We start from the raw sequence: 57,671 nt of genomic DNA, 5'->3' as shown, positions 1-57,671 counted from the left end.
TTAAAGAAGTTATATTAAAGGAATATAAAAATTGGACTCAGGAACCTTTAAAGCTACTGGATGAGGAATCCTCTAAAATGGATTTCTCTTTGGAAACTAATAGAGGTCCAGTTTATTTAAGCGACTTTTATTTTACCCCAAATGTATCTACTCAGCAGAATGAAGAGGGTGAGACAGTTCACATTCTAACATTAAGTGCTGAAACTTCCAACGGAAAAATCACTCAAAAATATAGCATCACTGATGGTAGTTATGTGGTTGAAAAGAGTTTTGCAATAGAGCGCTTTTCCGGAGTATTTACTTCCAACGCGGTTCAGTTTAGCTGGGAAGATCAGGTAAGAGCACATGAAAGAGACTTGGCTGAGTCCAGAAGAAAAACGCAAGTCAATTATTACACCTCTGCTGGGTCTTACGAAAACCTAGGTGTGAGCGATGATGCAGAAGCCGAGGCAGTTGCTGAACCTGTAAAATGGATTGGTTTTAGCCAACGATTTTTCACTGCAGGAATCATTGCAGACAAGGAGTTTCAGAATGTCAATTTAAATCAAAGCACTCCTTCTGACAGCCTTTTCGTGAGAAATATGGGGGCTAATTTTAGCCTACCACTGGAGAATGGAACCACTTCTTTCAGTTATTATTTCGGACCAGATCAATACAAAACACTCAAGCGAGTAACCGATGGCTTTGAGAAAAACGTAGACATGGGCTACTTTTTTGTAAGCTGGGTGAATAAATACATCATCGTTAATCTTTTCGAATTTCTGGAGAAGTTCTTTGACAACTATGGTGTGATTATCATTCTAATCGTATTGCTCATCAAACTAGCCCTATCGCCACTTACCTATAAATCTTATATAGGAATGGCCAAAATGAGGGTGATCAAACCGGAAATTGATGAATTAAAGGAGAAATACGGAGATGATCCAACTAAAATGCAACAAGAGCAAATGAAGCTTTTCTCGAAATTGGGGGTAAGTCCAATTTCAGGATGTCTTCCGCTTTTGCTTCAAATGCCTTTCCTATTTGCGATGTTCTTCTTCTTCCCAAATGCAATCGAATTAAGGCAAGAGTCTTTCCTTTGGGCTAAAGATTTATCAACCTACGATGAGTTCATCAAGCTGCCATTCACCATTCCGTTTTATGGATCCCATGTCAGTTTGTTTACATTGTTGATGACAGTTTCTCAAATTGTTTATACGCACTTCAACAATCAATTGACTACGGCAACTGGCCCGATGAAAAACTTGGGATATATCATGCCTGTCATGTTTATGTTCATCCTGAACTCCTACCCTGCCGGATTGAGTTTCTACTATTTTGTATCAAACGTGGTAACCTTTGGACAGCAAGCCTTGATCAAGCTATTTGTAGACGATGAAAAAATCCGTCAGAAAGTAGAAGAGAACAAGGTGAAAAATGCCAACAAGAAAAAATCTAAATTTCAGCAGAAATTGGAAGAAGCTATGAAGGCAGCAGATAGCAACAGAAAGAAATAAGATTGGGCCTTCGGGCCCTTTTTTTATATATTGGAAAATGGCAAGATTGAGAAAATCAGTTTTGATCTGAGCCAAAAGAAATACATTCAGTAAAGAAAATTTAACAGGCAAAAACCAAGGACTTATTCCAATAATTAAATCTTTGTAAATCTGAAGATTAGCTCCACAATTATTAAGGTTTAAAAATAGATAATGACATCAATTGTCACAGGGCTTTAATTAAAAAAAGCAATAGACAAGGATAAATAAGACTGGAATTTGCTTAATATTGAGATTAAATTTTAAACTAAACCATGGGAAAAATTATTGCTATTGCCAATCAGAAGGGAGGAGTTGGAAAAACCACCACTGCCATGAATTTGGCTGCCAGTTTAGCGGTGCTGGAGCATAAGACCCTGGTCATCGACGCAGATCCGCAGGCAAATACTACCTCAGGCTTAGGACATGATCCTAAATCCATCAGTACTAGTATCTACGAATGCATGGTGGATGGAATCGATGTAAAGGAAATCATCATCAAGACAGAGATTGAAAACCTGGACTTGGTTCCTTCTCATATTGATTTGGTCGGAGCTGAAGTAGAAATGATCAATATGGACAACAGGGAAGAAAAAATGAAGCACGTCATTTCTTCGCTGAAAGATCTCTATGATTACATCATTATTGACTGTTCTCCTTCCTTGGGATTGATTACTATCAATGCATTAACTGCCGCAAACTCCGTGATCATTCCTGTGCAATGTGAATATTTCGCATTGGAAGGATTGGGGAAATTATTGAATACCATTAAAATCATCCAAACCCGACTCAATCCGGATTTGGAAATAGAAGGTATACTGCTTACCATGTACGATATGAGGTTGAGACTTTCCAACCAAGTGGTTGAAGAAGTTAGATTGCACTTTAAAAACATGGTTTTTGAAACAATCATCCCTCGAAACGTTAGACTTTCCGAGGCTCCAAGTTTTGGAATGCCTGCCATAGCGTTTGACGCTGATGGTAAGGGAGCAGTCGCATATTTAAATCTGGCCAGCGAAATCGCAGAAAAAAACGGCCTACAAAAAGTAAGTTAATCCATGGCTGATCAAAAACCCAATAGAAAAAAAACTGTCCTCGGAAGGGGTTTAGGAGCTTTGCTTGAAGACAGCCCTGCCAAAAATAAATCCGAGGAAATATTACCAGAAGTAATCAAAACAGGGATTTTTGAAATTCCTTTGGATCAGATTCAAGTTAATCCATATCAGCCTAGAACTTATTTTGATAAGGAGGCTTTAGCGGAATTGGCAGAATCCATCAAAATTCAAGGTATCATTCAGCCTATCACAGTTCGTAAACTGGATCAGGACGAATACCAGCTTATTTCCGGAGAAAGAAGATTTCAGGCTTCCAAAATTGCAGGTCTTGAAAGGGTTCCAGCCTATGTGAGAACAGCCAATGATCAGCAAATGCTGGAAATGGCTTTGATTGAAAACATTCAGCGGGAAAATCTAAATGCTCTTGAAATTGCTCATTCCTACCAGAGACTATTGGCAGAATGTGACCTCAAACAAGAACAACTTGGAGAGAGAGTAGGTAAAAACCGAACCACAGTAAATAATTACCTTCGACTTCTAAAATTACCGCCTACGATTCAGGCTGCTATCAGAGATCAACAAATCTCCATGGGACATGCCCGAGCCCTCATCAATATTGAAGATGTGGACAAGCAACTGGCTATTTTCAAAAAGACAGTTGACGAGGAGCTTAGCGTAAGAAAAGTAGAAGCTCTGGTAAAAGCTTTGAACGAGGGAAAACCAGAGAAAAAAGAGAGCTCTAATCTAGATCCGGTTCGTAAATACGAACTCAATAAGATACAGCAGAGATTGGCTTCCCATTTTGGAACCAAAGTAAATCTCAAAACCAATGAAAAAAACAAAGGGGAAATCAAGATTCCTTTTTCCTCTGCTTCCGATCTGAATAGGATTCTGGAAATATTGGAAATAATTTGACCGTGAAAAGTCCTGCTTTTTTTTCACCAACAAAATTCAAATACCCATGGATCATCCTGGGTCTTTTGCTTTTTAGTGCCTTGTCTTTTCAGCCTCTCTGTGCCCAGAATCAAGGTCAACCTGAGGAGCAAAATCAGCGGGATAATGACAGACCGAATTTTTCTTCTCTTCCAAAAAACCCTAGAAAAGCAACCATACTTTCGGCTGTGCTTCCGGGCGCTGGACAGGTTTATAATGGAAAGGCTTGGAAAGTACCTATTTTATACGCTGGCTTTATAACAGATATTTATTTCATAAACTTTAACAACAAGCGGTATCAGGTTTTCCGTCAAGCTTTGTTTAATTTGGACGACGGTGAACCAAATATCTTCCCCAATCTGAACCGACAAGCCTTGGTTAGAAATGTGGATTATTGGAGAAGTAACAGAGATATGACCATCTTATTATTGGGAGCTATTTATGCACTGAATATTATAGATGCAAATGTGGATGCTCATTTATCAGGTTTTGATATCTCAGATGATCTGGCCCTGGGAATAGAGCCGCATTTTGAAACCTTTTCTGCCCAAAATCAATCCTTGGGCATAACCTTAAAGTTAAAATTCAAATAATGAACATATTATTACTAGGATATGGTAAAATGGGACAGCTCATCGGAGAAATAGCTGAATCCAGAGGCCATAACCTCGCAGGAAAGATAAACATTGATAACCGAGAAGACCTTGATCAGCTCAACTCCTCTAACGTGGATGTTGCTATAGAATTCAGTCAACCTGAAGCTGCTGTTGAAAATATCAAATGGTGTCTTGAAAAAGGAATTCCTATTGTATCAGGCACTACAGGTTGGTTATCTCAAAAGCCTGACATCGAAGCAATGACCAAAGAAAAAAACGGCACCTTTTTCTATGCTTCCAATTTCAGTATTGGTGTCAATGTGTTTTTCAAGGTAAATGAATTCTTAGCAAAGCTGATGAATGAAACCTCTGGCTATAAAGCCAGCATAGAGGAAATTCATCATACCGCTAAAAAAGATGCTCCTTCAGGAACTGCAATTACCTTGGCAGAAGGGATATTAAACAATAACAGCAGTCTAAAAGACTGGTATTTATTGGAAGGAAATGGAGAAAAGGAAAATGAATTACCTATCGTCTCCAAACGAATTGACCCTGCTCCCGGGACACATATTATCAGATATCAGTCCGAGATAGATGACATTGAAATTAGCCATACTGCCCATAGCAGACAAGGGTTTGCCCTTGGTGCGATTTTGGTTGCAGAATGGATTAAGGATAAAAAAGGAGTACTTTCCATGAACGACTTTCTGTCTTTTTGAACAAATGAAAAATGAGTACTAAAAAACAAAAGAAATCAGCTGCCCGAGAATGGGTAGACGCCTTGGTATTTGCAGTAGTTGCAGCAAGCTTAATACGCTGGTTATTACTGGAACCTTTTACTATTCCTACCGCTTCGATGGAAAAATCCCTACTAGTTGGTGATTTTCTTTTCGTAAGTAAAATGCACTATGGAACCCGAATTCCTAAAACTCCTTTGCAAGTTCCACTAACACATCAGAAAATTTGGGGAACTGAAATCCCATCTTATTCTGATGCCATTCAGCTCCCCTATTATAGATTACCAGGCTTCTCTGAGGTAAAAAGAAATGACGTTGTAGTTTTTAATTATCCGGTAGAATTTCAATATCCGAATGATTTAAAAACCAATTATATCAAAAGAGCTGTGGGTGTTCCCGGTGATGTAATAGAAGTTAAAAACGGCGATTTATATGTGAATGGTGAGCCTGGAATGCATCCGGAAGAGATGCAATATTCTTATGATGTCATCACGAACAGACCATTGAATCAGGACTTTTTCAATGATTATGGAATTAACCCTGACAGTTACTGGGCTTACACAGATGGTGCAGGATATGTAGTTCATGCTACCGATGTAGTCATTGAAAGACTTAAATCGTCTCCGGTGATAACCAGTGTTACCAAACGAATCAGAGGCATTGGTGCTGAAAGAGGGATTTTCCCAGACGAAACCAAGCTTGCTTGGAACAGAGATCAATTTGGCCCTTTAACCATTCCAGGAGAGGGAATGACCATGGAAATGACTCCAGATAATGTGATTCGCTACGGTTCAACCATCAAAAATTACGAAGGATTGGATCAGGTGGAAATCAGGGGCGAACAATTATTTATTGATGGAAAGCCTGTAGACTCCTACACTTTCACCCAAAACTATTACTTCATGATGGGAGATAATAGACATGATTCTTTGGACTCTAGATACTGGGGATTCACTCCGGAGGATCATGTGGTCGGCAAAGCTTGGTTCTTGTGGCTATCCCTAGATCAATTTGAATCCATGTTCAATAAGATCAGATGGAGCAGAATTTTCAAAGGAATTGATTAAAGATCAAAACCATCAAAAAAGCCTCGGGATTTAGATTTCGAGGCTTTTTTGTTGGAATTGGAGATTAGAGACGAGTTGAAAGATATAGGAATTACAAACAGCAATGAAGACTCTATCCTCATTAAACTTTAAAAATATTGAACATCGAACATCGAATGGTGAATAGCAAAGTATTTCTGGGCAGAGTAGACTTAATTCTAATTCGAGACCTTTTAAGCGAGCTTGTAGATGAACAGTGCCTGCAAGCCGAAAGAGGGAAAGGTGAACTGTTATTGCTTTTTACTCAATTCCACAATTACTCAGTTACTCAATAACCAAATACATTCTCCTCACCAATTGATAGGTCTGATCCCTTTGGAATTCAAATACTCATTAGCTTTGGAGAAATGACCACAACCCAAAAACCCACGATGAGCCGAAAGGGGACTTGGATGTGGAGCTTTTAGAATCAAATGCTTATCAGAGTCAATCAACAGCTCCTTTTTTTGAGCATAGGCTCCCCAAAGTAGAAAAACCACATGCTCCTTTTGATCGCTGATTGCTTGAATCACTGAATCGGTAAATTCCTCCCATCCTTTTTTCTGATGAGAGCCTGCTTGATTCGCCCTTACAGTTAAAGTGGCATTCAGTAAAAACACTCCTTGTTTTGCCCACCTGGACAAATCTCCATTAGCTGGCATATCTTTCCCTAAGTCAGCTTTGATTTCTTTGAAAATATTCAAAAGACTTGGTGGAAAAGGAATACCTGGCTTCACGGAAAATGAAAGACCATGAGCCTGACCTTCTCCATGATAAGGGTCTTGTCCTAAAATCACCACTTTAACTTGATCAAAAGGACAGTAGTCAAATGCATTAAAAATTTCTTTCCCTGGAGGATAAACCTTGGAGGAAGAATACTCGTCTTTTACAAACTGAACTAGCTCATGAAAATAGGCTTGCTGAAAGACAGGGGTTAAAATTTCTTTCCAGCTTGTTTCAATTTTTACATCCATTAGTAATTTTATTGATATTCAAAGAGTTCATTGTATATTTGCTAACTTTTAAAGGCTATAATAATGGTAACTGCAACCACCAACGGAATAGAAGTAAGTGTTGAAGTAACATACCAGGCTGAATTCTCCAGCCCGCTTCAGCATCATTATGTTTTTACTTACAAAGTAACCATTCAAAACAAAAGCGCACAAACCGTCCAATTGTTAAGAAGAAGGTGGGAAATTTCTGATGCAGCTGAAAACACCAAAATCGTAGAAGGAGAAGGAGTAGTTGGTCAACAGCCGACCCTTGAGCCAGGTGAAAGTCATTCTTACGTTTCCGGATGCAATTTAAAGTCCGGTTTGGGAAAAATGAAGGGCGTTTATACCATGCAGAAACTTTTTGATGGAAAAATCCTGGAAGTTGCAGTTCCCGAATTTCAAATGATTGCCAATATTTTCCACAATTAATTTTGTATAGGAAGGTATTTCCACTCCTCGCATATTTCCGATACTGGTTAACAAAAGAAGAGAAGCACTCTCTTCAAAGTCCCGCTGTATTTCAAATTTATACCGGTTTAAAAAGCTTTGTTCAAGGAAGAAAACAGCAGGATCTTGATTTAGAAGACTTACGTAAAGAATTTCTTAGCAGTAAATCATTAGTTCCTGTACTGGATCTAGGTGCCGGATCCAAAAAAGTAAATGGAAAGACCAGACCTATTTCAGAAGTAACTAGGTATTCAACAAGTTCCAGAAAGTTCAACCAGCTCTATCAATACTTTGTAAATTTGACTCCCGCTAAAAAAGTGTTGGAACTAGGAACATGCATGGGTATCAATACCCGATATTTAAGCCGAATCTGCAAAGGAGATGTTTTTACATTTGAAGGGTCAGAAGACTTATTAAATGTGGCTTTTGAGAGAGAAAAGCCCCAAAACCTGCATACCATTTTAGGGGATATAGCTCTAACCCTACCTGAGTTTTTGAAAGAACATACTCCTATTGATTTTGCATTAATAGATGCCAATCATACTTATGAGGGAACCATCAATTCATACAATTTAATCAGTCAACATTTACAAGCTTCAAGTATTGTCGCAGTGGCTGATATCTATTGGTCACCGGAAATGCGGTCCGCCTGGGAAGAAATCAAAAGCCGAAAAGAAGTGACACTTAGTCTGGACTTTTATGAATGCGGAATTTTGATTTTCAATTATCCCGGTAAAAAATCCCACTACGTACTCTCCTACTGAGCTGACAGATTGATGAAAATCTCAGTTCCTCTTCTTGGAGCAATGGAATTAATGCAAAGCTCCAGTTTGTGAATTTTAAAGTATTTTGAAAACAGCGATTGGTATTCCTCCAGACTTCCACCAAAAGGAGGTCCTTGTTTTGAAAATTGCACTCCAAATAACAGACCTACCAAACGGCCACTAGGCTGAAGTAATTCGAGCATCTTTTGGCAATATGCCTCTCTAAGTGCTGGATCCAAAGCACAAAAGAAAGTCTGTTCCACTATCAAATCATATTTTCCTTGATGCTGAAAAAAATCTTGGTGGAAAATTTGAGCTTGGGGAAAATTAGGGTGATTTGTGCTAAATTTTGTTAATGGATCTTTTGAAATATCCAGAATATGTGTGCCCACAAAGCCCTGATCCCATGCATACGCGGCCTCGTAGGCATTTCCTGCACCAGGAATCAGTATACGGCAATTTTTATTCTGAATTTGGTCTAAATATTGTACTATCGGGGTAGATGGATAACCGATGTCCCAGCCGGTGTAGCCTTGTCTATATCGCTCTGTCCAAAAGTCTTCATCTAATTTAATCATCATACAGCCCTATTAAGTCAAACACATGAACAGCAATTTTGAAAAAGAATCTAGCCAAAAAAAGGATCAGGGAAAAAATATTATCATTATAGTCCTTGTTCTCTTGGTCATCATCAGTGGAATTAAATTATACACTGACTATGTAGACCGAACTAAAAAGACGGAGGAGATCCTTCTTCTCTCCACCGAAAACAATGAGTTAAATCAAAGATTGGACTCAGTCACTTACCAACTAAATCTCAGAATTCAGGAAATTGAAAAACTGGGAGGAGATATCGCTGCCTTAGAGCAAGTGAGAGATCAGTTGATTGCAGAAAGAAACTCGGTTAGGCAGAGAAGTGCCAATGAGATCGCTGCTTTGAATAAGAAAATCAACAGCTACTCCGGCTTACTTGAACAGAAGGATCAGGAAATTTTGGAACTGCGAGCGATGAATCAGCAGCTTTATGCAGAAAACCAAGATCTAAAAACTACTCAGGCACAGATAGAGGAAGAAGTAGCCCAGCTCAATATCCAAAAGGAGAATCTGCAAGCAAAGGTCAATGTGGCTTCCATGCTGAAAGCTGAAAACATCGAAATTGCTGCTGTTAATTCCAGAGGAAAAGAGCGCGTAGAGACTACCAAAGATTTTAGAAATCGTCAGATTGAGAAGATCAAGGTAAGTTTCAATTTGGCAGACAATAAGGTAGCTGAAAAAGGCCCTAGAAACGTTTACGTTCAAATCATGGCTCCTAATTCCCAGCCAATCTTTGACGTAGCCAAAGGATCCGGAACTTTCCGTGTCAATGGTGCAGAGCAGTTTTACACGGTGAAGCAGGATATCCTATTTGAAAACTCTGGCGAAACCTTAACATTCTTCTACGAAAAGGGATCAGATTACACTTCTGGCGATCATGAAGTAAGGATATTCGTGGATAATTACTTAGTAGGTTCCAAGACTTTCAGCGTCAAATAAGAGAACTTATTTCAACTTAAGCCTCTTCTTTTCAGGAGAGGCTTTTTTTATGCCATCATGCTATTTTAGAATAGATATTCATTTGGATAACAGAAGTTTTTAACCTACTTTTGCGGTCTGTTTATTCAAATTCCTTAAACACATTAAAAAAATGTTCCAAAGAAATTACGAGACGGTATTCATTTTAACTCCCGTTTTGTCTGATGTTCAGATGAAGGATACTGTCGACAAGTTTGTGAACTTGTTAAAAGAAGAGGGGGCAGATGTAATCAATGTGGAGAACTGGGGTCTGAAGAAAATGGCTTATACCATTGACAAGAAGACAACAGGGTTCTATGTATTAGTTGAGTTCACGGCTGATCCAACTATCATCCGCAAGTTTGAACTTGAGTTCAGACGTGATGAGAAAGTAATGAGATTCCTTACTACTGTTTTGGACAAGCATGCTATTGTTTATGCCGAAAGAAGAAGAAAAGGAGAGTTTAACAAAAAATCAGAAGCTAAGGAGGAGCAAGCCTAATGACACTATTCAACGAGCCAATCAACAGAGGCGAAATCAAGAAAAAGTATTGCCGATTCAAGAAGCACGGCATCAAGTACATCGACTACAAGGATCCTAATTTCTTGTTGAAGTTTGTAAATGAGCAAGGAAAAATCCTTCCTAGAAGACTGACTGGTAACTCTGCAAAATATCAGAGAAAAGTAGCTCAAGCAGTTAAGAAAGCAAGACATTTGGCTTTGTTGCCATTCGTAACCGATGGTTTGAAATAATTCGGTCTTGTATCGTCCAACCAATAAAGATCATTACAAATGGAAATCATATTAAAAACAGACATCAAAGGTCTTGGCTATAAAAATGATTTGGTAAGTGTAAAGCCTGGATACGGCCGAAACTACCTAATCCCTCAAGGCTTCGCGGTACTAGCTACCGGTTCGAACAAGAAAATCCTTGCTGAAAACATAAAGCAGGCAGCTCACAAAGCTGAAAAGATCAAAACTGAAGCTGAGAATATCGCAGCTAAACTTGCTGAAGTAACTTTGGAGATCAAAGCGAAAATCGGTGAGTCAGGAAAAATCTTCGGTAAAGTAACTACTTTACAGATTGCTGACGCTTTGTCTAGCCAAGGATTCGACATCGACAGAAAGAAAATCTCTATCAATACTCCAGTAGACGGAGCAGGAGAATTCACTGCAGAGGTTGATCTTCACAGAGAAGTTAAAACTGACGTTAAATTTGTAGTAGTAGCTGAATAAGCAATACTCAGAAAATAGAAAAGCTCGCCAATTGGCGAGCTTTTTTTGTTTGGATTAGTTTAGAAATTTTTCCAAATCCTCCACTAGTTTCTTAGAGACAGCACGGCTGTTTTTCTCTCTTACTTCTTTGAAAAGTTCTACAGCCTTCTGGCTCTTTTCAATCAAACCAACTGGATTCTGATCATACTTGTAGCTATTCCAGCACCAAGATAATTCAGCAGCCAAAGAATCACCGATCTTTAACTTCTCCAGTTTGCTAACCGTTTCGATCACGGTTTTTTCCATCTTTTCTGTTTGCATGGTTTAATAAGGTTTGTGTTTTCTTAAAATTTGAAACAAATCACGGTATTTATTTTAAAATTAACAAAATAAGTATCGAAAATTTAACACAATCACAATTTTCAATCGATTTCGAGATATATTTTTCAATCGATTTTTCCCAAAAGCGCCCAATAAATCCTCCGCATTTCAAAAAATTTCCTCCTGTTATTCAGCACCTTTGGAATAAAGCCAAAATTCTTCCGAAAGGGATTTGGAAAAAAAAGAATGGAATTCTACCTTTGTGACACTTTAAGGAAAGCAGAAGCGTTTTCCACCTAAATTGACCCATGGTGTAACTGGCAACACGTCTGATTTTGGTTCAGAAGAGTCTAGGTTCGAGCCCTAGTGGGTCAACAAAAAAGCCTCATTTCGAAAGATTTGAGGCTTTTTTGATTTTTATAGCTGAAACTATTGAGTCAATAGGCGTAACCTGAAAGCATTCATAGCATTTCTCCCCAACTGTTCAGTAAGCCTATAATTGGCGATTGCTCCGACACCTGCTCCTATCAAAGGGATCAATTGAGCTAATTTGGCCAGATCTATATAATCGCGGTAATCTAACTGGAAGGTCTTCCAGTCAAACTCATCCATGCTTGCTGGTAAGGATTCCTTATAGGATTCCCAGTTTTCTATCAGCTCTATCAGATTATTTTTTCTTTGCTGACTGGAAAAAGTTAACTGGAAAACATAAAGCAAAAACAATCGCTCCTGATACTCTTTAGTATTCACTCCGTAAAGTGCCGCTATATCGAAGAGCATTTTCATTTTAATAGTCAGGAATGCGGGGAAATCAGCGAAGCCCATGAGTATTCCTCCCGCACCTGTTACAGCACCTTCCACCGAGGCTGTATTTCTATACCATTTGATTCTATTTCGCACCTTAAATTCCCTCACCTTAAATGGCATATTTTCTTCAGGTCTAGGTACAATCCAAGAGGATCCTGTTGAAACAGCCTTAACCATATTTTCAATAGCTGAGGTGATAGCCTTGTGCACTTTTTCAGGAATCCAATCATTTATTTTCTTCTGAACTCCATGCGTCATCTTACTTCCCAGCGAAGGAGGCTTCTTCATTTGAAACAGCCAAGAACCAACCTCAGCTTGTATGTACTGATCATAATTATCCATGCAAACTTTTCATACCAATTCATGTTATTCAAGGTATCAATTCCAAAACAATCATCCCATGATCAAGCCAGTTTATTTACTTATTTTAAGCCTGATTGGAGCTCTTTATTTCGGTAATGAAACCAAACCAGCTCAAGACCCTTTCAGCTCCATCACACTTTGCCATAATCCCTCGGATGATATGGCGCAATTCATTGATGCTCCTGGGTTCCTTTCTTTTCATCCTTCTCCTAATGCAATAAATTTCGATGGAGCTGGGGATATGATCAGCTTTCCAACTCCAGATGGAGAAGATGCCAATGCATACTTCATTCCTGCTGAAAACCCTTCAGATCAATGGCTATTCGTGTACCAAGAATGGTGGGGACTGAACGATCATATCAAAAAAGAAGCAGATAAATTCTATGCTGATTTAGGAAAGTCAGTCAATGTACTGGCATTGGATATGTACGATGGAAAAGTGACCAGTAATCCCCAAGAGGCTGGTCAATTCATGCGAAATGTGAAAGAAGAAAGGCTACAAAACATTGTAAAAGGGGCTTTGATGCATGCAGGTGAAAATGCTGAAATAGCAAATGTAGGCTGGTGCTTCGGAGGAAGTTGGTCTTTGAAGTCCGCACTTTTGACAGGCTCTCAAAATATTGGATCCGTCATGTATTACGGCATGCCTGTCAGAGATGTGGAAACATTGAAAACACTTAACTCAGATGTGCTGGGACTATTTGCCACAGAAGAATATATATCCAAGGAAATCATAGAAGACTTTGCTTCAAAAATGCAGCAGGCAGACAAGAAGTTGACTTACAAAATCTTTCCGGCAGTTCATGGCTTTTCAAACCCAAGCAATCCAAAATATGATCCCGAAGCAAGTAAAGAAGCTTATGAAATGGCTATTACTTACTTGAAAAACAAATTTCAGCGATAATTGAAATGAAAGAATAGGCAGAGTTAAGCAACACTTTGCCTATTCTTCATCAAAACCCGGTCTGATAAACTGATCCAAGTTCGGAAACTCCTTCTCCAATAACTTTCTGCTTTTTTCCAGAAGCGCCAAGATTTCCACGATTCTATCTTGATCCTCTTGCATCTGATTTAACAAATGGATCCATGCCTGCATGCTTCTTTCTATTGCGATTTTGGTGATTTTTGCTGTTCCATTATAGGATTTTTCTGACTCTGGATACTCATCCCAAAAATCTTCCTGTTTCTCCTTGAGTGCTCTGCTACTTTTTACATGGATAAAAAACAAGTACCAATGTATCACCTCTACAGCCTCACTTAAGGCAATGACTTTATCTTCAGCTTCAGAAATAGTAATCAGGCCTAACTCCCCTTTTTCCTCCAGCTTAGAAATAAATGCTTTGAAGCTATCCGATTCCAACCAGGCTCTAGCCGTTTTCAGATAGCTATTAGTTACTTGATACAGGGCTTCCTCCCCAACTTTATACTCTTCTTCTTCCTCCTCTTCCAAGGGTATTTCCTCTTCTATTTCATCCAAATTTATTCCGAATTCTTCAGCTGTATTTTTGAGTAAATCAATTGTTTCTTGAAAACATTGAGAAAGATTCTCCCAAAACTCCTCAGGTTCGGAATTGCTCGTGTTTTCTGTTTTTTCATAGACTCTACAGCGGGAAGTAAAAGAGCAACGTTCACACCATCGATCACACCAATTATAAATGCCAGGTATAAAATTCGAATCCATCTCTTAATTTTTTCTTTTAAGATAAAAAATGAATTTCAAAAAATAAGGCCATACCGAAAATCGATATGGCCTTCTTAAGAATTTTTAGATTAATTACTTGTATAGCCCGTTGAAAAGCATCTTAAATGTTCCATGGGATTGAGCTCTGAAAGTAATCTCAGGACCGAAAGCATAGAGCTTCCCTTTCCCGATTTTAGCTTCAAATGCTGTCACTCCATTTTTCAGGTAGGATTGACCCCAAGCCCAACCACTTCTTAGTGGTTCTTCTTCTCCAAACCAAGCAATAGCTTTTACTCCTTGGTTTGCCGCTTCAGGATCCAATCTGAAGACAGGAGACCTATTAAACATGATGTAGGACTTCTCTCCCATTCCATAATTGATCGGCTGGCTATTATCCACATGCATTTCCAAGACAGAACCCGGGATGTAATATTTTTCCCCTGATAGAGGAGTTTCCTTCCCATCTGATCCCATCTCTACCAAGGCATCAGAAACCGGAAGACCGAGATGAAAAGCCAATTCCGTAGCTGAACCTACAGTCAAGACTTCTCCTCCGTTTTCCAAGAAAGCTTTAATCTGTGGTAAGGATTTTTCAGCTGAGAAATTCCCAAGCATGTGGTGGTATTGAGGGTCAATTTCAGAAGAATCCGGCTGAGATCTTCCACCACCTCTGCTTCCTACAGAAGGTATGCCCGGACCGATAAACAATAACACATCATACTTGTCTTTAAGATTGCCCTGATCAATTTCAAGAGGGAAGACTTGCTTGTAATCAAAATGGAATTGCTCCAACATCCATCTCACCCAACCGGAAGGCATTGAACCCCCATAATAATCGTATAGCCCAATTCTAGCAGGCTTGATTTCTGTCGCTCCTTTAGGCATGGACGCTGGCTTGGCATAGACTCCATATTCTTGAGCTGCTTTTTCCAACATCTTTTTACCTGATGAACCTACATAAAAGGATCCCGCAGGCAAACCATTTACTTCTTGCTGAGTTCTGTACACTTTTACTTTTGCCTTCAGTAAATCATTGACTGCCATGAATGCATTATTCCCTCTGATATCGATTAGATAACCAGATCCATTTGCCAGCGGCTTGGCTGGTGGGGTCTGAATTTGTCCGTAAGGGACTTGCTCAAATGGCCCATCAAAGTCTTGCATGATCCTATCAATTTCCGAACCCATCTGAAATGCCAATGTCCAACCAGCAGCATCATAAGGCCTAATTGGAGGACCTCCAGGATACAGGAAGTCATTTGGATGATCTTGTGGTTCAAACATATCTAAGACATGCGGTCTAAAGGCCTGATCCGTCTTTACAACATAAGAGCCTACAGGGTAGGATTTCCCATTTACTGAAAAATCAGCAGTTGCCTTTTCGACTCTTATTCCTGATTTAATCAATGCATTTAAAAACTTGATGGCAGTAGGAAAATCGGCCTGGTCTGCCGGAAGAATATAGCCATAAGGATCTTTTCGGGCAGGATCCTGGTACACCTGCTCATAAAATTCAACTGGCAAGCCGGATCTCCAACCTGTAGGCCTTTTTGCTTTGCCTTCTTTTCTGGCTTTTTCAAAAGCGTCTTCTATGGCCTGTGCGTTTTTTGGATATAAAGTCCAAGTATCTTTTTGACCTTTCTCGATTGATCTTCTGCCCATCAGATAAATGTTTCTCAAAAGTTCATCACCATGTCTAACAGCGTGATTTAGAATCGCATAATTCAAGGACACTGAATACTCTATGGAAGACTTAAAATGCCATTCTCTAGGAGTGATTGGGTAAGGTGTTCCATTATTTGGAATTAGCCTTTCCGGCACCAGAGGAACCTCAGATGGTGTAGGATTTCCAATAATTTCGGTCAAAATACCAATTTGATTATGATAATAAGGAGTAGTTCTTAAGCCGCCATTCCACCAAGTAGAGAACACTGATCCATCCAATCTGGTATATCCGGGTCTATCTTCTTGATGCAGGCGATTAATCATAGCAGCCCCCACAGCATCCAAGCTGGTGATAATTAGCGGATCAAAAACATGGTTGAAAGGATCTCGGTAAGGTGGTCCTGCTACGACTGTCCCTGCAGGACCTGACTGATGGTGATTGTAAATAATTTGAGGAATCCATTCCACATATTGCTGAAGTGACATATTAGTCGCCTCAGACATATTATTCATGTAAAAATCACGGTTATTGTCATGCCCTACATATTTTTGATAAAGAACCGGAATGTTCTGATCTCTTTTTGTTGGGTCTTCTTTTCTCATATACCAATCCGACATGATTTCCATTCCATCAGGGTTGGCATGTACCAAAAGAATAATCACTTCATCCAAAATTTTGAGAGTTTCCTCATCATTTCTGGATGCTAGTTCATAGAGCGTTTGAATTAATTGATGGGGGCCCACCACCTCATTGGCATGAAGTCCACCATCGATCCAAACCACGGGCTTACCTTCTGAGATTAATGCTTCAGCTTCCTCTCTAGTAATTTCAGCATGAGCAAGTTTTTGAGAAATTTCTTTATACCTGGCAAGCTGAGGAAAATTCTTTGGGGCTGTAACAATAAGCATGGGTTGCTCTCTGCCAAATTCCGTTTTTCCAATACTTGTCATTTGCACTCGATCAGAGGCATCTGCTACTTTTTTAAAATAGGCTTCTGTTTGGCTGAAATTTGCCAATTTGTAATCGTCCCCGATTTCAAAGCCAAAATGTGATTTGGGAGTTGGGACCTGCTGGGCATGAACTTGAATGATCAAGAATGAAAACAGCAGACCCCAAAGGGTAATTTTACTTCTCATAAATTTCAGATTGGTGGACAATGTATTTTGCTCTAAAATAAGATTAAAAAGAGAGCTACTCAGGAGAAAGTCGCTCATTCGTCTAATTTTTACAGGATCGGAGTTTAAGAGAGATTACCTTCCGCCCCACTTATCAAAATAATATTCGGATTAAAGCTATCCCAACTTCCCAACCCATCAAAAATTATTACTTTTGCAATGAAATCCTTATCAAAACTTCCTCCTTAAAACCAAGACTTCATGATATCTGAGGTAAAAATATTTGCAGGGTCCAACACTCAAAATCTCGCTGAAAAAATCGCTAAGAATTATGGTAAAAAACTGGGTGACATCACGCTCTCCAAGTTTAGTGATGGGGAAATGTCCCCAAGCTTTAATGAGTCAATCCGAGGTTGTACCGTCTTTGTCATCCAAAGCACCACACCTCCGAGCGATAATATCCTAGAGCTTTGCTTGATGATAGACGCTGCCAAAAGAGCAAGTGCTTACAAGGTGGTAGCAGTGATCCCTTACTTCGGGTATGCAAGGCAAGACAGAAAAGATAGGCCAAGAGTTTCTATTGCTGCCAAGTTGATTGCAAATATGCTTACCTCGGCTGGAGCTGACAGAATTGTGACTTGCGATCTGCATGCTGGTCAAATTCAGGGATTTTTTGATATACCATTGGATCATTTGAATGGATCAGCTATCTTTGCACCCTATTTGAGCATGCTCAACCTTCCGGATATGATTTTCGCAGCTCCGGATATGGGCGGTGTAGCCAGAGCAAGGGCTTATGCCAAGCATTTTGAAGTAGAAATGGTAGTCTGTGATAAGCACAGAAAAAGAGCCAACGAGATTGCCTCTATGCAGGTAATCGGGGATGTAGAAGGAAAGGATGTGATTTTGGTAGATGATTTGGTTGATACAGCGGGAACGCTTTGTAAGGCCGGAGAAATCATCATGGCGAAAGGAGCTAAATCTGTTAGAGCCATTGTAACACATGGTGTCCTGTCAGGAAAAGCTTATGAAAACATCGAGAATTCTGTTTTGGATGAATTGGTAATCACTGATACCATTCCTTTGAAGCAAAAATCATCCAAAATCAGAGTACTGACAGTAGCAGACCTATTCGCCAAAGCAATTCATGCAGTGACAGGGAATACTTCCATCAGTTCTTTATTTATCTAAGAACCAATTTTAAATAAAATACATATGAAAACGATTGAGATTATAGGGTTTAAAAGAGCAAATCTCGACAATCAAAGTTTGAATGAGATCAGAGAATCCGGTAACGTACCTTGTGTGGTTTACGGACCAGGTATCCCTGAGCAAATTCACTTCTACAGTCCGATTATCCTTTTCCGTGACTTGATTTACACTCCGGAAGTTCACTTGGTAGAGTTAAATATCGAAGGTACTATCGTAAAGGCAGTATTGAAAGATGCTCAATTCCACCCAGTAAGTGATGCATTGCTTCACGTAGACTTCATGGCTTACACTGAAGACAGAGATATCAAATTTGAAATCCCTGTGAAAGTTGTAGGAAGCTCTCCAGGCTTAGCAAAAGGGGGTAAATTGGAAATGAAAACCAGATCTTTGAAAGTAAAAGGTTTGGCAAACAACTTCCCTGATTTCATTGAAGTTGATATTTCCAACTTGGATCTTGGAAAATCATTCAAAGTGAGTGAATTGAAGCCAGAAGGATTTGAAATCCTTACTAGCCCAAATGTTTCTGTAGTTACCATCGGTATCCCAAGAGCATTGAGAGGCAAGAAAGGCGAAGAATAATTCATAGAGCATTTCTTAAAATCCTGCCCTCAAAGGCAGGATTTTTTATTTTTAAGCCAAATTTGAATCATGAAATATCTAATAGTAGGCTTGGGCAACATAGGGCCTGAATATGAGCTGACTCGACATAATATTGGATTTCTGACAATAGATCGACTGGCAGATCAATACGATGCCAAATGGGAAAGTGGCAGGTTGGCATTTAAGTCCGAATTCAAATACAAGGGACGAACAATCCATCTTATCAAACCCACTACTTACATGAATCTCAGTGGTAAGGCTGTAAATTATTGGATGAAGGAGCTCTCAATTCCCAAAGAAAATATTCTGGTCTTAGTTGATGAGGTAGCCATCCCTTTTGGAAAACTCAGAATGCGAGCAAAAGGAAGTGCCGCAGGTCATAATGGTTTGAAAAATATTGAAGCTTTGACCGGAGGACAGGATTATCCTAGGCTTAGAATGGGGATAGGTGACGATTTCCCGAAAGGACGTCAGGTTGACTATGTGTTAGGCAAATTCAAGCAGGAGGAATTTGATCACCTTCCGGAAATCATGGATAAGGCCATTGACATGGTTTTGGGTTTTTGTACTATTGGAATAGCCCAAACTATGACTCAGTATAATGATTGATTTTTTTATTTGGATTTGAATCCCTTACGCTATTTATTTGTAGCACTTCAGGCAACTGATTTATAAAGAAGAGGCGAGAGACTAGGCTCTGAGACCCTCTGGCAACCATCCGGTTTAGATAAAGGAAAGGTGCCAAATCCTACCCGATGCGGGAACTATAAATTGGCATTAACTCATCCTTATTCCTTTTTAGTTCGAATCTGACTCGGGTAGATCTATCGGTTTACTGAATAACCTTAAATCTATTTAGACTATGAGTCAACATTTCGAGACCAATTCCATCAGGATCAACCCCTCCAAGTCCAATCAAAAGGAACATTCCTCTCCTATTTATTTGACTTCAAGCTTTACTTTCGATTCTGCAGAAGAAGCAAGAGCAACATTTGCAGACGAAATTGAGGGCAATATTTACTCCAGATATGCCAATCCCAATTCCTCTGACTTGATTGAAAAAGTCTGCGCTGCTGAAGGCACGGAAGATGGAATAGCAACCGCTTCCGGGATGGCAGCCATGTTTGGAAGTATAGCATCACTTTTACAGCAAGGCGATCATGTATTAGCTGCCCGATCTCTTTTTGGGTCAACCCACCAGTTATTGACGAGGGTGTTCCCGAAATGGGGAATTACCTCTACCTATGGAGATATCTCGGACTATTTAAATTGGGAAAAGCTTGTACAACCTAATACCAAAATGCTATTCATAGAAACTCCATCCAATCCAGGACTAGAGATTATTGACTTGGAGTGGGCTGGAAATTTTGCTAAAGCACATAATCTGATTTTGGTTGTCGACAATTGTTTTGCAACTCCCTATCTGCAACAGCCAGCCAAGTGGGGGGCACATATTGTTACGCATTCAGCTACGAAGTATATAGATGGACAAGGAAGGGTTTTGGGAGGCTTAATACTTGGCACACAGGAATTAATCAAGGAGGTTCAGTTTTTCACGCGTCACACTGGACCAGCCATATCTCCTTTCAATGCCTGGATACTATCCAAAAGCATGGAAACATTGGGAGTTAGAATGGATAGACATTGCAGCAATGCGCTAAAAGTTGCTGAATACTTTGAAGGTAATTCTCAACTCAATGCGGTCAAATATCCATTTTTAAAATCCCATCCTCAATATGATTTGGCCGTAAAGCAAATGAGTCAGGGAGGAGGTATCATCACTTTAGACTTAAAAGGAGGGGTAGAAAGAGCCCAAAGCTTTATCGATGAACTGAAAATGATTTCTGTTACTGCCAATTTGGGAGACAGTAGAAGCATCATCACCCACCCTGCATCTACCACCCACAGCAAGCTTTCGGAGGAGGAGAGAGAAAGAGTGGGAATTAGCAATGGATTGATTCGCCTTTCTGTTGGATTAGAGCATTATGAAGACATTATTGCTGATGTAGAAAGAGCCTTGGATCTTAGTAGAAAGTAAAAATAAAAAGGTTGTCTCTCGACAACCTTTTTACATATCTACCAGGTTGTATGTTTGAGTTTAGGAAAAGCACGTATTACATCTGAAAGACTTATTTGACCTATTAACCTTCCATCCTTCAAAACAGGAAATCTTCTAATTTTTAGTTCTAAAAATTTTCCTGCAGCATCAAATAATGATAAATCAGGAGTTAGGGTAATCACATCTCGGGTCATATACTCACTTACCTTTCCGGGAAACCCAGGGGTATTGGTATATTTTCCTTTGATTATTTCCCGAAGACAATCGACCTCAGAAATAATCCCAACCAAACCTCCAGACTCATCGACCACAGGCGCTCCGGAAATTTTTTTCTTAGTCAAAACTTCCATTACCTTATCTATAGTGTCATTCGGCCCGAATGTCACAAGGTTGGTACTCATATGATCTTTTACCAAAATTTGATGAATAGGAGACTTCTTTGGTTCTACTTCCCTTACTCCTTGAAAACTTTTTACCATAGTCGAAAGAATTTTAGATGAACTAATAAGATACTGAAATTTAATGAATTTTAAAACTCAGTATTGATAAAAAGATATATTACAATTTATTATTCCGCTATTAATGTTTATCGCATTATATTATTTTTCAACAATAAAATTGGGGTCCATTTTTTATTGGCAGTGGTATACAAATCATCAAAATCAAATGTTCCAGCCAAAATATCCAAATCTCCATCTTGATCAATATCTCCACTGGATACCACCAAAAGGTTCGCTTTAAAATCAAGTTGAGTTGTGTACGGCTTAAATTTCATTCCTCCATTATTTTGGAAATAAACCAAATCCTGTCTTGGTTCTTGGGCTTTATCTGGAAAAAATGAAATAGCAACAATATCTAAATCTCCATCTTGATCAAAATCGGCAACTTCAACGCCGCTAGCTCCATACATGGGATAAAACCATTCTTCAGAGAATTGATAATCGCCTTGATTAACAAAAATTCTCAAGCCATGGTAGTTTTTTAAAATTGGAGAAAGGTCTGCATTATCACCATTAACTAAAATAATATCTAGTAAACCATCCCCATTAATATCCTTCAATTTAAAATCGCTACTTCCAAAAGCTGGCTGAAATCGTAGGATCTCTTTTTCTTGAAAGTTAGCCTTTCCATCATTTTCCCATAAATAAATTCCCTCTTGAGCTTGAGTCATTAAGCCAATAATATCCAAGTCTCCATCCTTATCGTAATCTAAAATATAGGTTTTCCTAGCACCCGGAAGGGCCTTCAGTATTATTTCTGTTTGCTCATTTCCTTCAGAGATATAGGCACTCAACTTTCCCAGATGATCGCCAAACTGAGCAATTACCTGGTCTTCTATGCCATCTGCATTTAGATCACCAACACTTATATGAACAGGCCTGATCAACTGTTGATGAAGATCTTCCGAGGTCCAGTTTTGTCTAGATTTCTTGAATTTCTTGAAGGTTCCAAGTGAATCATTGGCAGGATCCATTAAACCCATGGATAAAAGTTCAAAACTCTCATTTCCTTCTGAAATAATTGATACTGGAGCAACAGGTGTATCTATTGAGTCAAGAATCAAAGGCTGTCCATTCAGATCCAATTGGAATAATTTTTTAAATCTGTGTCCTAACCAAATTTTCCCAGAAGACTCTACTTCCAACATTGTGGCAAGGTTTGAAAATATAAATTCAAAAACAGGCAATGATTCTTCAAATCCAGGTATTCCTTTTTGAGGTATTTCCTTTTTTAGTTGGGGCAAAGGCGATTCTGGAGCCTCTTTCAAGTAGTACTCCTTCAATTTATTCCAATCCTTTTCTTTGATTAGCGGGATTTTGGAATAGATGCCATCTGGAATACCTCTATCTTGAGGTAAGGTTATCCCAAAATCTTCCTCCAAATAAAGCCCCATCCGCATCCTCATATCCGGAAGCACGCTGTTTTCCCAAGTAGCTTTATCCAACACCTCTGGTTCAGGTTTTAGATGGCAATTGCCGCAATAGACTTCAGCAAGTTGCTTTCCATCCAACTTTAAGTCCATTTGTGAAAGCTGATAAAGAGTTGGAATTGGTTGCTTTCGCTCTGAAATAGGATCACAAGATGAACCTATAGCTAGTACTGCAAAAAGAAGTAAGGTAATCCTCATGAGGCAAATGCTTTCAAGAAACTCTGAACTTTAGCAGCGTCAATTCCTAAATGCTCGAAGAATGAATTTTCGTCAGGAGAAAACTTTACTTCTGAGTTTGTAAACTGATTTTCGGATCTCACTTTAACCTTACATGAAGCATGGATTTCCTTGAAATTTTCAAAAGATTGAAGCTCTTTCACATGTGCTGGTTCTGAGCCTCCCCCAGGCATTATGATGATTCGATTTCCAGCCTTTTCGAGCATTTGCTTGATGGTATTTATACCCTCTGAAACCGAATTTTTTGTACCTGAAGTAAGAATTCTGGCAAATCCACATTCCACTATATCCTCCAAGCTTTCTAATGGATTTTTACTGACATCAATTGCTCTATGAAAGGTACAAGGTTTACCAACTGCTGATTTCAAAAGTGTTTTACATGCTGCTTTATCAACTTCGCCATTTGGCTTAAGTGCTCCAAAAACAAATCCGTCTGCTCCCATTTCTCCCAATATTTGAATATCTCTCTTCATCACCTCCAACTCTCCTTTGCTATAACAAAAATCCCCACCTCTTGGTCGAATCATTACAAAAATTGGGATTTGAACCTTTTCTTTCAAAACCTTCAATATACCTGCTGAAGGTGTCTCCCCTCCTTCCAAGAAGCTACCACACAACTCCAATCTATGAACTCCAAAATCAGCTGCATCTAAAGCAGATCTCAAATTGAAAACGGGCGCTTCTAAAATATACTGATCCATACTAATAATGACTTTTTGAGTCAATCAAGATATTTTCTTGAGTAGTTCCCTTGGCAAAATTGAAACCTGGATGAACTGCATAAGCTCCGATCTGCCCTTCCTTATTGATAGCAAGAAACCCAGCCTGAATATCCTTGATGTCCTTTTTATTTTTGGCTATCAATCTTCTGACAGCTTCCTCACATGCTTCTTGAGGAGTTCTTCCTTGCCGCATCAGCTCCACAATCAGAAAACTCCCACAAATTCTGATAATCGATTCTCCTAATCCGGTAGCAGTAGCTGCTCCCACTTCATCGTCTACATAAAGACCCGCACCGATTATAGGACTATCCCCCACTCTGCCATGCATTTTATAAGCCAGCCCACTGGTTGTACAACTTCCCGCCAGCTTACCTGAGGCATCCATACCTATCATTCCAATAGTATCGTGATTTTCTATATTGATCACCGGCTTGTATTGGCTGGTCTTTTTCCACTCCTCATAGGCTCTTGTGGCTTTGGGACTTAAAATCTCTTTTTCTATCGGGAAACCTTCAGCAATAGCAAACTGCCTAGCACCCTCACCAGCCAACATTACATGTGGCGTCTTTTCCATCACTGCTCTAGCCAAACTAATAGGATGCTTAACCTGCCGTACAAATGCAACAGAACCACAAGAACCGTCACCTTTCATAATGGACGCATCTAAAGTGGTAATCCCTTCTCTATCAGGTAAACCCTGGAGTCCAACAGATAAATTATCAAGATCCAACTCTGTGTCTTTTACGCCTGCTTCTACTGCATCTACTATACTCCCTGACTCTTGAAGTTTCTTCAAAGCGGCCTCATTGGCAGGTAAGCCATGATTCCAAGTTGACAAAATCAAAGGCTTCTCTCCATTTACTAATCCTTGTTTTTTTTGAGTAAAGGCTTGAGAAACTCCAGGTATAAAAATAGCAGAACCTAAAAGGGATTGCTTGATAAATTTTCTTCTTTGGGACATTAGGCTTAATTTAGGTTTTGGGGTTTAAAATCTAATTCAAATCCCTAAATAAGCCTTTTTTCGCACAAATCCTTATAAAATTCCATGAGACCCTATATCCTAAAAGAAGCAAATTGGAAAGCTCTAAAGACACATCGATTTGACCTTGCTGTTCTCCCTTGGGGAGCCACCGAGGCTCATAATTACCATATGCCTTATGGCACAGATGTGTACGAAGCAGATGCAATAGGCGAAGAAGCAGGAAAAAAAGCTTGGGAAAAAGGTGGCAATGTTGTGATTCTCCCCACCATTCCATTTGGGGTCAATACAGGTCAGTCTGATATTTATTTGGACATGAATCTAAATCCAAGCACTCAGTTTGCCATTTTGAAGGATTTGATTGAAGTATTGAATCGACAAGGCACAAAAAAGCTCCTTATTCTCAACAGTCATGGGGGAAATGACTTTAAAACTGCACTTAGGGAACTGGGTCTCCAATATCCAGACATGATGCTCTTTACCTGCAATTGGTTTCAGGCTTTAGACAAAACTCAATACTTCGAAGAAAGTGGGGATCATGCGGATGAAATGGAGACCGCATTGATTATGCATTTGCATCCTGAATTAGTATTGCCGCTTGAAGAAGCTGGAGATGGAAAAGAAAAGAAATCCGTAATAGCCGGAGTCAGGGAAAAATGGGCGTGGGCAGAAAGAAAATGGTCTCAGGTAACTGAGGATACTGGAATTGGGAATCCAAAAAAAGCCTCCCCTGAAAAAGGAAGGCGCTATTTTGAGGACGTTACAGACAAAGTTGCGGAGTTAATTTTGGACATTTGCTCTGTCAACTCCAATGAACTCTATCGCTAATTAATCTAAAACAGATAAGTCAAAGTCTTTTACTGCTCCAGTATAGTCTACTACTTTAAGGGATTTAAGGCCTTTAGGAAGAATAATTTCTCTGGAAGATTGGGATAAAAACCCAGAGCCATGATTTACTTCTATGCGTTGGGTTTTCCCATTTTCAAGTTCAACCAAAATAGCTGATACTTCCTGACTAGGCTCAATAGACTGAGATTCTTGATTTTTGCCACGAAACACCTTCAATTCTCCTCTATTTTGAGAAGCAATGTATAGTGGGCTTCCATTAACGGAGCTTAGTTTGACCAATGCCTTAGCATCTCCCGGCACTATGAAACCACTCTTATCCGACTTGGCTGGAGTGAAACCACCTTTACCATCTCCTAATAATACCAAGCCATTCAGGGCATCCAACCTTCCAATAAAGATTTCATTCCCAAAATCATTTCCGACCAGGAGTATGTCCAAGTAACCATCTTGATTTATATCTTCGGCCAAAATACCATTTACAGGAGCTAGTTGAGCTAAACTTGGCAATTCATGAATTTTAAACTTTCCATTACCTAGATTTTCCACATAAGAGGATCGATCATAATTTCCTGTCAAAATCAAGGCATCTTTTCTTTCTTCTTCAGAAAAAAGAGTTTGCTCAGTACTCAAAGCATATAGCTTATATCTCTCAAATTTCCTTCTGAATAGAGTACTTTGTCCGTACAGATCATCCCAAAAATGACTTGGGAAAGATTCATATGCTCCTTGCCTATTTTTATACCAAGCAAAAGTTACAGGATCTACACTTCCATTTTTATCAAAGTCTTTGGCATATATTTTCACCGGCCTTTCGAAGGTTGGATGAAAATGATTATTTGCTCCAAGATTCCCCACCACGAAATCCATATCTCCATCTTGGTCAAAATCACCTGACTGAATGGAATTCCACCAACCTAGATGATTTTCCAATCCCGTTTCAACTTTTTTAAGTTGGGATCCATCATTTTTAAATAATGTAATCGGCATCAATTCACCAACTACTATCAAATCCATCAATCCATCACTATCCACATCAGACCAGATTGCATCTGTAACCATTCCTACCGTCCTTAATTCCGGTGCAATTTGATCAGTCACATCTTCCAAAATTCCCTGATTATTCTGCAACAGATAACTATTCTCAGGATAAGGATATTGTGCAATAGGAGTTCGGCCACCAACGAAAAGGTCGATAAACCCATCCTGATTAAAATCAGCGGCCCTAACAGTACTGCCACTGGCTTTGATCGCGTTAAAATTCTTATCGAGGGAGAAATTACCAGCTCCATCGTTGAGATAGACCCTATCCGTGTATTCTGCAGAATTGGTTGGAAATTCATTACTACCGCTGACTAGGTATAAATCCAAATCTCCATCATTATCCAAGTCTATTAATAAAACCCCCATTTCTTCGAAATTTGGATTTTCTCCCGGTAATAAATCTCTTTGAGAGAAAGTGCCATTTGCACTCTGTAAGAATACTTGAGGATGGAATCCGGAGGAAGAACCAATAATCAAATCTTCCATTAAGTCCCCATTGATATCCCCTACAGCCAAGGCCGGTCCATATTGAGTTAACTTATGAGGAAGAGTTCTCTGGACATTGAAATCTATTTTATCATTTTCTTGATGAACATAAATAAGCCCAATATTTTCAGAAACCTCTTCAAATAAGGAGTCCTCAGAGCTTTCATCAAGAATTGCCAATTGGTTGGGTCCTTGATTTGCTGTTTTGTATGAAACCTCGACTTTGGAATTTACTTCAGGAGATGACAATTCATTTACTTTTCCATCAGACCAAATAACCTTTAGGCTTGTGATACTTTGGCCGGCTGGAATTCCAAAATGTAAAACCTCCTCGATGGAAGACATATAGCCCCTGATAACTTGTTGCTCCTGGAAAAGCTGATTGCCATCCAATAAGCTAACAATGACCTTACTGCCTAATCCTTGGGAGTTTTGAACAGGGCCTTGAAGTTTGACTCTTAAATACCCGCCTTTTTCTTTTTTCTCATTCAGTTTGTTTTCAAAAACAAAAGCTGGATCATTGATATTATTGATTACGTAATCCAAGTCTCCATCTAAGTCCAAGTCCACCAATGCTGCTCCATTGGAAAAAGATGGTTTGTCCAAACCCCAATCCTTCCCAGAATCTTTGAAAGTCAGATCTCCTTGATTTTTGAAAGCATAGTTAGGGATTTTAACAATCGGAATTGAATCCAGAAGTTGCCGGACGGTAGCAATACTCCCCACGTCAGCCCGATAATTTGCAAAGTCCTTATCAGTGATGTCCCTTGGAAAACCGTTAGTCACCAATAAATCTCTTTGTCCATCATTATCTACATCTCCAAATAAAGGGGACCAAGACCAGTCTGTTTGATAAATCCCTGCATACATCCCAATTTCACTAAATGGGGCTTTTTCTCCATTATTGAGATGTAGCATATTTCGCACATGCTGATATTCATAATCCCATTGTTCATTGCTGATATACACCTGGTAAGAGTTCTTACCTATCGTAGTCTTTTTCCTATAATTATCCTCTCCCAGCATGTCTAAGGTGATCAAGTCAGGTTTGAGATCATTATTAAAATCTGCAATATCTGATCCCATTGAAAACTGGCTTTGATGTTTTAGCTTTTGAGAAGATTGGTTTGAAAAAGTCCCATCCTGATTATTGATATATAGGATATCATTAGTCACATAATCATTAGAAACATGAATGTCCGGCCAACCATCATTATTGAGGTCAGCGATTAAAAGTCCTAGACCGAAACCTTCAATGGTGATACCAGCTTCAAGAGTAACATCGGTAAAGGTTCCATCTCCATTATTTCTATAAAAAGCATCATTATTGATAGCAGAACCATCAGTAATTTTTTCTCTATAATTAGAAGGAATGATTTTGCTTTGCTCATTATTCAAGACATATAAGTCCAGATCACCGTCCAAATCATAGTCGATAAACGCAGCTCCCATGCCATTACCAGCATCAGCAATACCATAGCTTTCTGCCATTTCTTTGAAAGTGATTTGCCCTTCTGAATTTTTTCCTTGGTTGACAAAAAGTAGGTTGTTTCGTTCTCCCGGTCCTGTTTTCATGGCAGAAACAACATAGATGTCCATCCATCCGTCGCCATTGATATCAACCACGGCTGAGCCCGTACACCAAAAGTTTGCTGCTTCGATTCCTGCCAAAGCAGATACGTCTTCAAACTTGAAATCTCCCTGATTGAGGTATAATTTATTGGAAACCTGATTTCCTGTAAAAAATAAATCTGGGTATCCATTTTGATCAAAATCCGCAACTGCTACACCTCCACCATTGAAAATATATTCGTCTGTTAATATGTTGAATGAATCGGTTTCTATAATCTCATTATTAAATGAAATTCCGGTTGATTCTGGTGATTTTAATTCAAATAAGGTATCGGACTTTTTGCAGGAAAGGAGTAAAATTCCTCCAAATAAAGCCAAATAAAAGGATAGGTTCTTCATAGGTAAATTGGGTGAATGAGTCAGCTATGAAATTAGCATATCTCTGGAAAGTCTCGAAATAAAAAAGGGCTTTTAACAAACAAAGGACAAAAAAAAGAAGGCCCGAAGGCCTTCTTAATTATTATAGTTTCCAGAAAATTAGAAACCAGGGTTCTGAATAAGTATATCAGATCCTACCAAGTCAATTTGATCTTGAGGAATTGGTACCAAACGGAATTTGTCGGTGAACTTAGCTCCACCTAGAGCTCCAGTAAGGATAGTTCCATCCAAAGCTAGGTAGAAATCAAGCTCTGCCTGAACTGTATTCCATCTAACCAAATCATAGAATCTATGACCTTCCATACCCAACTCAAGCATACGCTCCATGCGAACAGCTCTTCTTGCAACGCTTGCGTCAGTCCAAGGAGCAGTGTAAGTAGATACTACATAATTAGCAGCCATAGTACCATCAGCTCTCATCAACTTAGAGTTCATTGCTCTTGTACGAACTCTATTAACTTTAGCTCTAGCGCTTTCCAAAGCACCTGTTTCGATATCAGCTTCTGCAGACATCAATAACACATCAGCAAATCTGATGATCATGAAGTTGATACCAGTATATCCTGGAGTCCAAGAAGAGTTATCTTGGAAAGAACCTTGCTCAGATCTCTCATAAACATACTTTTTAGGAGAATAAGGTCCGCCATTTGGTTGATTTCTAATCCAAGCAGCACCTGGATGATCTTGCCAATCCAAATAAGGGATTCCTCTTCTACCTACTGTATGATCAAGTCTTGGATCAAGGTTTCCAGTATCTGGAGTAAATGCCTGATCGGAATTTAAGCCCATGTCAGATTTTACTCTGTTTCCTGGATTATTGTAAGACTTATCCAAAAGAGGAAGACCATTAGCATCAGTTCTAAATGCATTCACAAAAGTGAAAGATGGCTGGAAGAATCCGCAACAGTTACCAGGACCAGAAGGACCAGTATTGTATGGGAAGTTCAAGTCAAACTCTGGGTTTGCATTTGCTACAGAACCAGTACCTGCTGCAGACTGATAAGCCCAAACAGACTCCTGATGGTTGTCATTAGCTCCTCTGAACATGTCATCATAATAAGGAACCAAGTCATACTTCAATCCATTGGAAGTAACACCATTTGCAATCACATCGTCAAACAAAGACTTGGCTGGAGCAAATTTTCCTTGATAAAGCAAAGCTTTAGCCATGTAAGCTTTTGCAGCCCATGAATTAACACGACCTACTTGAGGTTGAGTAGCTGGCAAATTGTCAATAGCATATTGGAAGTCTGCTTCGATAAATGGCCAAAGGTCTTTATCATTTTTCACATCTTCCAAACCACTACCATAATCCACAGTCTCGTCTACGTAAGGAGTATTATTATAATCCCTCTTCAACTCGAAGTAGTAGTGTGCTCTCAAGAATCTAGCTTGTGCACTAATCCTCTTTTTATCAGCCTCAGTTACATCTGGGCCAGGATTATTCAATAGTCTTAGAACGTTGTTAGCTCTAGCTATTCCTTCGTAACATACATTCCACTTAGATCCCATTTCACCGCCAGCAGCATCATTTTCATAACGCTGAATTGGGTTGATGGTCGTGAAATCACCAGGGTCGGTACCTTTATTAGCCTCTCCCCCTCTAATACTTCCCCAAACCCAGTTGGATGGGGATCCCAAGCGGTTTCCTCGACCATTCACCTGAGAATAAGCTGCTATCAAGGAAGCTTCAATCCCCGCAAGGGAGGAAAGCTGTGCTTCCGCTAGCAAGCCTGTAGGCGCAACGTCTAGGAAATCATCGCTACAACTCACTGCTACCATCATCATCGCTGATGATAATAGGGCTCCGATTTTTAATTTAAAATTGTTCATTTGATTTAATCTATTATAGTTTCTATAACTCGATTCGCTTTAATGTGTTTAGCTTAGAAGCTGACATTCAGACCTAAAGTATAACCTCTGGTAACAGGATAGTTACCTACGTCGATACCAAATGTCAAGTCAGCGTCACCACCTACCGCAGGGTCAAGACCCTGATATCCTGTGATTGTAAACAAGTTGTTTGCAGATGCAAATACTCTCAATCTTTCTATTCTCCATCTCTGAAGTAAGTTTTGAGGAAGCGTGTAACCTAAAGTCACGTTCTGCAATCTCAAATAAGATCCATCTTCTACATAGTAGCTATTCTCAACTGTTGAAGTAGAGAATGTAGAAGAACGGTCTACGATTGGAATAGTAGCACTGGTATTGGATGGGCTCCAAGCATTTTTCAATCTTTCAGAAATAGCTGCTCCTTCGAATGTAGAGAAGAAGTCAGTAAACCACTTAGACTGGTTCCATACTTCGTTTCCGATAGAAGTATACAAGTAAGCTGATAAGTCAAATCCTTTGTAACCTACTGTGAAGTTTACACCACCAGTAAAGTCAGGAATTGGATTACCAAGAACTTGTCTATCCTCAGGAGTAATTACGCCATCACCATCTGTATCTTCATACTTGAATCTACCAGGAGCGGCACCAGCCTGAGTAGCGTGAGAATTCACATCCTCTTGGCTTTGGAATAGACCTACTACTTTATATCCGAAGAAAGTAGACAAAGGCTGTCCAACTTGGTTACGGATAGGACGAATACCTCTATACGCTGGGTTTACGGAAGTAATGATTTCCAAACCTGGAGCAAGAGATACGATCTCATTTTTCAAAGTAGATCCTGTTACTGTCAACTCATAAGTCAATGAAGAAGAAAGGTTACCTCTGGTTGTTACCAAAAGGTCTAAACCTCTATTCAACATTTCACCGATGTTTACCGCAGGCGCTGCCGCGTTACTACCAGCTGTCAATGGAATTGGAACAGTAAACAATAAGTCTTTAGTATCTTTTCTCCACCAGTCAAAAATTACATCCAAACGACCGTTGAAGAATGTACCATCAAAACCGATGTTTTGAGTAACAGCAGTTTCCCACTGTGCATTAGGGTTACCGATTCTTGTTCTTCTGAATCCAATAATCGCAGAAGAGTTAGTACCACCTATATCGTAAGAAGAAGCTCCCACTGTTCCTCCAAATAGAGAGAACTGGTTGTTTGGATCCACGTTATTGGAGTTACCCATTTGTCCCCATCCACCACGGATTTTCAAATCATCAATCCAAGTAGCTGATTGCAAGAATTGCTCAGAAGAAAGTCTCCAAGCTGCAGAAAACGCAGGGAATACACCATATCTGTTGTTTGCACCGAACCTTGAAGATCCATCTCTACGCACAACAGCACTGAATAAGTACTTATCGTTGAAAGTATAATTCACACGACCAAATAGAGAGTAGAAGTTTACACCTCTAAATAGTCCAGAGTTTACTTGTCTGGTTGAAACAGGCAAGTTGGAGATATTTACGAAGTCTGGATCTCTTGAGAATGGATTCTGACCAGAAGCGTCGATAAATCTACCAGCACCTGTATTCAAGGCTTCCTGACCTAAGATCACGTCAAATGCGTGCTTATCAAAGGTTTTCTTCCAAGATAAAGTATTGGTAAAGGTCCAGGCAAAATTGAATCCTGAGCCTTCGTTATATCCAAATGCAGAGTTGTTTTCAGAGTTTTCATACTGCAATCTGGAATAACCCCAGTAGTAATAGTTGTTATACTGACCACCGATGCTAGATCTGAATCTCAAATCTTCCATCAAATCGTATTCAGCATAAATATTACCGAAGACATTCGCGTTAAAGTTTCTGTTGTCTCTCTGACCGTCTCTGTTAGCAACTGGGTTTCTTGGGTTGTTGAAACCTCTTGCCGCAGTACCTGCATATCCACCAAATTCATCGTAAACCGGAATGATAGAAGGCATACGGAAAGCTTGAAGAATATCATTTTCATCATCTGATACACCACGACCACCGGTACCACCTTGCTGACCTAATACCTGACGGTAGGTAGCTTGGAAGTTTTCACCGATTCTGAATTTCTTGGTTACATCAAATTCAGAGTTAGCTCTGAATGTCAATCTTCTAAAGTTATTCACGATCATGATACCAGCTTGATCCTGATATCCCATACCGATGAAGAATCTGCTTGTTTCAGATCCACCATTCAAACCAATTGAATGTCTGTTCAAAGGAGCATTTCTCGTTAAAGCCTGATACCAATCGGTACCTTCTCCTGTAGCAGCTCTTACCAACTGGTAAACTGGACCTTTTGTAGGGTCAATATTGTATTTTGCTCTTTCTTCTTCAATTCTTTGAGGAGAGAAAGGACCAGAGACACCTGCAGCTCCACCCACATTAATATAATATGGCAATACAGGTGTTGCTCCTGTTCCAAACTGAGGGTGTCCATAATTTGGAGTTCTACCGTCAATTCGAGCTTGGTTTGTTTCAGCTAGCCAAGTATAGGTTGCAAAATCCTGAGGATTCATCATGTCAAGTCCTTCACCCGGAGTGGTCAAACCGAACATACCATTATAATCTACTCTTAATTTTTGGTTACCTCTTCTACCTCTTTTAGTAGTATAGATAATTACACCGTTTGCTGCTCTAGCACCGTAGATAGAAGCTGCTGCTGCATCTTTCAATACAGTAGTTGACTCGATATCATCCGGATTTAAGAAGTCAGTTGATCCAACTGGAACCCCATCCACAACATAAAGTGGCTCATTACCTCCAAAGGCACCGAAACCACGAACACGAATGATAGAAGAAGTACCTGGCTGACCGTTTGTAATTACGGTAACACCTGAAACTCGACCTTGAAGGGTTTGCTCAATATTACCAGTTGGTATTACTGTCAAGTCCTTTGGATCGACTGTGGCGATAGCACCTGTAGTTTCTCTACGGCTATCAATTGTATAACCTGTTACAACCAACTCCGTAAGAGTTTGCTCATCAGGTTTCATTTTGACATTAACAACACTTCTATTTCCTACAACCTGCTCGATTTTGGCGTAGCCGATGAAGGAGAAAACTAGAACTGCCTGATCATTAGGCACATTAAGGGAGAATTTCCCGTCAATGTCTGTGGCGGTTCCCGTGGTTGTTCCTTTCACTAAAACAGAAACACCCGGTAGCCCCACATCATACTCATCTAGCACAGTACCAGTAACTACGCGTTGCGCCATGGCAACCGAACTGGCAAATACTAAGAGCAATATTAAAGCGCTTAGACTTTTGTAAACATTTTTCATAAACATAGATAGATTGGGTAACAAGATTAATCTCAAATACTTGTTTGTTAATTGATTTGTGCAATCGTTTGCGATTATTCTTAAAATAATTGCAATAGGTATTGTCTGAATTTCAGAGCTCTATTGCCGTTATACCGTGGTACGAATACCTGCAAAAGGAGAGATTCCTCTTAGGTTTGAGAGCATCCAGCGATGCCATTTGAGAGATGGAAAATAGCTAGGTAGTATAGGTCATAGGCAGAATTTTGGGTTTCATTGTAATCTTAATCATCAATGTTAATTATTCTTAAACAAATATCAAATTTCTAGAGGTTAAATATTATTTGGCGATTTGAGTCTTTCAGAAAGACATTATTCCACGTTTTTAGTAATACTCATAACAATTTAGATGTTTTATAGCTGAAAGAAAACCTGTTTTCAGCCTTTTTTGAAAAATTTCTCCAAAAAAGCGAAACTTTTTAACCCAAAACAGAAAATAAAACTATTTCAAAAATTTTATTTATTCCTTCTCAGTATCTGAAAAAATTCAGGAATTCCTCTTAATTCATCGAAATTTGGATCTATCAAGGCTTTTAAATAAATGGATTCATTGGCAGCTACTGCTTTTTCCAATTGGATCATGGCGATTTCTTTTTGTCCACTATTTATGGCAACCAGAGCCAAGCCATAATAACCATAGCCAAAATCTCTACTTCGAATCACAGATTCTTCAAAGGCAAGGGAAGCCTCTCCGTAATTACCCGCTAAAAAATAAGCCAGCCCCTTATTAAAAAAGTCCGCAGGATCAGTAAATGCATAATCATATCTCAAGGTTGCCAACTTATAATCACCCCTCAAAATATCCAGAGCACCTCTCAAGCTTTCGTTTACCATCAAAAACTCAGGATCTCTAGTTAAAACAGAGGCCTCTGAAAGATATTTATATGCTTCCCAATAATTTCCTTTCAAGGCATAAATCTGACCCAAGTTATGAAGTGAGTAGGGATTATTTTCAAGTTTAATGGCCTGTTGCAATAACCACTCGGCTTCATTCCAAAGATTTTCCTGAACATCTCTATCCAAGGTTCGCTGAGCCTCTCTTATCCTTACCAATCCTAAATTATTATAAGGAAGTGGCGACCTAAATAACGTAGTCATTTTAGAATAAATCCTCGCTTTCTCTTCCAATCTCGGAGCAGTCTCTCCAGCAATAGCCCAGTCTAGAAATGAAAGTTTGGAGGTTGCAATATTCTCTTCTAGCTCTTGCCGTAAAATGGCAGTCTTTTCAGTTCCCAATCCTGATCCAGGTTTTGCTATTATTTCTACTTTCGCTACTCTTAACTTGGGAAACAACTGACGGGAAAGCTGATCGAAGCCATTAATTGATCTCAATTGTTCCTGCTGCGTTAAAAAATCTTCCCCATTCATCAAAATCGCATAGTAGCTGTCTTTTTGTGAGGTCGAAAGTTCAGGGAAATCCCTTAAGAGAAGTCGAAGATCAAACCAATCATTCCATCGTGAGGAGACTTGAATTATGGTATCTCTGAGTAATAAATTTCTTTTGACAATTTCGTTTTTTATGGTCGTTGCCCTATCCATTCCCAAACGACTGCTTCTTCCCTCTTTTTGTTCCGGGGATTGCAAACCCGTAATTTTCACTGAAACGATAGCAGGATTTTCAGTCAAAAAGGAAGTCATATCCCCAAAAACTGATTCATTTGAGGAGTTTTTTAAATAAGTCGATTCACCTGGATTGAAAAAAAACTGAAATTCTCTGTTTCTAACCGCTTCTCGTCCTGTCACTCCAACCGGAATAACCAATCCAACAGTAGGGATCTGTTCATCAGGAACTACTCTTCCTATTTTTGCTAAAAAAGGAGTTGTGTCAACCCCCTTTTTTAAAACCTTAATTTCGTAGGGTTGATTACTGGCTTTTTTACCTTGAAAAAATCGAGCCTCCAAAGCCGCTGATTCCATCCAGGGCTTAAATGGGACCTTGAAATCCTTCTCTACAGAGTAGTCAGAAAGGTTTTTCTTTAAACTCAACATTCCAAAATTGATGCTATCTGTCTCAGATTTCCACACAAGCCTCAGCTGTGGGTTTCTGGGAGTCATTACAGATTCAATTGGAATTTTTCCTTTCACTGTAAATCTCACAGAGTCTCGCAGATAAACCAGTTTTTCTTGCTTAACATCAATATCATTGAGAAAACGTAAGTCCTGCCCGAAGGAGAACTGAACTAACATACTCAAAATGAGAAAATTGAATATTTTTATTTTCTTTGAAAACAATCGGGCAGACATTTTGCTTTTGTTATCCTAAATTGAATTTTTGTAACTTACAACCAAACTAAACCATCAACGTCATGCAAAAACTGAAACTGTTTTTCGAAGAAAGCGCCTTCGGTGTTTGTTCCAGACTTGGAGAGAAACTTAATTTCCCCATTGATAGTATTCGCTTATTTTTCATTTATTCATCCTTCATTACTCTGGGTTCGCCGGTGATCATCTACGTATCCATGGCAATGATGATGAAAATTCGAAAGTACTTTAGAAAAATGAACAACCCAGTTCTTTTTGATTAAAGTCTATCAAAAGTTTTCTTTCGGTTCACCCAAAAGTCCCAATAAATCCAATATGAGGGACCTTTTTTGCTAAATTTCTTCTTCCCTTTAGTTTTCAAAAACTGTTCCTTACTTTCAAAAAAATCATCATATCCTCGTAGGATAGCTTTACCAAACTCTTTTTTCCCATTCAGGATATAGGCTAGGGCTGCCAATATTTCTACTACAAACTTAAGAATAAAAATTACAGCAAAATTGAAGGTCGATTCTGCCTTATAAATCAATGTGATGCTGTTCTTGATGTTTAGGTAGAGTTTTTTGGGGCTGCTTCTGTCAAGAGTCGCACCGCCTAAATGATAAACAACAGAGTCGCCTGTATATGCAATTTTCCAACCTGCCTGCTGCAACCTCACACAGAGATCAATTTCTTCCATATGCGCAAAAAAGTGAGCATCAAAGCCTCCATGTTCAAAAAAACAAGCTGATCTAATCGCCAAACAAGCTCCGGAAGCCCAATCTACCAGACAAAAATCATCATATTGCCCTTGGTCCTCCTCAATTACATTCCAAATTCTCCCCCGGCAATAAGGATAGTATAAGGTGTCTAAAAAACCACCTCCTGCACCTGCATAATCAAAAACTTTGGGATTTTGGGCAGATAAGATCTTTGGCTGAAGAGCTGCTATTTTTTCGTCTCTTTGAAAAGCTTCCAGCAGCTTGCTATCCCAACCTTCTGTAACCTCCACATCTGAATTGAGCAAAATGAAAAATTCGTACTTCCCTCTTAGCTGCTCCAAACCCCAATTGTATCCACCAGCGTAACCGAAATTTTCAGAAAGAGAAATGAGTTGAACTTTGGGAAAATCCTTCTCAAGGATGGCTCTGGATTGATCCTGGCTGGCATTGTCAATTACCCAAACATCAGATAGGGAAAACTTTATAACAGAAGGGAGGAAACGTTTGAGCATTTCCTCCCCGTTATAATTTAAGATGACAATTGCGCAGTTTTGCATCCTCCTGATGATAGGTTATTGAAAAAAAAATCTATAAATGGTCACTGAATAAGCCTTGACTTTTAAGGCTTTTCATTTTCTGACCTAATCTCATTTTATCCAAACATGCTGCCCAAGTCCATTCCGGGAATATTAGGAATCATCCCTTCAGTCGCTGACTTCATCTCAGCTTTGATTTTGACCTCAATTGCTTCTAAAGCAATATTTGTGGCTGCTACCACCAAGTCACTGAGCATTTCCTTATCATTAGGGGTTAACAGTGACTCATCCATTTCAATTTTCATCACTTTACGCTCCCCGTTGACTGTTACTTTTACTAATCCACCACCGGATTCTCCTTCAGCAGTCAGATGAACAAGCTTGGCTTGGGCTTCTTTTATTTTAGCCTGAGCCTCTTTTACCTTATTCATCATGTTCATCAAATCAAACATAGCTCTATAATTTTATTTTATAATTTCTTGAATTTCAAACTTTTATTTCGAACTAAACTCTTCGGAGAATTTTCAGTGTAAAAAACGCAACATTAACCAAGCAATCTCTGTCTGTAGGAATATCAAACCATTTAGTTATGAAGTCGATAGTCCAAATTGATAAAGAGCAGGTTAAGAATCTGAGCTTTTCCAAAAAAGAGGTGATCTCTACCCCTGAAGAAAGGAAAATTCGATCTCAAAAACTGGAGAGATCGCAGACCCTTGGCAATTTACTGCATTCGAAAGTACGTATCATTTTCTGTACAGCCGAAGATCAAGTTTACGAAGTCAATACCACTGTTTGGGCTGTTGGGCCGGAATACATAGTACTAAAAGGAGGAGTAACCATCCCCACCAATTCTATCCTTTCTGTGGAATAAACTCCAAAACTGTCTTTATAGCATCCTCAACTCCCAAGTTTTCCTGAACTCCTGTTTCAAGATTCTTTAGCGCAATAGTTTGGGATTCTATTTCTTGGTCTCCACAAATTGCTGCAAACTGAATCTGATTTTTACTCGCATAATCCAGTTGCTTTTTCATTTTAGCCTGGTCTGGATAGATTTCAGAAACAATCCCTGCTGAGCGTAAACGGGTCAGAATACTTAAGGCATATCGATACCCTTTCTGATCAAAATGGGTCAATAATACCTGTGTGCCCTGTGCGGTTGACTGAGGAAATATATTCAGCTCCTCCATCACATCATAGATTCTATCTACTCCAAAGGAAAACCCTACGCCGGAAACCCCGTCCATACCGAAAACTCCGGTCAAGTTATCATATCGTCCACCACCACTAACGGATCCTATGGAAACATGATTGACTTTTACTTCGAAAATTGCACCTGTATAGTAAGACAAACCCCGAGCTAAAACCATATCCAGTTCCACATGACTCAAGTCTTCACCCATGGCCTGTAGAATTCCGAAAGTATCTTTCAACTCCTCCACTCCCTGCAAGCCTACTTCACTGCTGGCTAGGAAATTTTTGAGAAAGTCTAATTTTTCCTGCACTCCGCCAGTGAAATTAATCAAAGGACTAAGCTTTTGGATGGATTCATTTTGAAAGTCTCTTTGAGCCAATTCTTCCTGTACTTTTTCCCAGCCGATTTTATCCAGCTTATCAATAGCAACACACAATGGGCCTTCTTTTCCCGCTTCGCCGATCACCTCTGAAATCCCGGTTAAAATCTTCCGGTTGTTTATTTTGATATCATAGTCAGCGATATTCAGCTTGGAAAAAACCCTACGAATCATCAAAACAATTTCTGCTTCACAAACCAAGCTATCTGTGCCTACCACATCGGCATCACATTGATAAAATTCTCTATACCTGCCCTTTTGAGGTCTGTCTGCCCGCCAAACGGGTTGGATTTGAAATCTCTTGAAAGGGAATGTCAATTCATTTCGGTTCATCACCACAAACCTCGCAAATGGTACGGTCAAGTCATATCTAAGCCCCTTCTCAGAGACTTTTGACAAGGTAGCATTTGCCCCATTTTGCAAATCTTCAGGACCTACATTCTTTAGAAAATCTCCACTGTTGAGGATTTTAAATAGCAATTGATCCCCTTCGTCTCCATATTTTCCTGTCAGAGTACTCAAATTCTCCATAGCTGGAGTCTCTATCTGATTGTAACCAAACAACTGAAATGTATCCTTGATTGTATCTAGGATGAAATTTCTTCTGGCCATTTGAAGAGGTCCAAAATCTCGGGTTCCTTTCGGTAAACTCGGCTTTTGCATGCAAGTAATTTTGGTGATTAAAGCCCAAATTTACCGAAAAAAAGCAGAAATATCCCCGAACTCAGAGATAATACACAATTTATTCGCGCAGATTAATAGGCAATCAAAAAATGTTTCTTTACCTTTGCGTTCCGTTTCGAAACAAAAATCTTTAAACACATATAGTCATGGCAGTTACTACTCTGAAAAGAAAGCTAAGAAGAAAAAGACAAAGCCAGAATACACGTATCATCAAAATTAAGCAATTGACTGCTCAGCCGGTGATCAAAAACGTGGATGTAGAGGAATTGAAAAAGTCTTTCGAGAAGAAATAATTTCCCTTCTAGATATTAAGCGGCCTTGAGCCGCTTTTTTTTGCCTATTCAGTAAGCCTTCCTCTCCTACCAAGCTCTATTACCCGAAGATTGGCTATTTTTCCTGAATTGATTTCAAAAAGGAGCATAGTTCTCATCTGGTGAAAACCTTGCTGCCCAATAGCCCCAGGATTCATATAGAGGCAATTCAAGTCTTTATCCATCTCCACTTTGCAAATATGTGAATGGCCACAAATAAAAACTTGAGGCCTTAATTGCTTGATTTTACTTTTCACTCCGTTTGCATAGCGGGGAGGTTTCCCTCCGATGTGAGTCATTAAAAACCGAACACCTTCAACTTCCCATTCCATCCATTCTGGATATAAATTCTGAGTATTAGTATCATCTATATTTCCATAAACAGCTCTGATGATTTTCCCATCAGGTAATGCATTCATGACAGTCAACTCACCAATGTCACCTGCATGCCAGATTTCATCTACTTCTTCAAGATGTTGAAGAGTTTTGTGATCAATGTAACTGTGAGAATCAGAAATCAATGCGATTTTAGTGGACATTTGAAACGAAAGGCTTTAATTTTTCCTTGATAATGTAAGTCTTACCCCAAAACAATACGATCACTATGAAAAACCTAGCATTTCTTGGCCTCATTTTTCTGCCAATACTTGGAACCTCCACAATTTCTTATGCTCAGTCTCCTGCAGATTCAGCCAAAGTGGTTTCAGTTGAAAAATTTCAAAAGCTAAGCTCAAAGAAGAAAAACATCCTAATCGATGTAAGAACACCTGAAGAAATGCAGGAGGGTCACTTGGAAGGTGCCTTGAATATCAATTTCCTTTCAGAGGGATTTGAAAATGAAATTAAACAATTGGACAAGACTGAAACTTATTTATTGTACTGCCGAACTGGGAAAAGAACAGCCAAGGCAGGTGTTGCGATGAAAGCAGCCGGATTTAAAAAAGTAATCATGTTAGATGGCGGAATTACCGCCTGGAAAGAACAAGGAAAACCCATAGAAGAATGAGTCAAATAAAATCTATTAATCCCTATTCCGGTGAAATCCTGAAAGAATTTCAACTTTTGACGGAAAATCAAGTTCAGGAAAAACTTCAAAAAGGCGAGAAAGCCTATCAGAAATGGAAAACTTCTCCCTTTTCTGAAAAATCAAAACTGATGCACAAAGCAGCAGAGGAATTACGGGAAAACAAGGAACATTATGCGAAAATTATTTCCCTGGAAATGGGGAAAATTATCAAGGAGTCAGTTTCAGAAGTTGAAAAATGCGCTTGGGTCTGTGAATATTATGCTGACAATGCAGAGGAATTTTTGAAGCCTGAACCCATCTCTCTTCCTGATGGAAAAAATGCCAAATTACTTCACCAACCAATAGGAACTGTTTTGGCAGTAATGCCCTGGAACTTCCCATTTTGGCAGGTATTTCGTTTTGCTGCTCCTACCCTGATGGCAGGGAATACGGGTTTATTGAAGCATGCATCCAATGTACCTCAGTGTGCTTTAGCGATAGAGGAGGTATTTACCAAGGCCGGTTTTCCAGAGGGGGTTTTTCAATCACTTTTAATCGATTCGAAGACAACCACGGCAATTATAGAAAACCCAATCATCAAAGCCGTTACCCTGACAGGAAGCGAAAAAGCTGGTGCAGCAGTTGCCTCAGCTGCGGGCAAACATATCAAAAAATCCCTCTTAGAACTGGGAGGCAGTGATCCATTTATCATATTGGAAGATGCTGACATAGAAGAAGCATCCAAAACTGCTGCTAAAGCTAGAATGATCAATTTTGGCCAAAGTTGTATCGCCGCTAAGCGGTTTATTATTCAGGATACAGTCTATGATCAATTTTTAGAAATATTTTCCAATGAAATAAAAAACCTTAAGGCCGGAGAGCCTCTGGATGAAAATGCAGACTATGCATGCATGGCAAGACCTGATTTAGCACAGGAGCTCTATGAGCAAATTCAAGAATCTGTGGACAAAGGAGCTAAGGTTTTACTGGGAGGAAAAGCCCCTGAAAAAGGAAGTGCCAAAATTTCTCCTACTATTTTAACAGATATTCCAAAAGATTCTCCGGCATATTCAGAAGAATTATTTGGACCGGTTGCTATCGTTTTTCGGGTTAAATCAGCCGATGAAGCTATTCAAATAGCCAATGATTCTGAATTTGGATTAGGATCATCTCTCTGGACGAAAAATCAGGAAAAAGCCGAAGCATTGGCTTCAAGGATAGAAAGCGGTGCAGTCTTTATCAATTCATTGGTGGCATCCAATCCACATCTTCCCTTTGGAGGAATCAAAAAGTCCGGTTATGGAAGAGAACTGAGCCGCCATGGAATATTGGAATTTGTAAATACCAAAACAGTATACCTTGGCTGATAGATAAGGGATAATCAATCGGTCTATTTTTGCAATTGCCCGATTCCTTCCTATTTTTACGAGCCAAAATTTTGTCTTTAACTAATGAGAGAAATACAATTTCGCGAAGCCCTCAGAGAGGCCATGTCCGAAGAGATGAGACGTGATAAGAACGTCTTCCTGATGGGTGAAGAAGTAGCTGAATATAACGGAGCTTACAAAGTTTCACAGGGAATGCTGGATGAATTTGGTCCAGAGAGAGTTTATGACACTCCAATCTCTGAATTGGGCTTTGCCGGTTTGGGAGTAGGTGCTGCAATGAATGGACTTATTCCAATCATTGAATTCATGACTTTCAACTTCTCCCTAGTTGCGATCGATCAGATCATCAACTCTGCTGCTAAAATGTTAGCCATGTCAGGCGGAGCCTATTCAGTTCCTATTGTTTTTCGAGGACCTACAGGAAATGCAGGTCAGTTAGGAGCTACACACTCTTCCAACTTTGAAAATTGGTTCGCCAACACTCCGGGTTTGAAAGTTATAGTACCTTCTAACCCTTATGATGCTAAAGGCTTATTGAAAGCTGCAATCCGTGATCCAGACCCAGTGATTTTCATGGAATCTGAATTGATGTATTCAGACAAAGGAGAAGTTCCTGAATCAGAATACCTTTTACCAATCGGAGTAGCTGATATCAAAAGAAAAGGAAAAGATGTTACGTTGATTTCCTTTGGTAAAATGATGAAAGTGGCTTTGGAAGCTGCCGAAGAAATGGCAAAAGAAGGAGTTGATTGCGAAGTAATTGACTTGAGAACTGTCAGACCTATAGATTACGCAACCTGTGTAGAGTCATTGAAAAAGACCAACCGTGCAGTTATTGTAGAAGAAGCTAATCCATTGGCTGCTATTTCCTCCGAATTGACTTACCATTTCCAGAGATATGCATTTGACTATTTGGATGCTCCTGTGATTCGTGTGAATTCAATGGATGTACCTTTAAGTTATGCTCCTACTTACATTGAGGCGACTATACCTAATGTAGCGAGAACAGTAGCTGCTATCAAAAAAGTAACTTACCAAGATTAATCATATAATTAATCCAAAAAAAAGCCCTGACTTACCAAAGTCAGGGTTTTTTGTTACCCAATCTATCTATCTGTTTACTTATTACTAAATCGATAATTCATGAGAAATGTTTCACGATATTCAAAAAAAGAGGCTGTCTCATAAATCGTTCTAATGTCAGCCTGAGTGTAGTCGAAGGCCAATTATATCATCCTGGCCTACATTTCGACTTCGCTCAATGTGACAAAATCACTTTTGAGACAGCCCTTATTTTAAGTTCTTTTAGCGGTTGTTTTGAATCATCTCTCCTCCACCTTCTTCACCGCCTTTCAAATCATCATTAGATACTGACCTTCTTCTTCTTGGTCTATCGTTCATACTTAGCTTACCTATTCTGTAGCTGAAGTTGATCTTGAAATTCATATTTCTCAAAGCACTTGTACTATTCTGTACAATGGTAGGCGTGATGGTCTCATTTCTGATGATAAATTCCTTCGCTAAGAAGTTTTCAGCTCCAAACCCAATACTTCCTCTTTTCTCCTTGAATTGCTTATTAAAGTTTAAGCCATATGCCGCGAATCCTCCGCTTGAACCTTGAAGTTGTACTCTTCTACCTCTTGCAAAGGTGAATAGTTGAATCTGCCAGTCTTTTGGTAAAGAGTAGTTTCCAAACATTCTTCCACTGACTACCCATCCCTGATTAGATGCCGCAAAAAGCGGATCTGTCAATCCATTGTCCAACATGGCATAGTAAAGATCAAAACCACCATTTAAAGAGAACTTGTTGCTGATGCTAACATTGGCAAAGATGTTAGTACCTAAAGCCTGCTCCTGACCAATATTCTCGTAGGTCGTATAGATGATATCATCATCCTGAACAGTTCTTACTGCCTGAATCGATCCCGTAGTATTTCTGTAGAATCCGGTGAAGTTTAGCATAGTACCTTTGATGAAGGTGCTATATCCCAATTCATAATTATCAGTCAATTCAGGATCCAAAATAGGGTTACCCTGAGAGATTTGAAGTGGGTTGGATGCTTCAATGTTTGGATTCAAAAATCTCAAGGATGGTCTTTGAATTCTTCTGTTGTATGCAGCCTTGATCATGTTGCCATTTTTCAATTTGCGGCTAGCATTCACACTTGGTACCAAGGTTCCGTAAGAAGGAATATCAACTTCCAATTCATTGGCAAAATCAGCGGAAATGGTTGTATACTCATATCTCAATCCCGGCTTCAAAGTGTAATTTTTCAAGAAGCTGAAAGTATAAGAAAGGTATCCTGCAGTTACATTTTGATCATAACTGAATTCATTGCTTAAGGATGGATCTTGCAATTCTACATATGCTCCATCAGCACCTTCTGCTTGGAAATAAGCAAAGTCAGAATAGGCTTTTCTCAAAATGTTTTTAGCCCCGTATTCCAAAATTTGATTTCCTTTATCTCCCAGAGGATTTACAAAATCCAACTGTACAGTAAATTCTTCATTTCGGCTTGGGTTATCGTTTCTCAGCCTTGAGTCAATTGTTTGAAAATCCTCATTGAAAAGGGTATTTACAAAATTATTTTCTCTGTTGTTTCTACTATAAAGAGTCAATAAACTTACCTCCTTACCTTTCTTCTCGTAGGTTTTGGTGTAGTTCAAACTCACATCAATGGAATTGGACTGATCCTTGGAATTAGTTTCTCTCAAGGCTTCTCTAATCAAATTTCCTCCTACAAAATTTTGTGTCAGGAAGTCATTTTGCCAGTTATTAGAATTTCTGATCCCGAAGTTTACTGCACCTGTGATGAAATTGAACTTATCGATTTCATAATCTATCCCGAAGTTATATCTGCCGAACAGGTCTCTTCTTTCCGTGTCTGCTGACTGCAGAATTGTAGTCGTGTTTCCTGATGGGTCAATCAACTGCTGTTCGTTGTCGAATCTTCCCAAGATATTATAGCCAGAGCGGCCAAAACCTCCTAGCGAAAATCCAAACTTTCCGATTCTGGCACTTCCGTTCAATCCCAAGTTAGAACCTCTCAAACCAGCACCACTGTTGATACTCATGGTCACGCCCTGTAAATTATTCTTCTTAGTAACAATATTGATTACACCGGAAGTACCCTCTGCATCGAATCGGGCTGATGGAGAAGTAATAACTTCCACTTCTTTAATTTGATCTGCAGGAATTTGCTTTAAAGCATCAGTAATACTGCTTGCAGCGATTGCTGAAGGTCTGTTATCGATCAGCACAGTAATGTTACTGCTACCTCTCATAGAAACATTACCATCCAAATCTACAGATAGCATTGGAACTCTTCTCAACACATCCGTAGCATCTCCACCGGCAGTCGTTCTGTCATTCTCTGCTTTGTAAATCGTTCTGTCAACACGCTCTTCAATCAATTGTCTTTGACCTTGAACGGTCACTTCCTCCAATGCCAAACCCTCATCGCTCATTGATAGATTTCCGAGGTTGATATCACCAGTTTTAGATTTTACAGATATGTTGTCAACTACCAGCGTTTCGAACCCGATAAAAGTCAATTGAAGGGAATACTCTCCTGGGTCGAAACCTGTAATGAAGAATTTACCTTCCCCGTCAGCAACGGCACCGGCTAAACTCACATCTGACCCTTTTCTGTATAAGGCTGCGGTAGCATAGCCAACAGGTTCGCCAGATTTAGCATCTTTAGCCACACCGATAATTCTGGCTGGCTGTTCTTGGTTTTGCTGGGCGAAGGTTTGATTTAAACCGATGGCTGCAAAAAGAATTAATAAACTGAATAGATTTTTCATCTGTTTTAGATAAATGATTTCAAAATTTTAATGGCACTCGCATAATTCCTTATGATTCATTTTGCGAGCTTCACCTCAAATTTGATTTCGTGGTTTGTTTTCAAATATTGGGCTGTCACCTCATTGATACCCCAAAATTGAAGGCTTTGTTCAGCAATATTTTAGGTAATAGACCATTCATTGGTATTTGTCGACAAATAGGTCGATTTACCTGATAAGGCAGAAGAAATCATCGATTAATCGATTCATCCGCTCATCAGGGAGTTTCGCCGTGAAAAACAGCAGATTGGTAGATTTTCTAACTGAAATACTATTCTTTATATTAGTTTGGACCTGAAAATCAGACGTATGCCATCAATCACCTCCAAAAAAAATCTTTCTTTCCTAGTTCACATACTGGGATGGCTGATGCTATGTATAGTCCTTATCCTACTATCTCCTCTATCCTGGAGAATGGGAGAAAATGAATTGCCCACAGCTTTCTGGTACAAACAGGTTTTCTTGGTAGCAGTTTTGGTATCCATCTTTTACACCAATGCCTCGATTGGTGTTCCCAAAATATTACTCAAAGGAAAAAATTACATATACCTCCTTTTGGTAATAGCTGGAGCTGTAGTCTTTTACTTCACAATTATTTATTTCGAGCAACTCATCAAGTACCCGATGAGAATGCACGAATTTTTTAACCCTGACAAACCATTCGTACCTGGAAGAAGATGGCTGCCTGGAGACGTATTTCAACTTCTACTTTACACCGTTTCTATTGGCTTGAGTACTTCTTTGGCACTGGTTCAAAAATGGCAAAAAGACGAAACTGTACGACAGGAACTGGAAAAACAGCGGATCAACACAGAGCTCTCATACCTTAAAGCTCAAATCAATCCCCACTTTTTCTTCAATACATTAAATAATATCTATTCATTAACCAATCTGGATATTAAAAAAGCACAGGAAGCTTTATTGAAGCTTTCCCGGATGATGCGCTATGTGCTTTATGAAAATCAAAAAGAATCTACTTTGCTGAGTAAAGAGGTAGATTTCATCAGAGACTATATTGAATTGATGAAAATGAGATTGACTGATAAAGTCACCTTAAATATCAGTATGGACGAACCCAAAAACAACCATACTATTGCTCCAATGATGATTTTACCTTTTCTGGAGAATTGTTTCAAACATGGAATCAGCTCTCAACATCCCAGCAAAATTGACATTAAAATGGAAATCATGGGAGACACCTTATTCTTTGAAACCAGAAATCAGATTTTTCCTATCAATCAGGATAGCCCAGAAGCAAAAGAAAGTGGAATAGGATTAGTCAATACCCAGAGAAGACTAAGTCTATTATATCCCAACAAACACCGCTTGAAATTTGGCAAAGTTGAAGACAAGGACGAATATTATGTCAATCTGACAATCAACTTGGAATGAAACTCAAATGTATAGCCGTAGATGATGAGCCACTTGCTCTCGAACTAGTATGCAAATACATACAGCAGACGGCTTTTCTTGACTTGGTTGGCAAGTTTTCCAGTGCCATTGATGCGCTGGCATTTCTAAATAAGGAGGAGGTTCAATTGATTTTCATGGACATCCAAATGCCCGATCTTTCCGGAATGGAGCTCGCAAGGGTGCTAGATGGCAAAAAGACTTCGGATAAAACCAGAATTATTTTCGCTACGGCTTATCATCAATTTGCAATAGAAGGATATAAGGTAGACGCTTTGGATTATTTGCTTAAACCTTACAGCTATGAGGATTTCCTGAATGCTGCTACCAAGGCCTATAATTACTTTGAAAAGCTGGAAAACAAGATTCCAAATCCGGCTGCTACTCCGACAGAGAGCAGTCCCGAGTATATTTTTTTGAAAGTAGAATATCAACTGGTCAAAGTAATGCTTTCAGAAATCACGCATGTGGAAGCATACAAGGACTATGTGAAAGTTCACTTAAAATCAAAACCCAATCCACTACTTTCTCTGACCAGTTTAAAAAGCATGGAGGAGCTTTTGCCCACTTCCAAATTTATGCGGGTGCATCGCTCCTTTATCATTGGATTGGATCATATAGAGTCCGTTTCAAAAAACGTGATCACCATCGGCACACATCACATCTCTGTGAGCGATAATTACAAGGAACCCTTCTTGGAGTTTATGGGGAAATGGATGAATTGATTGGGGAAATCTGAAAGCAAAAATTAGAAGTCTGAAAAACGGTAGCGTCACTGCGAGGAGGAACGACGAAGCAGTCTCATAAATCTCATCGGCGCAAAGTTTTAATCTCCCGCAAAGGATGAAAGAGGCAAAGTATAGTAGGCAGTAGCAGTAGGCAGCAGGATACTTGCTTGTTACAAATCTAAAGTCGTCACCTCGAGGAACGAAGCGGTCTCAAGGAGACTAAATTCTAAAATCAGATAATTGAAAATCGTCCGAAAAGAATAAAGATTTTTTTAATCCTCTGTGAATTCTTCCCTTAGCTCTGTGGTTAGATTTGAAGCTCGCAACGGCGCAGCGACGCAGAGTTTTTAATTTCCCGCAAAGGATAGAAGAAGCAAAGAAAATTTAAAGTCCCCCTCAAGTCTAACTTTAAAAATTATATCCGCGAAAACCTCTGCGGATTTTGCGTCTTTGCGGTAAAAAAATAGATCAAATGATCAACTTGCACCTCTGGTGCTCCAAACAGGTTTAATTGCTCAAAGCCTCGGAGAGGCATTTTGATTGTAGAAAATTGAAGTGAGAATAAACAAGAGCTTCGGAGAAGCGATTTGAAATGAAATTGGACTCCATTGCTAAAAAAAGCTCACAGCGGCGCAGCGACGCAGAGTTTTTAATCTCCCGCAAAGGATGAAAGAGGCAAAGTAAAGTAGGCAGTAGCAGTAGGCAGCAGGTTACTTGCTTGTTACAATCTAAAGTCTTCACCGCGAGGAACGAAGCGGTCTCAAGGGGAATAACTTCTAAAGTCAGAAAATTGAAAATCGTCCGAAAAGAATAAAGATTTTTTTAATCCTCTGTGAATTCTTCCCTTACCTCTGTGGTTAAAAAAAGCTCGCAGCGGCGCAGCGACGCAGAGTTTTTAATCTCCCGCAAAGGATAGAAGAAGCAAAGAAAATTTAAACTCCCCTTCAAGTCTAATTTAAAAAATTATATCCGCGAAAACCTCTGCGGATTTTGCGTCTTTGCGGTAAAAAAATAGATCAAATGATCAACTTGCACCTCTGGTGCTCCAAACAGGTTTAATTGCTCAAAGCCTCGGAGAGGCATTTTGATTGTAGAAAATTGAAGTAAGAATAAACAAGAGCTTCGGAGAAGTGATTTGAAATAAAATTGGACTCCATAGCTAAAAAAAGCTCACAGCGACGAAGAGTTTTTAATCTCCCGCAAAGGATAGAAGAGGCGAAGAGTATATGAAGCTATGTTCCTGTGTTCTCTCTGTGGTTTTTTAAATTGCTCGGGGAGGCAGGAAAAGTTATTGGTTATTAATGCCGCCCCACTATTCCAAAGGCAAGATGGCTTTCCTAGTTCTAAGTCTGACTCTTTGAGCATCAAAGGAAAGTAGGATAAAAATAACCTTATGCCCTGCGCGTCTCAGCGGTAAAAATTATCTAGCAGCGACGCAGAATCACAGAAATCAAGCCTTTTTCTTGATTTATTTATTCTATAACCAACTACACTGTTCTTAATTTTTTAACTTTACTTCATGACCGAATCTCAAAAACACTTTTTGCAATTAGCTATAGAACTGGCTCAAAACGGGATGGAAGCAGGGCATGGCGGACCTTTTGGTTGTGTGATCGTCAAAGACGGAAAAATCATCGGAAAAGGCTCAAACAGCGTTCTTAAAAATAACGATCCCACAGCCCACGCAGAAGTAGTCGCTATTCGGGATGCCTGCAAAAACCTCCAACATTTTCAACTCGAAGGCTGTGAAGTCTACACTTCCTGCGAACCTTGCCCCATGTGCTTGGGAGCTATATTCTGGGCCAGGCCGAGTAAAGTTTTTTATGCCTGCACCAAAGAAGACGCAGCCGATGCCGGTTTTGATGATGATTTTATCTATGAGGAAATCAAGATAGATCCTACGCAACGCAAAATTCCCATGCTCAACGGAATGCGGAAAGAATCCCAAAAAGTCTTCGAGCTTTGGAAGAAGAAAGAGGATAAGAAGGTGTATTAGAGATTAGAGGATAGAATTTAGAAGCGAGAGGCTAGAAGCAAGAAAAAACCCGATCCTTTCAGACCGGGTTTTTCAGATTTCTTACTTTATACTTCTGCCTTTATCTTCTTCCCATTCCAGGCATCATTCTGCTCATAGCAGCTTTGGCTCCGCCCATTTTGTTCATTTGCTTCATCAACTTGCGCATATCGGCAAATTGCTTCATTAAATTATTCACTTCTGTAATCGATCTACCAGAACCATCTGCGATTCGCTTTCTTCTGCTGCCATCAATTACATCCGGGTTTTCTCTTTCCAAAGGCGTCATACTGCGAATAATCGCTTCGATCGGCTTAAATGAATCATCATCTATATCCAATCCCTTCATCGCCTTACCCATTCCAGGGATCATCCCCATCAAGTCCTTGATATTTCCCATTTTCTTCACCTGCTCCAGCTGAGATAGGAAGTCATCAAAATTGAAGTTGTTCTGACGAATTTTAGCATTGATCCGCTTGGCTTCGTCCTCATCAAAAGACTGCTGAGCACGTTCCACCAAGGAGATCACATCACCCATACCCAGAATTCGCTGGGCCATACGATCCGGATGGAACACATCCAGATTCTCCATTTTTTCACCAGTGGAAATAAACTTGATAGGCTTATTGACTACGTGACGGATGGAAATAGCAGCACCACCACGAGTATCACCGTCTAATTTGGTCAATACCACCCCGTCAAAATCCAGACGCTCATCAAATGTCTTGGCAGTATTCACAGCATCCTGACCTGTCATGGAATCCACCACAAACAAGGTTTCAGATGGTTTCAAGGCATTTTTCAAAGCCTCGATTTCATTCATCATTTGCTCATCTACTGCCAAGCGACCCGCGGTATCGACGATTACCGTCTTTTTCCCGCTCTTCTTCGCATAGGCAATCGCATTATTGGCGATTTCCAGCGCATTTTTATTCTCAGGCTCGGCATATACTTCCACGCCGATCTGCTCACCTAATACTTTCAACTGATCGATCGCAGCAGGACGATAAATATCGCAGGCAACTAGCAAGACCTGTCGACCCTGCTTTTTCAAATAGCTTCCCAGTTTTCCGGTAAAGGTTGTTTTACCAGAACCCTGCAAACCGGAAATCAAAACAACCGCAGGCTCTCCGCTGAGTTTGATATCCGCCTTGGTACCGCCCATCAATTTGGTCAGCTCCTCTTGGGTGATTTTCACCAATAATTGACCCGGAGATACAGAGATCAACACATCCCGCCCCAAGGCTTCAGTCTTGATGGTATCGGTGACTTCCTTCGCTACTTTATAGTTAACGTCAGCATCGATTAGGGCTCTTCTGATTTCCTTAACCGTGGTTGCAACGTTGATTTCGGTGATTTTTCCGGTTCCTTTCAGGGTTTTGAAAGCCCGGTCCAGTTTCAAACTTAAATTATCAAACATGTGGTTATTCCGCTATTTGCTGCAAAAGTACTAATTTTCACGCCCGAACGAAAGCCTAAAAGACGCTAATCCATCCACTTTTCAGTTCTTCTTTGCCTTTTAATTCCTAATTTGCATGCTTTCTGTTTCATATACGAAAATCAATTCATGCAGCTGAATTTTCAAAAACAAATCCTCCCGCATCTAATAGGCGTTGGGGTGTTCTACTTACTGATCGTTTTTTACTTTTCTCCATTGGTTTTCGATGGAAAAGTCATCTTTCAAAGCGACATACTTCAATGGGAAGGTTCTGCCAAAGAAGTCTTGGATTATAGAGCGGAGACTGGCGAGCAGGCACTTTGGACCAATTCCATGTTTGGAGGTATGCCCGCTTATTTTATCAGTTTGGAATTTCCCGGCGACATCACCAATGCACTGGTATCTGTTTTGACTTTAGGTCTTCCTCACCCTATAAACGGGCTGTTTTTCGGAATGCTGGGCATGTATGTCTTATTGTTGAGTTTTCGTGTTCGACCCATATTCGCCATTGCGGGAGCTATTGCTTTTTCATTTAATACCTACAATCTACTTTCACTCGAAGCAGGACATAATGCTAAAATATGGGCTGTATGCCTAATTCCGCTGATTCTTGCAGGTATTCATTTGGCTTTTGAAAAGAAGCATATTTTGGGAGCCGCTTTATTGGCTGTCGGACTTTTGCTACAACTTAAATTCAATCACCTTCAAATCACTTATTACACCTTAATCGTCTCTGTGATTTATGTTTTAGTGAGGCTTGCTTTTGATTGGAAAAAAGAAGGAATCGCTCCTATTGCAAAAGCGATTGGATATTTAGCTATTGGAGCCATTTTAGCAGTTGGCGGGAATTTGGGAAGACTGGCTACGGCCTTGGAATACAGTCCTTACTCAACCCGCGGAAAAGCGACTTTGGAAACGGAGTCCGCCGGGTTGGATAAGGATTATGCATTCAACTGGTCTAATGGTAAATTGGAAACACTCACTCTTTTGGTCCCTGATTTTTACGGTGGCGGAAGTCAAACTCCTCTTCCCAAAAATTCAGAGGCTGAAAAGGCCTTACGAAGCAATGGAGTGGATCCTGCGCAAATCAATGGATTTATTAAATCTGCTCCAACCTATTGGGGCGATCAGCCATTTACGGGAGGTCCTATCTATGGAGGAGTGATTTTGATATTTCTGGCAATCCTGGGTTTTTGGGCCGCTCCTAAGGAAAGTTTGATCGCTTTCGGAGTCATCATCATTTTTTCACTGATGCTTAGCTGGGGCAAGAATCTAGCTTGGTTTAATTATCTCCTATTTGATGTACTTCCGGGATACAACAAGTTTAGAGCTGTGTCCATGGCATTGGGAATGACGCTTTTTGCCATTCCTGTCTTGGGAATGATTTCTCTGGAAAGGTTGGTTCAAAAAGGTGACTTGAAACCCTTGTACCTATCGGGTGCCATTGTAGGAGGCCTGGTATTGCTTTTGGCGGTAGCTTCAGGTGCATTTTTCCGTTTTGAGGGGGCAGTAGATTCAAGCTTACCGGATTGGTTAGCATCCGCTTTACAAAAAGACCGTAAAGCCATGCTCTCTGCATCTGCCTGGAAAAGCTTTGGCTTGATTGCAGCTGCTTTTGCCTTGGTTTATTTCAGAATCAAAGGAAAAATATCGGACATGATTCTGGGAGCAGCATTGATTCTATTAGTCAGCATAGATTTGTGGAGTATCAATAGAAGGTATTTAAATGAAGAATCCTTTCAGGGAAATCCATCCAGACAGTTTTTCGCTGAAACTCCTGCAGAAAAGGAAATCACTGCAGATCCTGGATACTTCAGAGTTTTGAGTCTAACGGAGTCTTTGACGCAAGGAGCGAGAACCAGCTATAGGTTATATAGCTTAGGAGGATACCACGGTGCTAAATTGAGACGATATCAGGATTTGATTGATTATCAATTGCAGGATGAAATTCAGGCCTTTGTTGGAAAAGCTCAGGAGGGTAATTTTGCTTGGGAAAGCATTGGAGTTATCAATATGCTCAACACCAAATACCTGATAGCTGGACAGGAGGCTAATGCTGTTTTTCAAAATCCAGAAGCAAACGGTCCTGCCTGGGTACCGCTTCAAGTTTCTTCTGTTAAAAGCAATGAAGAAGAAATAAAGGAAATTGGGGAGATTGACACCAAAACCCAAGCTACTCTGAATACAAGTGAGTTTGGATCTGTTGGTGCAGGAGTAGGACAAGTGACTTTGACCTCTCAAAGCCCCAACGAACTCCGGTATCAAGCGGAAATGGATCAAGGAGGATTGATTGTTTTCTCCGAAATATATTATCCAGAAGGCTGGACCGCTACCATAGATGGAAAGGAAACTCCTATCCTGCGAACCAATTATTTATTGAGGGGGTTGGATGTTCCTCAGGGCAGTCATGAAATAGTCTTTACCTTTGCACCGAGTAGCTATCTTTCCACAAAAACTCCAATGATCATTTTCCAGTACCTTATACTGGCAGCTTTGATCGGTGGAGTAGTGATGACATTCAAAGAGAAAAATGGAAGATCCTAAAGATAAAGTAGTCAGTTTTTACGACCAGTTTTCCGAAAAGCAGGAGAAAACCGGAATCAATTCCCGGCATCTCAGCATTTTGGATAAGGTAGTAATGGCTGGTTTGAAATCACATCACCGAGTTTTGGAAGTTGGTTGTGGGATCGGAACAGTATCTTATTTACTGGCCAATTTGGTCAAAGAGGGAGAAGTTTTGGCTGTAGATATTTCCCCGGAAAGTATCGAAAAAGCCAAGGCTATATGGAAAGATCAAAGCAACCTGAAGTTTGAAGTATCTGATATGTCAGACTTTCATAAAGTCGGAGAAAGCTTTGATTTCATAGTATTCCCAGATGTATTGGAACATATCCCAGTGGACCAGCATCAAAGGCTTTTTCAGACCATACAACAACATGCAAACCAAGACTCTGTAGTTTTTATACATATTCCCTCGCCGCGTTATCTTCAGTGGATGATTGAAAATGAACCGGAAAAACTACAGGTGATCGATCAGCCTTTAGACTCGGGAGATCTGATCAAAAGTCTCACAGCAAATGGTTTCTATTTGGAGAAAATGGAAACATACTCCGTTTTCTACGAAGAAAAAGACTATCAATATTTCGTTTTCAAGGCTACCAAACCTTTGGAAAAATCAACTCCCCGCAGCAAGTGGGAAGTATTAAAAGAAAGAATCAGCATTCGCCTGAAATACGGCATAATCAAATAAGAAATGAAAATCACAGAAAACGCAGTGGTAGGATTAACCTACGAACTAAAAGTTAGCAAAGTAGAAGATGATATAGAATCCGTGCCATTCAGCGTGGAAGTGAGAGATGAAGAAGATCCATTCTACTTCCTTTTTGGACAAAGTGGACTTCCGGAAAAGTTTGAAGAATTATTAGCCGGTAAAAAAGAAGGCGATGATTTTAACTTCAGCCTTACAACAGAAGAAGCTTATGGAGAGCCTGATGACGAATTGTTGATCACTCTTCCCAAAGAGCAATTTTCAAAAGAAAGAGGCTTTACAGAAGAAATGATCAAAGAAGGAGAGTTTTTACCTTTGATGGATGAAAACGGTTATTCCATGCAGGCAAAGGTTCTCAAGGATTTAGGCGAGAATTTATTATTGGACTTTAATCATCCATTGGTAGGTTTCGATCTGCACTTCGAAGGCAGCGTGATTGAGGTGAGAGAAGCTACAGAAGATGAGCTTTCTCATGGACATGTTCATGGAGAGCATGGAGAACATGAGGAAGGCTGAAAGCTAAATTCAGAATGCTAAATTTTGAAAGCTGAAAAATAGACAATTGGCAGTACCGACATTCGATTTGGAAGTATTTGCTCAAAACCCTTCAAGGGATATTTAACCTTTGGAGGGTTTTTTATTTTTTCAAAAGCATCACCTTCTCTTCATCCCAAAGCAAATACACACGATCGCCGACCTGGTATTTTCTGGCAGGATCATCCACCTCCCAGATATCTCCACCATTTTTTAATTGGATTCGAAGAGAATTGTAATGAACCAAAAAACGAGAGTCTATCACATGGCCCAACAAACCTCCCTTAGTCCTCAATTTGACTTCATTGGGCCTTAAATAATTATTGATCCTGTCTGGAATCAAATTGATTGGAGAGAAAAGGCGGGCCACATATCTTGTTTTCGGATGCTCACAAAGTTCTCGAGAATTACCCTTTTGTATCATTTTACCTTTCTGAAGAATGATCAGGTTATCAGTTAATCTAAGCGCATCATCCAAATCATGGGTCACGAAAATCACCGAGGAATTCATTTCCTTCAAGGATTTCCCCAAATCTGCTATTAATTGATGCTTTTGAATGGTGTCTAAAGAGGAAAATGGTTCATCTAACAATAAGACCTCAGGTTCAATGGCCAAAGCAGATGCTATAGCTACTTTTTGTTGCTGTCCCCCTGAAAGTTGTCTGGGTAGTCTTTCTCTGAATTCTTCCAGCCCGAACTGTCGAAGCAAGGTTTCAAGCCTGCTTTTCGCATAAGCTTTATCATAATGCAAAAGAGGCCGGAGTATATTTTCCTCCACCGAACTATTAGGATATAAGTGATAATCCTGATGGATCAACTTGACTTCATCATATCCAGCAACCAGCTTTTTCTTAGGGTTGAGAATTTTTTCACCATTTAATAATACTTCACCCTCATCCTCTGTCTCCAAACCAGCCATGATTCTTAGAAGTGTAGATTTACCAGAACCACTTTCACCTACTATCGAAATGAAATCTCCCTTTTCCATCTGCAATGAAAAATCTTTCAAAGCGGGGATAGACTGGTATGATTTACTGAGTTTGGAAACTGAAAAAAATGTCATGGCAGGATTTCGGCTTTTAACTTTTTTGGTAAGGAGGCAAATATCAACTCATAAGATTGGTCTGCCAAATCTAAAATCAATTGATCGGGAACGTCACCTAAAACAGACACTGAATTCCACAGCTTTTTATTCATATGGTATCCCGGAGTAATTCCAGAAAAGCGTTCTCTTAGCTCAATAGCTTGTTCAGGATCACATTTTAAGTTGATAAAATCAAACTGCTCGATATCCGTTATCGCAAAAATCTTCCCTCCCACTCGAAAGCAAAGCGTGTTGGCATCGAAGGGAGTATCTTCTGATACACCCGGTTTGGCAAGGCAATATTCTCTGAAATAGGCTAAAGTCAATGATTTTTTTTTATGGATATCCGCTTTCTTACCAATATTGACAAAAATATGGCTTATTGTCTGCTGAAAGGATCAGAATCCGGTGACAATGCCTGAAAAAAGTTGACACATTTTGTTGGGACGATAAACCAAATAAGATGACAAAAAGATTTCAACTTAAAGCTCAGCGGATTTTCAGTGAGGATTTGCGTAAGCAGATTGTAGGTCAGATAGAACGGAAAGAGTTAACAGTTCTCCAGGCTGTTCGTGAATACGGAATAGGCGGAAAACAGACTGTATATACTTGGCTTTACAAATATTCGACTACCTTGAAGAAGGGGACAAGAATGGTTATGGAAAAAGACAGTCAGGACAATAGGGTTCAGGTATTAAAAAGTAGGATCAAGGAGCTGGAAGCTGCTTTGGGACGTAAATCACTGGAGG

53 protein-coding genes, 1 tRNA gene and 1 riboswitch (1 of these 55 running past the window's edge) are annotated in these 57,671 nt (G+C 39.6%); of the genes, 32 read left to right on the top strand and 22 right to left on the bottom strand.

Features of this window, described 5'->3' with window-relative positions:
* The 6 genes from yidC to lepB form a co-directional block, all read left to right on the top strand.
* A protein-coding gene (gene yidC, locus BM073_RS17580) for a membrane protein insertase YidC (protein ID WP_091655644.1) crosses the window boundary here: on the top strand, window positions 1-1,496 show its 3' portion. The gene continues 304 nt to the left of window position 1, outside the view; the window shows 1,496 of its 1,800 coding nt (coding positions 305-1,800); its start codon lies off the left edge, out of view; its stop codon occupies window positions 1,494-1,496.
* Window positions 1,497-1,789: 293 nt separating this feature from the next.
* Window positions 1,790-2,569, top strand: coding sequence for a ParA family protein (locus BM073_RS17575; RefSeq protein WP_091655643.1), 780 nt, complete (start codon window positions 1,790-1,792; stop codon window positions 2,567-2,569).
* Window positions 2,570-2,572: 3 nt separating this feature from the next.
* Window positions 2,573-3,484: a ParB/RepB/Spo0J family partition protein gene (locus BM073_RS17570; protein ID WP_091655642.1), complete on the top strand. Its 912-nt coding sequence runs from the start codon at window positions 2,573-2,575 to the stop codon at window positions 3,482-3,484.
* Window positions 3,485-3,486: 2 nt separating this feature from the next.
* Window positions 3,487-4,095, top strand: a complete 609-nt coding sequence (locus BM073_RS17565; protein ID WP_245756458.1) for a DUF5683 domain-containing protein — start codon at window positions 3,487-3,489, stop codon at window positions 4,093-4,095.
* A complete protein-coding gene (gene dapB, locus BM073_RS17560) occupies window positions 4,095-4,817 on the top strand; it encodes a 4-hydroxy-tetrahydrodipicolinate reductase (RefSeq protein ID WP_091655641.1) in 723 nt (240 codons plus the stop codon). The genes BM073_RS17565 and dapB overlap by 1 nt, the downstream gene beginning before the upstream one ends.
* Window positions 4,818-4,828: 11 nt before the next feature.
* Window positions 4,829-5,902: a signal peptidase I gene (lepB, locus tag BM073_RS17555; RefSeq protein ID WP_091655640.1), complete on the top strand. Its 1,074-nt coding sequence runs from the start codon at window positions 4,829-4,831 to the stop codon at window positions 5,900-5,902.
* Between the two features lie 329 nt (window positions 5,903-6,231).
* Here lepB and ung read toward each other — a convergent pair whose 3' ends face one another.
* Window positions 6,232-6,894 (bottom strand): uracil-DNA glycosylase, encoded by a 663-nt coding sequence (gene ung, locus BM073_RS17550; protein WP_091655639.1) that lies wholly within the window; start codon window positions 6,892-6,894, stop codon window positions 6,232-6,234.
* A gap of 63 nt (window positions 6,895-6,957) precedes the next feature.
* Here ung and apaG point away from each other — a divergent pair, with 63 nt between their 5' ends.
* Together apaG and BM073_RS17540 are read left to right on the top strand one after the other, a co-directional pair.
* Window positions 6,958-7,344 (top strand): Co2+/Mg2+ efflux facilitator ApaG/CorD, encoded by a 387-nt coding sequence (apaG, locus tag BM073_RS17545; RefSeq protein ID WP_091655638.1) that lies wholly within the window; start codon window positions 6,958-6,960, stop codon window positions 7,342-7,344.
* 2 nt (window positions 7,345-7,346) lie between these two features.
* Window positions 7,347-8,126, top strand: a complete 780-nt coding sequence (locus BM073_RS17540) for an O-methyltransferase (protein ID WP_091655637.1) — start codon at window positions 7,347-7,349, stop codon at window positions 8,124-8,126.
* On the opposite strand, the gene BM073_RS17535 is transcribed toward BM073_RS17540, so the two are convergent.
* Window positions 8,120-8,707: a class I SAM-dependent methyltransferase gene (locus BM073_RS17535; RefSeq protein WP_217643124.1), complete on the bottom strand. Its 588-nt coding sequence runs from the start codon at window positions 8,705-8,707 to the stop codon at window positions 8,120-8,122. The genes BM073_RS17540 and BM073_RS17535 overlap by 7 nt on opposite strands.
* Window positions 8,708-8,729: 22 nt before the next feature.
* On the opposite strand from BM073_RS17535, the gene BM073_RS17530 reads away from it, so the two are divergent.
* The 4 genes from BM073_RS17530 to rplI all read left to right on the top strand — a co-directional run bounded on the left by BM073_RS17530 (window position 8,730) and on the right by rplI (window position 10,913).
* Window positions 8,730-9,659: a DUF8428 domain-containing protein gene (locus BM073_RS17530; RefSeq protein WP_091655636.1), complete on the top strand. Its 930-nt coding sequence runs from the start codon at window positions 8,730-8,732 to the stop codon at window positions 9,657-9,659.
* Window positions 9,660-9,810: 151 nt separating this feature from the next.
* The gene (gene rpsF, locus BM073_RS17525) at window positions 9,811-10,179 is read left to right on the top strand and encodes a 30S ribosomal protein S6 (protein WP_091655635.1); all 369 of its coding nucleotides are present in this window, start codon (window positions 9,811-9,813) and stop codon (window positions 10,177-10,179) included.
* A complete protein-coding gene (rpsR, locus tag BM073_RS17520; RefSeq protein WP_026955569.1) occupies window positions 10,179-10,430 on the top strand; it encodes a 30S ribosomal protein S18 in 252 nt (83 codons plus the stop codon). The genes rpsF and rpsR overlap by 1 nt, the downstream gene beginning before the upstream one ends.
* Before the next feature lie 39 nt (window positions 10,431-10,469).
* A complete protein-coding gene (gene rplI / locus BM073_RS17515; RefSeq protein ID WP_091655634.1) occupies window positions 10,470-10,913 on the top strand; it encodes a 50S ribosomal protein L9 in 444 nt (147 codons plus the stop codon).
* Between the two features lie 54 nt (window positions 10,914-10,967).
* Here rplI and BM073_RS17510 read toward each other — a convergent pair whose 3' ends face one another.
* Window positions 10,968-11,213: a hypothetical protein gene (locus tag BM073_RS17510; protein WP_091655633.1), complete on the bottom strand. Its 246-nt coding sequence runs from the start codon at window positions 11,211-11,213 to the stop codon at window positions 10,968-10,970.
* Between the two features lie 302 nt (window positions 11,214-11,515).
* Here BM073_RS17510 and BM073_RS17505 point away from each other — a divergent pair.
* Window positions 11,516-11,588 (top strand) — tRNA-Gln (locus tag BM073_RS17505).
* A 54-nt stretch (window positions 11,589-11,642) separates the two neighbouring features.
* Here the strand turns inward: BM073_RS17505 and BM073_RS17500 are convergent.
* Window positions 11,643-12,362, bottom strand: a complete 720-nt coding sequence (locus tag BM073_RS17500; RefSeq protein ID WP_091655632.1) for an EcsC family protein — start codon at window positions 12,360-12,362, stop codon at window positions 11,643-11,645.
* Window positions 12,363-12,420: 58 nt separating this feature from the next.
* On the opposite strand from BM073_RS17500, the gene BM073_RS17495 reads away from it, so the two are divergent.
* Window positions 12,421-13,287: a dienelactone hydrolase family protein gene (locus tag BM073_RS17495; RefSeq protein ID WP_091655666.1), complete on the top strand. Its 867-nt coding sequence runs from the start codon at window positions 12,421-12,423 to the stop codon at window positions 13,285-13,287.
* Window positions 13,288-13,326: 39 nt separating this feature from the next.
* Here the strand turns inward: BM073_RS17495 and BM073_RS17490 are convergent, their stop codons facing one another.
* Together BM073_RS17490 and BM073_RS17485 are read right to left on the bottom strand one after the other, a co-directional pair.
* Window positions 13,327-14,064 (bottom strand): hypothetical protein, encoded by a 738-nt coding sequence (locus tag BM073_RS17490; RefSeq protein ID WP_091655631.1) that lies wholly within the window; start codon window positions 14,062-14,064, stop codon window positions 13,327-13,329.
* Between the two features lie 93 nt (window positions 14,065-14,157).
* Window positions 14,158-16,866 (bottom strand): M14 family metallopeptidase, encoded by a 2,709-nt coding sequence (locus BM073_RS17485; protein ID WP_091655630.1) that lies wholly within the window; start codon window positions 16,864-16,866, stop codon window positions 14,158-14,160.
* A 243-nt stretch (window positions 16,867-17,109) separates the two neighbouring features.
* Here BM073_RS17485 and BM073_RS17480 point away from each other — a divergent pair, with 243 nt between their 5' ends.
* The 4 genes from BM073_RS17480 (at window position 17,110) to BM073_RS17465 (ending at window position 20,695) form a co-directional block, all read left to right on the top strand.
* Window positions 17,110-18,036, top strand: a complete 927-nt coding sequence (locus tag BM073_RS17480) for a ribose-phosphate pyrophosphokinase (RefSeq protein ID WP_091655665.1) — start codon at window positions 17,110-17,112, stop codon at window positions 18,034-18,036.
* 24 nt (window positions 18,037-18,060) lie between these two features.
* The gene (locus tag BM073_RS17475) at window positions 18,061-18,636 is read left to right on the top strand and encodes a 50S ribosomal protein L25/general stress protein Ctc (RefSeq protein ID WP_091655629.1); all 576 of its coding nucleotides are present in this window, start codon (window positions 18,061-18,063) and stop codon (window positions 18,634-18,636) included.
* 69 nt (window positions 18,637-18,705) lie between these two features.
* The gene (gene pth, locus BM073_RS17470; RefSeq protein WP_091655628.1) at window positions 18,706-19,266 is read left to right on the top strand and encodes an aminoacyl-tRNA hydrolase; all 561 of its coding nucleotides are present in this window, start codon (window positions 18,706-18,708) and stop codon (window positions 19,264-19,266) included.
* 57 nt (window positions 19,267-19,323) lie between these two features.
* A riboswitch (SAM riboswitch) is annotated at window positions 19,324-19,430 on the top strand.
* An 89-nt stretch (window positions 19,431-19,519) separates the two neighbouring features.
* A complete protein-coding gene (locus BM073_RS17465) occupies window positions 19,520-20,695 on the top strand; it encodes a trans-sulfuration enzyme family protein (RefSeq protein ID WP_091655627.1) in 1,176 nt (391 codons plus the stop codon).
* A gap of 38 nt (window positions 20,696-20,733) precedes the next feature.
* Here BM073_RS17465 and BM073_RS17460 read toward each other — a convergent pair whose 3' ends face one another.
* The 4 genes from BM073_RS17460 to BM073_RS17445 form a co-directional block, all read right to left on the bottom strand.
* Complete coding sequence (locus BM073_RS17460; RefSeq protein ID WP_091655626.1) at window positions 20,734-21,195, bottom strand: CBS domain-containing protein; 462 nt, start codon at window positions 21,193-21,195, stop codon at window positions 20,734-20,736.
* Between the two features lie 107 nt (window positions 21,196-21,302).
* The gene (locus BM073_RS17455; RefSeq protein WP_091655625.1) at window positions 21,303-22,844 is read right to left on the bottom strand and encodes an FG-GAP repeat domain-containing protein; all 1,542 of its coding nucleotides are present in this window, start codon (window positions 22,842-22,844) and stop codon (window positions 21,303-21,305) included.
* Window positions 22,841-23,584 carry a copper homeostasis protein CutC gene (locus tag BM073_RS17450; protein ID WP_091655664.1) on the bottom strand — a complete coding sequence of 248 codons (744 nt, stop codon included), beginning with the start codon at window positions 23,582-23,584 and terminating at the stop codon, window positions 22,841-22,843. The genes BM073_RS17455 and BM073_RS17450 overlap by 4 nt, the downstream gene beginning before the upstream one ends.
* A 1-nt stretch (window position 23,585) precedes the next feature.
* Window positions 23,586-24,566, bottom strand: coding sequence for an isoaspartyl peptidase/L-asparaginase family protein (locus BM073_RS17445; protein WP_091655624.1), 981 nt, complete (start codon window positions 24,564-24,566; stop codon window positions 23,586-23,588).
* An 84-nt stretch (window positions 24,567-24,650) separates the two neighbouring features.
* Between BM073_RS17445 and BM073_RS17440 the strand changes: the two genes are divergently transcribed.
* Complete coding sequence (locus BM073_RS17440) at window positions 24,651-25,412, top strand: creatininase family protein (protein WP_091655623.1); 762 nt, start codon at window positions 24,651-24,653, stop codon at window positions 25,410-25,412.
* Here the strand turns inward: BM073_RS17440 and BM073_RS17435 are convergent, their stop codons facing one another.
* The 4 genes from BM073_RS17435 to BM073_RS17420 all read right to left on the bottom strand — a co-directional run bounded on the left by BM073_RS17435 (window position 25,413) and on the right by BM073_RS17420 (window position 36,331).
* Entirely contained in the window at window positions 25,413-28,931 is a 3,519-nt protein-coding gene (locus tag BM073_RS17435) for a VCBS repeat-containing protein (RefSeq protein WP_091655622.1), read from the bottom strand.
* A 138-nt stretch (window positions 28,932-29,069) separates the two neighbouring features.
* Window positions 29,070-30,803, bottom strand: a complete 1,734-nt coding sequence (locus BM073_RS17430; protein ID WP_091655621.1) for a RagB/SusD family nutrient uptake outer membrane protein — start codon at window positions 30,801-30,803, stop codon at window positions 29,070-29,072.
* A 53-nt stretch (window positions 30,804-30,856) separates the two neighbouring features.
* Window positions 30,857-34,111, bottom strand: a complete 3,255-nt coding sequence (locus BM073_RS17425; protein WP_091655620.1) for a SusC/RagA family TonB-linked outer membrane protein — start codon at window positions 34,109-34,111, stop codon at window positions 30,857-30,859.
* Window positions 34,112-34,600: 489 nt separating this feature from the next.
* Window positions 34,601-36,331, bottom strand: a complete 1,731-nt coding sequence (locus BM073_RS17420) for a tetratricopeptide repeat protein (protein WP_091655619.1) — start codon at window positions 36,329-36,331, stop codon at window positions 34,601-34,603.
* Window positions 36,332-36,450: 119 nt separating this feature from the next.
* Between BM073_RS17420 and BM073_RS17415 the strand changes: the two genes are divergently transcribed.
* Window positions 36,451-36,669, top strand: a complete 219-nt coding sequence (locus BM073_RS17415; protein ID WP_091655618.1) for a PspC domain-containing protein — start codon at window positions 36,451-36,453, stop codon at window positions 36,667-36,669.
* Here BM073_RS17415 and BM073_RS17410 read toward each other — a convergent pair.
* Window positions 36,666-37,661: a glycosyltransferase family 2 protein gene (locus tag BM073_RS17410; RefSeq protein ID WP_091655617.1), complete on the bottom strand. Its 996-nt coding sequence runs from the start codon at window positions 37,659-37,661 to the stop codon at window positions 36,666-36,668. The two genes, BM073_RS17415 and BM073_RS17410, sit on opposite strands and share 4 nt — an antisense overlap.
* Window positions 37,662-37,756: 95 nt before the next feature.
* Complete coding sequence (locus tag BM073_RS17405; protein WP_091655616.1) at window positions 37,757-38,092, bottom strand: YbaB/EbfC family nucleoid-associated protein; 336 nt, start codon at window positions 38,090-38,092, stop codon at window positions 37,757-37,759.
* Window positions 38,093-38,229: 137 nt separating this feature from the next.
* Between BM073_RS17405 and BM073_RS17400 the strand changes: the two genes are divergently transcribed.
* Window positions 38,230-38,511, top strand: coding sequence for a hypothetical protein (locus BM073_RS17400; protein WP_091655615.1), 282 nt, complete (start codon window positions 38,230-38,232; stop codon window positions 38,509-38,511).
* On the opposite strand, the gene hisS is transcribed toward BM073_RS17400, so the two are convergent.
* Entirely contained in the window at window positions 38,492-39,874 is a 1,383-nt protein-coding gene (gene hisS / locus BM073_RS17395) for a histidine--tRNA ligase (protein ID WP_091655614.1), read from the bottom strand. The two genes, BM073_RS17400 and hisS, sit on opposite strands and share 20 nt — an antisense overlap.
* Before the next feature lie 167 nt (window positions 39,875-40,041).
* Between hisS and BM073_RS18160 the strand changes: the two genes are divergently transcribed.
* On the top strand, window positions 40,042-40,188 hold the full coding sequence (locus tag BM073_RS18160; RefSeq protein WP_175557949.1) for a hypothetical protein: 147 nt from the start codon (window positions 40,042-40,044) through the stop codon (window positions 40,186-40,188).
* A 44-nt stretch (window positions 40,189-40,232) separates the two neighbouring features.
* Here BM073_RS18160 and BM073_RS17390 read toward each other — a convergent pair whose 3' ends face one another.
* Window positions 40,233-40,745 (bottom strand): metallophosphoesterase family protein, encoded by a 513-nt coding sequence (locus tag BM073_RS17390; RefSeq protein WP_091655613.1) that lies wholly within the window; start codon window positions 40,743-40,745, stop codon window positions 40,233-40,235.
* A 65-nt stretch (window positions 40,746-40,810) separates the two neighbouring features.
* Here BM073_RS17390 and BM073_RS17385 point away from each other — a divergent pair, with 65 nt between their 5' ends.
* The 3 genes from BM073_RS17385 (at window position 40,811) to BM073_RS17375 (ending at window position 43,644) form a co-directional block, all read left to right on the top strand.
* Window positions 40,811-41,212 (top strand): rhodanese-like domain-containing protein, encoded by a 402-nt coding sequence (locus BM073_RS17385; protein ID WP_091655612.1) that lies wholly within the window; start codon window positions 40,811-40,813, stop codon window positions 41,210-41,212.
* Window positions 41,209-42,579, top strand: a complete 1,371-nt coding sequence (locus tag BM073_RS17380; protein ID WP_091655611.1) for an NAD-dependent succinate-semialdehyde dehydrogenase — start codon at window positions 41,209-41,211, stop codon at window positions 42,577-42,579. Before BM073_RS17385 ends, BM073_RS17380 begins: the two co-directional genes overlap by 4 nt.
* Window positions 42,580-42,663: 84 nt before the next feature.
* Window positions 42,664-43,644: a pyruvate dehydrogenase complex E1 component subunit beta gene (locus BM073_RS17375; protein ID WP_091655610.1), complete on the top strand. Its 981-nt coding sequence runs from the start codon at window positions 42,664-42,666 to the stop codon at window positions 43,642-43,644.
* A 261-nt stretch (window positions 43,645-43,905) separates the two neighbouring features.
* On the opposite strand, the gene BM073_RS17370 is transcribed toward BM073_RS17375, so the two are convergent.
* Window positions 43,906-46,407 carry a TonB-dependent receptor domain-containing protein gene (locus BM073_RS17370; RefSeq protein WP_091655609.1) on the bottom strand — a complete coding sequence of 834 codons (2,502 nt, stop codon included), beginning with the start codon at window positions 46,405-46,407 and terminating at the stop codon, window positions 43,906-43,908.
* Between the two features lie 348 nt (window positions 46,408-46,755).
* Between BM073_RS17370 and BM073_RS17365 the strand changes: the two genes are divergently transcribed.
* From BM073_RS17365 to BM073_RS17355, 3 genes are all read left to right on the top strand, one after another.
* Window positions 46,756-47,838 (top strand): sensor histidine kinase, encoded by a 1,083-nt coding sequence (locus BM073_RS17365; protein WP_245756456.1) that lies wholly within the window; start codon window positions 46,756-46,758, stop codon window positions 47,836-47,838.
* A complete protein-coding gene (locus BM073_RS17360; RefSeq protein ID WP_091655608.1) occupies window positions 47,835-48,581 on the top strand; it encodes a LytR/AlgR family response regulator transcription factor in 747 nt (248 codons plus the stop codon). The genes BM073_RS17365 and BM073_RS17360 overlap by 4 nt, the downstream gene beginning before the upstream one ends.
* A 1,522-nt stretch (window positions 48,582-50,103) precedes the next feature.
* A complete protein-coding gene (locus tag BM073_RS17355) occupies window positions 50,104-50,580 on the top strand; it encodes a nucleoside deaminase (protein WP_091655607.1) in 477 nt (158 codons plus the stop codon).
* Between the two features lie 100 nt (window positions 50,581-50,680).
* Here BM073_RS17355 and ffh read toward each other — a convergent pair whose 3' ends face one another.
* On the bottom strand, window positions 50,681-52,018 hold the full coding sequence (ffh, locus tag BM073_RS17350; RefSeq protein ID WP_091655606.1) for a signal recognition particle protein: 1,338 nt from the start codon (window positions 52,016-52,018) through the stop codon (window positions 50,681-50,683).
* A gap of 147 nt (window positions 52,019-52,165) precedes the next feature.
* Here ffh and BM073_RS17345 point away from each other — a divergent pair, with 147 nt between their 5' ends.
* From BM073_RS17345 to BM073_RS17335, 3 genes are read left to right on the top strand one after another with little or no spacing between them, the layout of a single operon-like run.
* Window positions 52,166-54,580: a YfhO family protein gene (locus tag BM073_RS17345; protein WP_091655605.1), complete on the top strand. Its 2,415-nt coding sequence runs from the start codon at window positions 52,166-52,168 to the stop codon at window positions 54,578-54,580.
* The gene (locus BM073_RS17340; protein WP_091655604.1) at window positions 54,567-55,286 is read left to right on the top strand and encodes a class I SAM-dependent methyltransferase; all 720 of its coding nucleotides are present in this window, start codon (window positions 54,567-54,569) and stop codon (window positions 55,284-55,286) included. Before BM073_RS17345 ends, BM073_RS17340 begins: the two co-directional genes overlap by 14 nt.
* Window positions 55,287-55,289: 3 nt before the next feature.
* Complete coding sequence (locus tag BM073_RS17335; protein ID WP_091655603.1) at window positions 55,290-55,820, top strand: FKBP-type peptidyl-prolyl cis-trans isomerase; 531 nt, start codon at window positions 55,290-55,292, stop codon at window positions 55,818-55,820.
* Between the two features lie 121 nt (window positions 55,821-55,941).
* Here the strand turns inward: BM073_RS17335 and BM073_RS17330 are convergent, their stop codons facing one another.
* Both BM073_RS17330 and BM073_RS17325 read right to left on the bottom strand, forming a co-directional pair.
* Complete coding sequence (locus BM073_RS17330) at window positions 55,942-56,901, bottom strand: ABC transporter ATP-binding protein (protein ID WP_091655602.1); 960 nt, start codon at window positions 56,899-56,901, stop codon at window positions 55,942-55,944.
* Window positions 56,898-57,248, bottom strand: a complete 351-nt coding sequence (locus BM073_RS17325; RefSeq protein WP_091655601.1) for an MmcQ/YjbR family DNA-binding protein — start codon at window positions 57,246-57,248, stop codon at window positions 56,898-56,900. Before BM073_RS17325 ends, BM073_RS17330 begins: the two co-directional genes overlap by 4 nt.
* Before the next feature lie 137 nt (window positions 57,249-57,385).
* Here BM073_RS17325 and BM073_RS17320 point away from each other — a divergent pair.
* The coding region (locus BM073_RS17320; RefSeq protein ID WP_139217523.1) for a transposase at window positions 57,386-57,671 on the top strand (286 nt) is incomplete at its 3' end.

This window comes from Algoriphagus ornithinivorans (genome assembly GCF_900115305.1).
GTDB lineage: Bacteria > Bacteroidota > Bacteroidia > Cytophagales > Cyclobacteriaceae > Algoriphagus > Algoriphagus ornithinivorans.
Note: the sequence above shows the minus strand (reverse complement) of the source record. Positions and strands in the feature narration are given on the sequence as shown.

Coding starts and splice junctions, on each gene's coding strand:
- BM073_RS17485 (WP_091655630.1), bottom strand. CDS start 16,866: ATGAGAAGTAAAATTACCCTTTGGGGTCTGCTGTTTTCATTCTTGATC.
- BM073_RS17475 (WP_091655629.1), top strand. CDS start 18,061: ATGAAAACGATTGAGATTATAGGGTTTAAAAGAGCAAATCTCGACAAT.
- BM073_RS17490 (WP_091655631.1), bottom strand. CDS start 14,064: ATGGATTCGAATTTTATACCTGGCATTTATAATTGGTGTGATCGATGG.
- BM073_RS17390 (WP_091655613.1), bottom strand. CDS start 40,745: ATGTCCACTAAAATCGCATTGATTTCTGATTCTCACAGTTACATTGAT.
- BM073_RS17575 (WP_091655643.1), top strand. CDS start 1,790: ATGGGAAAAATTATTGCTATTGCCAATCAGAAGGGAGGAGTTGGAAAA.
- rpsF (WP_091655635.1), top strand. CDS start 9,811: ATGTTCCAAAGAAATTACGAGACGGTATTCATTTTAACTCCCGTTTTG.
- BM073_RS17345 (WP_091655605.1), top strand. CDS start 52,166: ATGCAGCTGAATTTTCAAAAACAAATCCTCCCGCATCTAATAGGCGTT.
- hisS (WP_091655614.1), bottom strand. CDS start 39,874: ATGCAAAAGCCGAGTTTACCGAAAGGAACCCGAGATTTTGGACCTCTT.
- BM073_RS17495 (WP_091655666.1), top strand. CDS start 12,421: ATGATCAAGCCAGTTTATTTACTTATTTTAAGCCTGATTGGAGCTCTT.
- BM073_RS17370 (WP_091655609.1), bottom strand. CDS start 46,407: ATGAAAAATCTATTCAGTTTATTAATTCTTTTTGCAGCCATCGGTTTA.
- BM073_RS17420 (WP_091655619.1), bottom strand. CDS start 36,331: ATGTTAGTTCAGTTCTCCTTCGGGCAGGACTTACGTTTTCTCAATGAT.
- BM073_RS17460 (WP_091655626.1), bottom strand. CDS start 21,195: ATGGTAAAAAGTTTTCAAGGAGTAAGGGAAGTAGAACCAAAGAAGTCT.
- BM073_RS17435 (WP_091655622.1), bottom strand. CDS start 28,931: ATGAAGAACCTATCCTTTTATTTGGCTTTATTTGGAGGAATTTTACTC.
- BM073_RS17445 (WP_091655624.1), bottom strand. CDS start 24,566: ATGTCCCAAAGAAGAAAATTTATCAAGCAATCCCTTTTAGGTTCTGCT.
- BM073_RS17400 (WP_091655615.1), top strand. CDS start 38,230: ATGAAGTCGATAGTCCAAATTGATAAAGAGCAGGTTAAGAATCTGAGC.
- BM073_RS17430 (WP_091655621.1), bottom strand. CDS start 30,803: ATGAACAATTTTAAATTAAAAATCGGAGCCCTATTATCATCAGCGATG.
- BM073_RS17340 (WP_091655604.1), top strand. CDS start 54,567: ATGGAAGATCCTAAAGATAAAGTAGTCAGTTTTTACGACCAGTTTTCC.
- BM073_RS17450 (WP_091655664.1), bottom strand. CDS start 23,584: ATGGATCAGTATATTTTAGAAGCGCCCGTTTTCAATTTGAGATCTGCT.
- BM073_RS17440 (WP_091655623.1), top strand. CDS start 24,651: ATGAGACCCTATATCCTAAAAGAAGCAAATTGGAAAGCTCTAAAGACA.
- dapB (WP_091655641.1), top strand. CDS start 4,095: ATGAACATATTATTACTAGGATATGGTAAAATGGGACAGCTCATCGGA.
- BM073_RS17335 (WP_091655603.1), top strand. CDS start 55,290: ATGAAAATCACAGAAAACGCAGTGGTAGGATTAACCTACGAACTAAAA.
- BM073_RS17535 (WP_217643124.1), bottom strand. CDS start 8,707: ATGATGATTAAATTAGATGAAGACTTTTGGACAGAGCGATATAGACAA.
- BM073_RS17570 (WP_091655642.1), top strand. CDS start 2,573: ATGGCTGATCAAAAACCCAATAGAAAAAAAACTGTCCTCGGAAGGGGT.
- BM073_RS17360 (WP_091655608.1), top strand. CDS start 47,835: ATGAAACTCAAATGTATAGCCGTAGATGATGAGCCACTTGCTCTCGAA.
- BM073_RS17365 (WP_245756456.1), top strand. CDS start 46,756: ATGCCATCAATCACCTCCAAAAAAAATCTTTCTTTCCTAGTTCACATA.
- BM073_RS17530 (WP_091655636.1), top strand. CDS start 8,730: ATGAACAGCAATTTTGAAAAAGAATCTAGCCAAAAAAAGGATCAGGGA.
- BM073_RS17375 (WP_091655610.1), top strand. CDS start 42,664: ATGAGAGAAATACAATTTCGCGAAGCCCTCAGAGAGGCCATGTCCGAA.
- pth (WP_091655628.1), top strand. CDS start 18,706: ATGAAATATCTAATAGTAGGCTTGGGCAACATAGGGCCTGAATATGAG.
- BM073_RS17385 (WP_091655612.1), top strand. CDS start 40,811: ATGAAAAACCTAGCATTTCTTGGCCTCATTTTTCTGCCAATACTTGGA.
- BM073_RS17500 (WP_091655632.1), bottom strand. CDS start 12,362: ATGGATAATTATGATCAGTACATACAAGCTGAGGTTGGTTCTTGGCTG.
- BM073_RS17405 (WP_091655616.1), bottom strand. CDS start 38,092: ATGTTTGATTTGATGAACATGATGAATAAGGTAAAAGAGGCTCAGGCT.
- ffh (WP_091655606.1), bottom strand. CDS start 52,018: ATGTTTGATAATTTAAGTTTGAAACTGGACCGGGCTTTCAAAACCCTG.
- BM073_RS17355 (WP_091655607.1), top strand. CDS start 50,104: ATGACCGAATCTCAAAAACACTTTTTGCAATTAGCTATAGAACTGGCT.
- ung (WP_091655639.1), bottom strand. CDS start 6,894: ATGGATGTAAAAATTGAAACAAGCTGGAAAGAAATTTTAACCCCTGTC.
- BM073_RS17380 (WP_091655611.1), top strand. CDS start 41,209: ATGAGTCAAATAAAATCTATTAATCCCTATTCCGGTGAAATCCTGAAA.
- BM073_RS17465 (WP_091655627.1), top strand. CDS start 19,520: ATGAGTCAACATTTCGAGACCAATTCCATCAGGATCAACCCCTCCAAG.
- BM073_RS17415 (WP_091655618.1), top strand. CDS start 36,451: ATGCAAAAACTGAAACTGTTTTTCGAAGAAAGCGCCTTCGGTGTTTGT.
- BM073_RS17330 (WP_091655602.1), bottom strand. CDS start 56,901: ATGACATTTTTTTCAGTTTCCAAACTCAGTAAATCATACCAGTCTATC.
- rpsR (WP_026955569.1), top strand. CDS start 10,179: ATGACACTATTCAACGAGCCAATCAACAGAGGCGAAATCAAGAAAAAG.
- BM073_RS17455 (WP_091655625.1), bottom strand. CDS start 22,844: ATGAGGATTACCTTACTTCTTTTTGCAGTACTAGCTATAGGTTCATCT.
- apaG (WP_091655638.1), top strand. CDS start 6,958: ATGGTAACTGCAACCACCAACGGAATAGAAGTAAGTGTTGAAGTAACA.
- BM073_RS17425 (WP_091655620.1), bottom strand. CDS start 34,111: ATGTTTATGAAAAATGTTTACAAAAGTCTAAGCGCTTTAATATTGCTC.
- BM073_RS18160 (WP_175557949.1), top strand. CDS start 40,042: ATGGCAGTTACTACTCTGAAAAGAAAGCTAAGAAGAAAAAGACAAAGC.
- BM073_RS17410 (WP_091655617.1), bottom strand. CDS start 37,661: ATGCAAAACTGCGCAATTGTCATCTTAAATTATAACGGGGAGGAAATG.
- BM073_RS17510 (WP_091655633.1), bottom strand. CDS start 11,213: ATGCAAACAGAAAAGATGGAAAAAACCGTGATCGAAACGGTTAGCAAA.
- lepB (WP_091655640.1), top strand. CDS start 4,829: ATGAGTACTAAAAAACAAAAGAAATCAGCTGCCCGAGAATGGGTAGAC.
- rplI (WP_091655634.1), top strand. CDS start 10,470: ATGGAAATCATATTAAAAACAGACATCAAAGGTCTTGGCTATAAAAAT.